We start from the raw sequence: 57,671 nt of genomic DNA, 5'->3' as shown, positions 1-57,671 counted from the left end.
TATCTAGGAAGGCCGATGGAGAAAAAATTGCAGCAACAACTGAAAATGCAACTTCTGGTGCATACCCGCTTGCACGTTTCTTGTACGTTTATTTAAATAAAGCCCCTGGGAAGCCATTGTCACCACTTGAAAGAGAATTCATCAGAATGGTGTTATCGACCCAAGGCCAAAAAGTAGTCGTGAAAGATGGGTATATTCCACTACCTTCAAAGGTTGCGGATAAGGTATTAGCTTCTATTGATGTCGAAAAAAATCCTATGAAGCTCAACACAAAGATAAGTGTAGCTGAATAGATTTTGTTCATTTGCTCCAGTTTTTAAACATTAAGTTGCAGTTTTCGGACTAATAAATTTGTAAAATTTATCAGACTAACGAGTCTGTAGAATTTATAATGGCCCTGCAGTTAACAGTAGGGCCTTTTTTGTAAGAATAAATTTGCATTAATATAAAAAGCTTGGTGCTATAAAAATAAATCTAAAAATGTCTGAAGAATCAAGCTCATCACAACTCAGTGTTCCTGAACCATTAGTTTTTGATCAGGCCTTATGGCGTAGACGATCGATCAAAGATATTTTTGCACGTTATTTAGTAGGAGCAGGTGGAATTGCAGTTATCGGCTCAATCATTCTAATTTTTCTGTTTCTATTTATGGTGGTGTTTCCTTTATTTAAAGGAGCAGCCTTGCACGAAGTTACCAATTACTCATTAAGCAAGGTGGCTACTGACGAAACTTTACTTTATTCAATCGAAGAACAAGCAGAAATTGCTATGCGTCTAAATAATAAAGGCGTTGTTAATTTCTTTTATGTAGATAGTGGCGAATTAATTGAGAGTAAAGAACTTGTAGCGAACAAAGATGTATATATTAGTAGTTGGGCACATCTTGATGCTGAAAAAAATATTGTTGCGCTCGGTCTGAGTACCGGGGCAGTGCTTATTTTTCAACATGAATATTCTTCTAAGTATAAGAATAGTAAGCGAACCATTATTCCTAGCATCACTTTTCCGTTAGGCGAAGATCCAATTGACTTAGAAATTGGTGAGCAGACGTTAAAGAGCTTAGCGATCAGCGAAAATGAAGACGGGCTAACATTATTTGTACAAACAGAAAGCGGCCCACGGTTGGTTAACTTTGAAAAAACGTCTTCATTTTTAGATGAAGATGAAGTTACATTTGAGCTCACTAGCCAAGTTCAACTCCCGTATGTTGATACACCGATTAAAACGTTGATATCACCTGAACGGGATTGGCTATATCTTTTAAATGCAAATGGTGCGATTGCTTATTACGATATCCGCTCAAAAGATGAGCCGATTCATATTGAAGATGTATCAGTGCTGGATGAAGGTAACAAACCCACTATTTTAGAATTTTTGCTTGGTGGGATTTCCTTATTGCTGGCCGATGATCAGGGCAATATCCATCAGTTGTTTTTAGTACGCGGGGATGATGGCTTGCGGCATTTAACACCCATAAGAAAATTTAAAAGCGGTAGTGCAGAGATTTCTAGCATTACTACCGAGCAGCTGCGCAAAGGGTTTTTAGCTACTGATGTGGATGGAAATATTTCTATTTTTCACGCCACTGCAGAGCGTCATGTCATAACCGAAAATGTTATTGATAAACCACTTGTGTATCTTGGTATTGCGCCAAGAAGTGACAAAATTATTGCTGAAGATGTTAACCGACAATTACACGTTTGGGAACTTGATAGTGAGCACCCAGAAGCTTCAATGAAATCTATTTGGGGTAAAGTTTGGTACGAAAGTTATCCGGAACCAGACTATATCTGGCAGTCGTCATCTGCTTCTAGCGATTTTGAACCAAAATTTAGTCTTACGCCGCTAACCTTTGGAACGTTCAAAGCTGCATTTTATGCCATGTTGTTTGCAATGCCGCTGGCAATTTGTGGTGCGATTTTTGCTGCTTATTTCATGGCACCAAAAATGCGTAGTGTGGTTAAGCCATCGATCGAAATTATGGCTGCGTTACCAACGGTAATATTAGGATTTCTGGCAGGTCTTTGGTTGGCGCCTTATATAGAATTGAATTTGCCAGGCGTGTTTACACTTTTATTATTGGTGCCTTTAGGTATTTTCTTAGCCAGTTATTGTTGGTGGCAATTGCCTGAAAACATTACTAGTAGAATAGCAGATGGTTGGCAGGCTGCTCTGTTGTTACCAGTAGTGTTATTTTTTGCTTGGGCCAGTTTGGCGCTTAGCCCGTGGTTAGAACAAGTCTTATTTGATGGCAATATGCGTCTCTGGCTTACCGACACCATGGGTGTAGGTTATGACCAACGTAATGCATTAATTATTGGAATTACCATGGGCTTTGCCGTGATTCCAATCATCTTTTCTATTTCTGAAGATGCTGTGTTTAGTGTGCCAAAACATTTGTCATCAGGTTCGTTAGCGTTAGGTGCTACACCTTGGCAAACGTTAATGCGAGTAGTGTTGCCCTCAGCCAGTCCAGGAATATTTTCAGCTACTATGATTGGTTTAGGTCGAGCAGTAGGCGAGACCATGATTGTGTTAATGGCAACCGGTAATACTCCGGTGATGGATTTTAGTATTTTCGAAGGCATGCGCACCTTGTCGGCAAATGTCGCGGTTGAGTTGCCGGAGTCAGAAGTGGCTAGCACGCACTTTAGAGTGCTGTTTTTAGCTTCTTTAGTGTTATTTATTTTTACATTTTTCTTCAACACCATCGCAGAAATAGTTAGACAAAGGCTGCGTGAAAAATATAGCTCTCTATAAGAAGAGTCATCTAGATGCCTAGTAATAAATCTCATAAAGATCCATTTTATAAATCCGGTACCCCATGGATTTGGTTAAACGCTGGTGCGGTAACCATTAGTGTAATTATGGTAGTGGGCTTATTAGCACTGATTGCGGTGCGCGGGTTAGGGCACTTTTGGCCAAAAACAGTTTATGAAATTGAATACCTGAATAACGATGAAATTGTTCAAGTCATAGGAGAGCGTGTTGAATCTGAAGAGGTATTAAAACAAAGAATACTAGAGCCGGGTGTAAAGGTAGACAGTGACGATGACATCATTGAGCGTAGTTTAATAAAAGTTGGTAATCGTGATTCCTTAGGTGTGGATTTCATGTTAACCGTTACACCTAATGAGAAGAAGGTGAATAAACCAGAAGATGTTTTGGTGTTGGAGCGCACACAATGGGGTAACTTTTACGGATTTCTGAAGGAAATTAAAAGTGACAATAAAGTACTAAATCTCTACGAAGATATTAAATGGCAAGATTTAGAAGAGCGTTTAGATCGGGTTGCTGAATTAAGAGAAAGAATTGAACATATAGAAAAAGTTGAAATTGGACGAGTTAATTATCAAATTGAAAAGCTACGTTTAAAACAACGTGGTCTTGAGAAAGATGGCGTTACCGATCTAGAAAAATTTAAGCCGATTGAAAATGCTCGGACAGAGTTTAACGCTGAATATGAAATACTAAAGAGTGAGTTGAATTCTCTTTATAAGGAGATGTCGCGAGATAGTATTACGGCAACCATCATGGGTGACAAAGAGGTAGAAGTTAAACTTGCGGATGTCGTGAAAGCCTATCGTCCTAATGCAATGGGTCTGCTAGATAAAATATTCTTTTACATTAAGACCTTTTGGGGATTTATTACCGATGATCCAAGAGAAGCCAATACCGAAGGTGGAATCTTCCCAGCTATTTTTGGGACCGTGCTTACCGTATTATTGATGTCAGTGGTAGTAATGCCATTTGGGGTTATTGCAGCCATTTATTTGCGTGAATATGCAAAGCAGGGTTTCTTAACTCGTTTAGTCAGAATCTCCGTAAACAATCTTGCTGGGGTGCCTTCCATTGTGTATGGCGTATTTGGTCTTGGTTTTTTTGTCTATATTGTTGGCGGCACGATAGACGAATTATTTTATTCTGAAGCACTACCTTCACCTACTTTTGGTTCAGGTGGATTGTTGTGGGCATCCCTTACCCTTGCGTTACTAACAGTGCCAGTTGTAATTGTTGCCACTGAAGAAGGTTTGTCGCGTATTCCAAGAGCAATTCGAGAAGGTTCGCTTGCATTGGGCGCTACCAAAGCAGAAACGTTGTGGCGTACTATTTTGCCGATGGCGAGTCCTGCAATTATGACGGGTCTAATTCTTTCAATTGCACGTGCTGCGGGTGAAGTAGCGCCGTTAATGTTGGTAGGAGTAGTCAAGCTTGCGCCTTCATTGCCGCTAGATGGTAATGCGCCGTTTATTCATTTGGAACGGAAATTTATGCATTTAGGCTTTCATATTTATGACGTAGGTTTTCAAAGCCCTAATGTAGAGGCTGCGCGTCCATTAGTGTATGCAACTGCGTTAATACTTGTGCTCGTAATTGTGATTCTTAATTTAGCTGCAATTTACACAAGAAATCATTTAAGAGAAAAGTATAAAGATTTAGAGCAAAACTAAATATGCAATTCCGTACTTTGCCTGGACTTGAGATTGAACCTATATATCAATTATGTAAGGCTTTGTAGGAGCTAAGGAAAACATGACTATGGCCGCACCAAAAATTTCACAAGACGTATTACTCAATAAGGGTGGTCAAAATATTGAGGAGGAAACTGCTTGTTTTGAATGTAGAGAATTTGGTTTGTATTACGGTGCTGCCCAAGCACTTAAAAACATCAATTTAGTTATCCCTGAGAAACGTGTAACCGCGTTTATTGGTCCGAGTGGCTGCGGTAAATCAACCTTGTTGCGTTGTATGAATCGCATGAATGATTTAATAGATATCGTGCGTTTAGAAGGCTATATGTTTCTGCATGGTGAAGATATTAATACTAAATCCGTTAATGTTGCCGAATTGCGACGTAAAGTAGGCATGGTATTTCAAAAACCCAATCCATTTCCTAAAACGATTTATGAAAATGTTGCCTATGGTTTGCGTTTGCAAGGTGTAAATAAGAAAAGAGTATTAGATGAGCGAGTAGAGTGGGCGCTCAAGGGTGCAGCTTTATGGGATGAAGTAAAAGATCGTTTACAAGATAACGCTCTAGGGCTTTCTGGCGGTCAGCAACAACGCTTAGTCATTGCACGCTCTATTGCAATTCAGCCAGAGGTTATCCTTCTAGATGAACCCGCATCAGCGTTAGATCCGGTTTCCACTTTGAAAATTGAAGAATTAATTATTCAGTTAAAGGAACAGTACACGGTAGTAATTGTCACGCATAACATGCAACAAGCCGCACGGGTTTCGGATTACACCGCGTTTTTATATTTGGGCGAACTGATCGAATTCGGGGCGACCGATCAATTATTTACCAACCCAAAAGAAAAACAAACTGAAGATTATATTACCGGTCGTTACGGCTAACAGTTTATAAGAAAGCGAGATACTTATGGTTTATCAAGATATCGGACAACACATCTCTCATCAATTTGATGAAGATTTAGAATCACTACGTAGCAAAGTGTTAAACATGGGCGGCATGGTTGAAAAACAAGTCGAAAATGCATTGATTGCTCTAACGCGATCAGATAGTAGTTTGGCAGAAGAAGTGGCTACAAGTGATTACAAGATTAATTCAATGGAAGTTGCAATTGATGAAGAGTGCACGCAAGTTATTGCGCGACGCCAACCTACTGCAAGTGACTTACGTCTTGTTGTAACGGTAATTAAAACAATAACAGATTTAGAAAGAATTGGTGATGAGGCTGAGAAGATTGGTCGACATGGAGTAAAACTTGCAACCGTTGAACGCACACCTTCTTATTTTATGGAAATAAAACATTTGGGTGAGCAAGTTCGAAAAATGTTGCATGAGAGTTTGGATGCATTTGCAAGAATGGACACTGATGCTGCATTAGCCATTGCACAAGGTGATCGAGAAATCAATGAAGAATATGACGCTTTAGTACGTCAGCTAATTACTCATATGATGGAAGATCACAGCGCTATCAAACGCGCTTTGCGAGTTATGTGGTGCGCTCGTTCGTTAGAACGAATTGGCGATCATGCCAAGAATATCTGTGAGTATGTTATTTATACTGTGGCAGGAACTGACGTTCGCCATACAAGTTTTGAGCAGGTAAAAAATGAACTTACGGATACAGATAAGTAAGTTAAGAGCATTCCTATTTTACAATTACTGTTAAATCAACATGTTGTATTTCTGTACATGTAAATTCTAGCAACTTTACATACCAAACCCCTTTCTGCTTGTTATAATAAGCTTTTGTTTACTCATGCTTAGTGTTGAGTTTTCATAATTTAAATAATTACCATAATAAAACTATAGGCATTGCAAAAGTATTGCCTTGTAAAGCTGGGAGCTCTTTGAAATGGCAAATCATAAAATAGAAGCAGTTGAAGGAATTGGCCCGAAATATGCTGAAATGTTAGCCAAGGCAGGCATTACTGATACAAATGGTTTATTGGAGGCAGGTTGTTCCGCTGCAGGCCGCAAAGATTGTGCGGGGAAATCAGGCTGTAGTGAGAGCCAGATTCTTAAATGGGTTAATATGTGTGACTTATTTAGAATTAAGGGAGTAGGCGAAGAATACTCTGAACTTTTAGAAGTATCAGGTGTTGATACGGTAAAAGAACTTCGCAACCGAGTTCCTGAAAACCTCACCGCTAAAATGGAAGAGGTCAATGCAGAGAAGAATTTAGTGAGGAGAGTCCCTACATTGAAGGAAGTTACTGCTTGGGTCGAGCATGCCAAAGAGCTGCCACCAAAAGTAACGCACTAAATAACTATAATAATTATAAAACCAATAGGAGTGAGTTCGAGATGTATAAATTAATTTTAATGTTGTTCATTGCAGCTTTGATGTTTGGCTGTAGTAAAGATGACGCTGAACACGCTGGTGATGAAGCAAGCGAAGCAGCTGAGCATGCAGGTGAAGAAGCTAAGGAACATGCAGGTGAGGAAGCTAAGGAACATGCAGGTGAGGAAGCTGAATCCGCTGGCGGACCTAAGCTTGAGCCATTACCAGATTGGGATTCTTTACCACCCATTGAAGAAGAAGCTGCGGCTGAAGAAGGATCCACTATGATGGAAAAAGCTGAGGAAGTCGTAGAAAAAGCTAAGGAACACGCAGGAGATGCAGCTGAATCAGCAAAAGAGCATGCAGGAGATGCAGCTGAAAAGATGAAAAAAGAGTAATTCTCTTAGTAACTAAATAATAAAAATAATTAGGAGTAGCTATGGGTTTTTTAACTTGGATAGTGCTTGGCGGCATAGTTGGCGCCATTGCAAAATTGATTATGCCTGGAAAGGATCCTGGCGGCTTCATTGTGACCATTCTGCTTGGCATCGCCGGCGCATTTGTCGGAGGCTACATTAGTACTTTGCTAGGTTTTGGATCTGTAACGGGTTTCAATATAATCAGCTTAGTTATTGCTGTAGTGGGCGCATTGATATTGTTATTGCTTTATCGAATGATAAAAAAGTAATTAATATCTATATTTATAGTGAAAACTTAAAACGCCTAGAAATTTTATCTAGGCGTTTTTGTTTCTACTAATAGATTTATTTTCACAATCTATACTGTTTCAAATTAATGCACTTTATTCCTTGCAGTCGCCATGTGCTAGTAAACAAATGCTGTAAATTGCTTGAGGAAAAAGAACAGCGGCAGTTCAGGTCCTTTGCTGAAATTCTTAATGCTTATGTGCATTTTAAAGCGCAAAAAAATCTGGAGTTAATGAAGCAATCATACGCTAACTTTAATCCAAATAATGAAACTCCAGCATATCCTAAATTAACAGATGACGAAGAACGACAACAGGCTAGCATTCTAGCTAACACTCTCAAAAGAGTCTTGCTGAATGCAAATTATCAAGAGTTAAGCAAGCAGGATATCGAAAAAGCATTGAACCAGTCTTCTTTGGTTCCGGTTAATACTCAAGTTGATTTAGATGATTATGAACGTATTTTATTATTTTATCGTGGCAGCAATGTTAAACAGGTAACTATAAAACGCTTTTTTAGAAAAAAACAAATTAGTTTCGATAATTACGATTATGTTTCTGTTTTGTTAGAAATAAAATCACAGCAATACTTTGAAGCAAAAGAAAAACAAAAGAATGAACTTAATTTTAAACCTGGGAAAGTTTATCTATATTTATATAAAAATATTCCACATTATGATTTAGAGCTTTTGTTCCCTAATGTGAAAATCAGCATGAACTTACGCGATAAACTGATGCTAATCATTCCAGCATTGGGTGCTGCCATACCGATGTTAATTAAAATATTACCGGCTTTAGGTTTGTTAGTGGGGGCAATTGCATTAGTAGTGTTTGGTTGGAACCTGGGCGGACATTTTGACGTAGATGTAAGTGACCCTAAGGCGGTTTATCCATTATTGTTAGCTGCCTTGACGGCTTGTGTGGCCTTGGGAGGTTTTGCAGCCAGACAGTATATAAAATATAAAAGTAAACGTTTAGAGTTTCTGAAAAAAGTAACAGACGTGTTATTTTTTAAGAGCCTTGATGTCTGTCAAGGTGTATTAAATGCTGTTGTGGATGCTGCTGAAGAAGAGCAAAGCAAAGAGATGCTACTAATATACTACTTATTGATGCTGGAAGATAAGGCGCTTAGTATAGAAGAAATTAGCCTCAAGCTAAATAGTTGGACTAAGGATCAACTTTCTACAAGTACAGAAGTCAAAGTTGAGCCAGCGTTAGAGCAGTTAACGAACTTACAAGCAGCTTTGGATTCGGGGCATACGATCTCGGTAGTTGAAAATATTGCCGACGATCAATATCGTGCATCTGACATTGAATCTGCAAAACGCACTATTGATTATATTTGGGACCATGCATTTCAATATGCAAATCAATAAAATAGATTGGGAAAACGATAAGTCAGTTTAGCCAGTTTTTTCGGGAAGAATATTTAGATTTTCAATATATTGAGGTGAGACACCGACTTTTTCTGCCGCCATGTGACGTATTGCTACCAGGTCGTAACCTGGAAATTGTTGAGTCAGTATATTAATCGCTTGTTGGCATTGTTCTGGAACACTTAATTTTGCCCCAGATCTCTTCCCTGAGCTAGATGCCAGTTTCATAATAATTGTATTACTACCTGGTTTTTGTCTTTCGTGATCACGCTCTTTTAGTAATTTGTGTACGGTTACGCCTGAATCATTTGGTTTCTTAATAATTTGTGAACGTGCTTGTATTAATGAATCATCGATACTCTCAGAGAATCCTGGGCTGACCATAATGGAAGATCTATTAGGATCGTCAAGTAAATCATCATCTTGATATTTTTCCGTAGAATTATCCTGCTGTGCGGTAAATTTTTCTTTTATTGATTTTTTTCTTCTCTTTAAAGGTAATTTTGTTTTAACTTTTGATAACACATTACCAACTTTTTTCTTAGCACTATCTTTAATTTTATTATCATTCACTGATGCTAAAATATTTCGTTGTTTCTCTTTATCTATTTCTTCAGCCCATGCATTTGTTTTCTTTTTCGTGTTTTTATTAGATGATTTTGCTTTAGGTTTGCTAGTTACCTGCTGTTTTGATTTTTTAGGTGTGGCTTTATTTCGTGACTTGCTTTTAATTCGAGACTGTATTTGTGAAGAATTTTTTAACTTTTCACCTTTTTTAATCAAGGTTGTAAGTATTTTTTCGCTTGTGTCATTGTAAGTTTGATTTGCTATTTCACTGGATGATTGGCTTGGCGGCGAGGTGTTTATAGAAGCAGCTGCAGTAGGTAGTGAACCGTGTAGCTCAACTTTAGCTTGCCACATATTGTTAAACATATGCATCGCCATAATGGCTGCTGTAACAGCATCATTATTAACTATGGATTCCCGCAAGTTTTTTTCAAATAGCAATGCAGATAGTAGATGTTTTCGTCTGTTTGAAGTTTTAGTTTGTTTTAGTTCATCTTTAATTGCGGTGGCATCTATATAATCTGTGATTATAGGCAGTTCTGCTTTTATCCATTCCTGTGCATTATCTAATGTTGCATTGCTTTCACGTTGAAAATCATTCTTAAAGCGCTGAAATTTCTCTACACGTTTACTAGTTTCAATCGACTCTAGTGAGGCACTAAACAAGTCATGATTATTATTTGGAGTACTCATTATCTAGGTCTTATTCAGGAGAAATATCAAGATCATCAAGTTCTTGCTTGCTCACATTTAGGCGAGTTGCAGCTAATAAACGTAATGCGTTTACATTGCAATGTGGATATTTATCTTTTAAGTTGTTAATGGTCTCTTGATAAAGCTGCTGACTAGAATCATTTGTTGTTTGTTTGGTTTTGGAAACGACAGGAGAATTAGTTGTTGCAGACTTTTTTACTCTTTTAGTGTTTTGTTTCGCGTCAATTTTGAATATAGAGCTATACCAAACATTTTCTAATAGTTTCATACTAGCAAGCGCAGCCGTTCCAGCATCTCTATTGGCTAACGAGCTATTCAGTGCGTCCAATTCTATAACCATTCGTAACGCACAGCCTTCATCACTATCAATACTGTATTTATTAACTAAAGGCTTTGCTTCATGTGCGAGTGTGGGTAATTTGGCTTTTTCGAGAATGGTATGCGACCAAGTCAGAATACTCTCAGTAAATTGCTTTAAATTATCTTCATAAGGCTGTAGATCTTTTTCATCAAAATTAATTTCACTAGCATTAATTTCTGGTAAATACTCGCGTATTTTCATTGCAATTTGTTGTTGCATCATTAAATAATTTTTCTGAAAGTTTAAAAGCTTATAGTTATTGTCTTCTATCACAGTTATTTCATTAGCTGAAATGCAACTGTGATGAGTAAAATATTCTTTAATTTAAATTCGTTACGTTAGTTTGACTTCATTTGCGGTTATGTGAAACAGGCTAAAAACAGCTCTAGATGCATGGTGTAGATATGCCGATATAAGGGTGCACAAAAGGTTAAATGACACGACCAGCTGTTTCATAATAAGCAGAATTAAAAATGAACCACATATATTGATTTAGAGTCCAAATATTTATTGGCGGTATTGTTTTTAGGTAAAGCTAATTAAGACTAAATAAATTAGTACCTGGGCATATACAAAAGCCCCGTGCTTACTAAAGGAGGTAATAATGAAAATATTACAAAAAATTAACATTGCGGGAATTATATTTTTATCAATAATTCTTGCTGCATGTTCCACTATTAATCCGTACACAGGTGAAAAGCAAGCTAGTAAAGCCGTAATTGGCGCAGGCGCAGGCGCAGCTACAGGAGCAGTGGTAGGGCTGATTACTGGCGATGATAGTCGAGAACGACGTAAGCACGCATTAATTGGCGCAGGCGTGGGTGCTTTGGCTGGCGGTGCAGTGGGCTACTATATGGATGTGCAAGAAGCAAAATTAAGACAAAAACTTGCTGGCACTGGTGTTAGTGTAACTCGTGACGGTGACAATATAATTTTAAATATGCCTGGAAATGTAACCTTTGCTACAAATAGCGCGGATATTAATGGCGATTTTTTCGCGGTATTGGATTCAGTAACTATTGTGGTGGACGAATTTGATAAAACCTTAGTTGAGGTTATGGGACATACCGATAGCACCGGTGCTAATGAGTATAATCAAACATTGTCTGAAAAGCGTGCAAATGCGGTCTCAAAATATTTTCAAAGTAGAGAAATTCAACCGCTACGTTTAGCAACTTATGGTTATGGCGAAGATTATCCCGTCGCAAGTAATGATGATTCTACTGGACGTTCTCAAAATCGTAGAGTCGAAATTGCTTTGGTGCCACTTACCAAGAGCTAAATAATATACATATAGGTAATAACTTAAAAAGGCTCCGCTATGCGGAGCCTTTTTCTTTTGTGTATGATTAATTGTATGAGTAAAGGTAAATTATTTATCATATCTGCACCAGGCCTCTATCTATGACGAATAATGCAAATCTCTTCATTGTTAGTGCTCAGGGGATAGGTGCTGTATGAGTGACGGTAGTTTGTTTATCATTTCTGCACCGTCAGGAGCAGGAAAGACAAGCTTGGTAAAAGCACTTGTTGATTCTATTTCTAACGTGGTGGTTTCTATCTCACACACTACGCGAGAAAGGCGCCCTGGAGAGGTGGATGGTGAAAACTATTTTTTCGTCCCTTATAAAATATTTTTGCAAATGATCAAACAAAATGAATTTCTAGAATACGCAAAGGTGTTTGATCAATTTTATGGCACTTCACTGTCGTCAGTAGAAGAACAATTAGATCAAGGTTTAAAAGTGATACTCGAAATTGACTGGCAAGGGGCAGAGCAAGTGCGTGAACAGATTAAAGGAACACAATCTATATTCATACTGCCTCCTTCAAAAGCAGAGCTGGAAGCCCGATTACGTGGGCGAGGTCAGGATAGTGAAGAAACTATTGCACGTAGAATGCGAGATGCGGAAAGTGAAATTAGTCATTTTCAAGAGTTCAATAATATTGTTCTAAATGATAATTTTGGTGATGCTTTGCGAGACCTTACTGCATTAGTGGTAGGTGAGGGTGAATATCAGCCTATCAGTGAGGATACTTTGCAAGCCCTTACAGAAGATTTGTTGCCGAAACACTAGAGATTTGTCATCGAAAGCTAGATGCTGAGCAGCAAATTCGCTACACTCAATCGGCTAAGACCCCATATATTAGTTAATTAGATTATTTGTATTTTAGGAGTACGCCCATGGCCCGTGTGACGGTAGAAGATTGTCTTGATCATGTAGAAAATCGCTTCAAGCTAGTATTACTAGCCAGCAAGCGCGCCCGTCAACTCTCTATGGGTACTGAACCATTAGTGGAATGGGAAAATGATAAGTCTACGGTAGTTGCATTACGTGAAATAGAGCTTGGGCTAGTTAATGAGGAAATGATGGAAGCGGCATTGGCAAAACCATTAGACGATGATTTGCCATTTGATGAAGATGATCTTGCAGCTGCTTTACATGCCGAGATAAGTCGTGAACTCACTCAACCTGCACCTGAAGGGCAAGTGACTGGCCAGCTGTCAGCCGAGCCGCCGGCGAACCCATTTGGCAGTTCACAAAGTGTACCTGACGCGAGTCCATCATTGGGCGAATCATCAATACCTTCACTACACCAAGCCGAAACTTCTGCAGCAGCAGAGACTTTATCTATGGAAGAGCTATTGGCTAAAGAGCTTGCAGCAAGCTCTAATGATTCTTCCGAATCTTCTGACACTTCCGATAATAGTAATCCTTTTGGTGAACGTGCAGAAAGTAATTCTTCTGATTATGGGATACCAACACCTTCTTCAACTCCGGATCCATCAACAGATGGGGACTAAATTTTCGAGGTAAGTCGTTTTATCGCGACAATGAATAATGGCAACTGTCGCAGGGTCTGCTGCTGGATCAGTCGATAAATCCGCAAGCTCAAGTATTTCTACAAATCAGTCTTCACGGTTCTTAATCAGTGATCTATGCGCTCTATTAGAGGGCTATTTAGATTCTGAGCACGTAAAAAAAATCTACAAAGCGTACCTTTTTAGTGCCAATGCACATGAAGGCCAAACACGTCTTTCCGGCGAACCATATATTTATCATCCGATTTCTGTTGCTAAAGTTTTAGCTGAAATGCACATGGATGCAGAAACTATTCAAGCAGCAATTTTGCATGATGTTATTGAAGATACGGAAACTGCAAAAGATCAGATTAATAATGAGTTTGGTGATGAGGTTGCAAACCTGGTCGATGGCGTAAGCAAGCTAACTCATCTTGAGTTTGAATCAAAATTAGAAGCACAAGCTGAAAATTTCCGCAAAATGATGCTTGCAATGGTTAAAGACGTGCGTGTCATTATCATTAAGCTTGCAGATCGTTTACACAATATGCGTACTCTCGATGTGATGAGACTTGATAAACAAAAACGCATCGCACGAGAAACGTTAGATATTTATGCTCCTATTGCATTGCGATTAGGTATGCATGGGTTACGTGTTGAGCTAGAAGAGCTTTGTTTTAAGGCAGTGTGGCCAAAAAGATATGAAGTACTCAAAGATGTGACCCGTCGTACCAATATAAATCGAGATTCGTTATTGCAAGAAGTTGAAAAAAATATCTGTGAGCGACTAGAACAGGCTAATATCGTTAGTAGAATTCACGGCCGCGAAAAAAACATCTATAGCATCTATCGTAAGATGAAAGATAAGCATCTGCAGTTCTCTGAAGTTTATGACGTATTTGCATTTCGAATTATCGTAGACAGTGTAGATACTTGCTATCGAGTACTAGGTGTAATTCATAACTTGTATAAACCTGTGCCTGAGAAATTTAAAGATTACATTGCCATTCCGAAAAAAAATGCTTACCAGTCTTTGCATACTATTTTATTTGGTCCAAAAGGTATGCCTATAGAAGTTCAAGTGCGCTCGAAAGAAATGGATCAAGTAGCTGAGTCTGGAATTGCAGCGCATTGGATGTATAAGGATGCTAGTGATGACCACGCTGCACCACATATTCGTACCCGTGAGTGGCTGAATAGTGTATCCGAGATGCAAAACCGTTCCGGCAGTTCTCTAGAATTTTTAGAGAGTGTCAAAGTTGATTTATATCGAGATGAAATCTATGTCTTCACCCCTGCTGGCGATATTATGGAATTACCGACTAACTCTACAACTATTGATTTTGCATATGCTGTGCATACGGATATTGGAAACCAGTGTGTGGCTGCAAAAATAAATCGACGCTTAGAGTCACTTAGCACTGTATTACAAAATGGCCAAACTGTAGAGATCATTACTTCGCCTAGTGGGCGCCCCAATCCTGCGTGGTTGAACTTTGTAGTTACTGCAAAAGCGCGATCCAATATACGTAGTTTCTTGAAAAACTTGCAGAGCGATGAAGCATTAGAGCTTGGCAAACGTTTACTGAATAAAGCTTTAAGAGCGTATGACAAATCATGGCAAGATATTAGTGCTCGAGAGCAAGCAAATCTTTTAAAAGATTTGCAGTTAGAGTCAGAAGAGCAATTATTTCATGAAATTGGCTTGGGTAATCGAATGGCGCCGTTTGTGGCCAAACATATTGAATCATTACGTGGTAGTTGGATTAAGTTGCGACGTAAAAGTGAAAGTAAGCATCCACTCGCTATTCATGGCACGGAAGGTATGGTGGTGAGTTTTGGTAAATGTTGCTATCCAATTCCGGGAGATGCCATTATAGGAATCATGACAGCAGGTAAAGGCTTAGTGGTGCACCATATAAAATGTGAAAATACTAAACGTAAAACTACCAGTCGTGATAAATGGATTCATGTGTACTGGTCAAATGATATCACTAATGAATTCACAGCAGAAATTTCTATACGTACGGCAAATGAGCCGGGAGTATTGGCAGTAGTGGCAGCTACAATTTCCGAAGCAGGTTCAAACATTGAAAATATCGTGTTTGATGAAAAACTAGGCTCAACTACGATGATTACGGTATTGTTAACCGTTAAAGATCGTGTTCATCTTGCGCGTATCATGCGCACGATCCGTAATGTTCCACAGATTTACAAAGTAAAACGTACTCAATAAATAAGAAATTTCTAATAATATTTCAGGAGATAAAAATGGCTAGGGAAATTATCGCTACTGATCAGGCGCCACAAGCGATTGGCACGTATTCACAAGCAGTGAAAGTAAATTCTACTGTGTATTTATCAGGACAAATTCCACTAGTTCCTGCAACGATGGAAGTGGTAGAAGGTGATATGCGCAAACAAATCAGTCAAGTGTTTGATAACCTGCAAGCCGTTACCAAAGCTGCGGGCGGCTCATTAGATAAGTTAGCTAAAGTTAATATATTTTTAACCGACTTGAGCCATTTCCCACTAGTGAACGAAGTGATGGCCGAATATTTTTCAGAACCCTATCCAGCGCGTGCTGCCGTTGGTGTTGCTTCTTTGCCTAAAGGGGTCGCTGTGGAAATGGATGCCATAATGGAATTAGGCTGATCAATTTCTGTCAACTTTTTTCAACCATCAACAAAGTCCTATCTTTTTATAATATCACTACATTAACGATTGAGTAACAAATCATTTCCCGAGGTAACTGCACTAAAAGGTGTGGGGCCGAAAGTTGCTGAACGATTGCAACGTATACAGATCTATACCGTACAAGATCTGTTGTTTCATTTGCCTATACGTTATCAAGATCGCACTCGTATTAAGCCTGTAGGAGCGTTACGTACAGGCGACGAGTGTGTAGTGATCGGCACCATTGAGCATAGTGAAGTGGTGTTTCGTAAACGCCGCATGCTACTAGTTAGTGTAGAAGACGGCACGGGTCGAGTGCAGCTGAGGTTTTTTTACTTTAATAAATCCCAACGCGAAAGCTTATCTAACGGTGTTAAAATCAGATGTTTTGGTGAGATCAGACGAAGTCTGAAAGGGCCAGAGATGGTGCATCCGGAATATGAAATATTGCACAATGACGAAACTACCAAGGTTGAAGATCATTTAACGCCTATTTATTCAACTACAGAAGGCTTGCATCAACTTAGCTTGCGACGTCTGACTACTCAAGCTTTGCAGTGGGTCACTGAGCATGAAGGCAAGGATGACGAGCCTACGCTAGATTTACTACCAAGTCCTCCGCGCATTGATGGGCAAAATGTCAGTATTCTCGATGCTTTAAGATTTGTACATCGACCTCCGCCGGAAGCGGATACAGAAGCTCTAACATCTGGAAAACATCCGATGCAACGTCGTTTAGCTTTCGAGGAATTGTTAGCGCAGCAATTGAGCTTGTCGAAATTACGGTTACAAATGCAAAAACAAGACGCTGTTTCGATTCAGTCAAAAGGTAAGTTATATAAAGGTCTTCTTGATGCTTTGGAGTTCGAGCTGACCGGTGCTCAAAAACATGTAATTAAAACCGTTTTTTCTGATTTAGCCAATGACTATCCAATGTTGCGTTTAGTGCAAGGCGATGTTGGTAGCGGTAAAACATTGGTGGCCATAGCAGGGTGTTTGCAAGCCATCGAAGCGGGCTACCAAGCTGTGATGATGGCGCCTACGGAAATTTTAGCCGAACAACATTTGCGTAACTTTTCTAAATGGCTGGAGCCGCTAGGGGTTCGCATTGCGTGGCTATCAGGGAAACTTACTGCAAGCAAAGCTGCTGAGATGAAAGAATTAATTTCCAGTGGTTCTGCCAATGCAATTGTCGGAACACACGCATTGTTTCAACAAGGTGTTGAATTCAAAAATCTAGCATTAGTGGTGGTGGATGAACAGCACCGCTTTGGTGTGCACCAGCGTCTGGCCTTGCGTGAAAAGGGCATAAAAGATGGTATGCATCCACATCAGATGATTATGACCGCCACACCAATTCCTAGAACCTTAGCAATGACAGCCTATGCAGATTTAGATTACTCAGTGATTGATGAATTGCCTCCAGGAAGAAAACCAATAAGCACCATTGCCATCCCTATGGAAAGGCGCCATGAAGTGGTCGAACGTGTGGCTAATGCTTGCCGTAATGGCCAACAAGCCTATTGGGTATGCACCTTAGTTGAAGAATCTGAAGCTCTACAATGCCAAGCTGCAGAAGATGTGTATCGCGTGTTAAGCCAAATGTTGCGCGGCGTAAAAGTTGGTTTAGTGCATGGCCGCATGAAAGGTAAAGAGAAAGACGCCGTGATGCAGGATTTCACTGCAAAAAACATTGACCTGCTTATTGCAACCACGGTAATCGAAGTGGGTGTAGATGTGCCTAATGCGAGCTTAATGATCATCGAAAATGCTGAACGTTTAGGTTTGGCGCAATTGCATCAACTACGTGGCCGGGTGGGTCGGGGTACTGAAGAGAGTAGTTGTGTATTAGTGTTTGATCCACCACTTACAGAAAATGCTAAAACTCGAATTGATACCATGCGTAATACTAATGATGGATTTAAAATTGCTCAGGTGGATTTAGAAATACGTGGGCCGGGTGAAGTATTAGGCACCCGTCAAACCGGAATGTTGCAATTGCGCATTGCAAATATTATGCGCGATCAGGACTTAATTCCACTGGTGCAAGAAACTGCGAAACAACTTTTACAAGATCACCCAAAAAATGCAGATGCTGTGATTCAAAGATGGCTAGGTAGATCGACTGAGTATGGGCAGGTCTAGGTTTTATTTGCTTTTTACCAGAATGTCCGCTTTCGGTCGTTAGCAGACATTAACTTTGAATTTCCCAACCTGCTCTTAATAAAGATTACTTATTTTTAATTTGATGCATCTCCCTAGAGACTGCATCCTGCGGTTCTAGTACTTCCGTCATCCATGACGGTCGTCCATGTGTTACATATAGAAAATTCAACCTAGGTCAGATCTTCTACTTTCGCTTTAGGTGCATTGGTTTTAACGCTTTTAATGCCATTGTTGCAAGAGGCTGTAGAGTTATACATTTGCGAAGTACCAATTACTTGATTGTTTCCGGCTTTTAGGTTGAACATCTGTTTGCCACTTTTTGATTTTTTTGCTTCAAAGCGCTTAAGGTCACGTGCATTCTTTTTAACAGATTCAATTCCATTTTTAGCGCTGGTTTTAGCTTTGTAACCTTCGCTGGCTAAGATGTTTTCACCATTACTGGATTTTAATCTAAATCTAAATTCGCCTTTCTTGTCTTTATATAACTCAAATTTTGCAGGCATGTATAACTCCTAATAAATTGAAAGAAATAAATTTATGCTAAAAGGATTTAAGTATCCCAGGTTAAAGGATATCAAAATTTCCAATCAACATAGTGGTAACGTAAATTCCAACCAAGCCAACCAAGGCCAATAATGATAGAGTTTTGATCCAATTCGATTTGCCAATTGAAATTCCACCTACACTGAAGATAAGTCCAAGCACAGCTATTGCTAACGATACCCAAAACACAATATTTACACAGGAGGTTTGGCAGCTGCGTCCATCGAAAGTGCCCGATAATAATTGAGTGCCTAAAAAAATCGCTAGAGCCCAGCTAATTAGCGCGCAGAGTAATGAAATAATTGTATTTAGTGTCATAGCAGTAAAACTCGTACTTATTATTAATGTTTTTAACTGGCTGATATTGTAGCAAGCTTGAGCTTAAGTGGAATATGTATGTATATAAAATTGAAGCCTTTTAAGGATTAGGTTTGCAAAGTTAGATAGATATCGCCATCCTTTATCATGAAAGGTAGTGTTTTAAGACTTTCTGCCTTGCACGGCCCATAGACACATAGTCCAGTGTTAATTTCAAATAATGCACCATGATTGGCACACATAATGTAATTACTATCCATATCTAAAAACTGATCGGCCGTCCAATCGAGAGGGCCTTGTGTATGCGGACATGAGTTCTGGTATACAACAATTTTGGCATCTTTTTTGACGATAAATAGCTCAAGTTTTGTACCTTCTTGGTTAATGCTTAGACCTTTGCTGCCTGGATCTGCTATTTCATCTACAGTAGCAATAATTAATTCTTCTTGAGACATGTCGCTATATATGTTTTGCTGAGCTCATCATTGTAAGACTCTAACAATCGAACATCTAAGTTACCATGGAAGAAAAGAAACTTTTCTTGACCTCAGAAGAAGCAGAAAAAGCATTTTATGCTGCATTTCAACAAGAAGACCTAGAGTTGATGATGTCCGTTTGGGCAGAGGATGAAGATATTACTTGTATTCATCCCGGCGGGAATCGTTTAGAGGGAATAAATAATATAGTTGAGAGCTGGGAGCAAATTTTTAGCCACGAGAATGGGATTAAGTTTGAGATCAATCAAAAAAGAGTATTGATGGAGAATGATATTGCCATGCATCACGTTATTGAATCGATTTACATGGACGGCGAGCTTCAGTCGGAAATTATTGCTACTAATGTGTATCGCAAAAGCAGTAACAGTTGGCGTATGATTTTACATCATGCTTCACCAGAGCTTAGGCCAGCGCTTATTCCCGCAGATGAAGAGAGCTTAGATGAGCAGGATGAAGAGAAGAAAACCTTTCACTAATTGAATTTAAATTATCTTGTGAAGAAGTTTTAATAAATATAGTAAAAGATGAGGTATGCGCCTAGTAAAAATGCAATCCACATCACCATACTGCCGGTTGGCCAGCTTCTTGAAAGGATTCCTTGGGGTCCATGGTGGCGATGTAAGCGAGTACCTACCAAGAATAGTATTTTTTTCAAGCTAGATAAAACTCCTATTTCTCCTGCCGCAATTAAATTCCCTATGCCTCTTGCTAGATAGGCGCCTGGTTTACGGTAAAACCAGTCAAAATCTAAATTGGTCGCGCGAATTTCTGCTGGATAAACATTATTTCGATACAACACCGCAAACGCTAAAGCAGAAAATAAAAGTAATTGTAGTTGTGTAATGACGTGAGAACTGGTGTATGGAATGAAATTAACTTCATGTGGCAACAAGTTATATAAGAAAGTTGGATAAACACCAATTGCGATACATAAGAAAGCAGCAATACCCATGGCCAACAACATATTCATCGGCGCCTCTGCACAACGTTTGCCACTATCATGTGCAAAGAAGCTAAAGAAGGGCACTTTGATTCCAGAGTGATCCAATACTCCGGCAGATGCAAATAGCAAAACTAACCAAATAAACCAATAGCCTTCATCCGCAACTGCAGTAAGAATCATCGCTTTAGAAACAAAACCGCTTAACAGAGGGAAAGCTGAAATCGACATGGCGCCGATAATGCAAAACCCTGCGGTCCATGGCATAGATTTATATAAACCGCCTAACTCTGAGGCCTTGGTAGTGCCCACGCGATGCAATACAGCGCCCATGCTCATGAACAATAATGCTTTATATAAAATGTGTGCAAAGGCGTGGGCAGCGGTACCATTTAAAGCCATCTCGGTTCCGATACCAATGCCCACCACCATGAAACCAAGCTGGTTGTTTAAGCTGTATGAAAGCACGCGACGCAAATCATTTTCAATCACTGCAAAAAAGATCGGGAAAGCCGTCATGATAGCGCCGATCCAAACCAACATTTCTGTGCCTGGATAACCTCGCGCTAATGCATATATCGCTAACTTTGTGGTGAATACAGACAGTGCAACGGTGCCGACCACACTAGCTTCGGGATAAGAATCTTGTAACCAATTATGCAGTAAAGGAAATGCGCATTTGATAGCAAAGGCAATCAAGATAAGCCAACCTGCAAGGCTATCGATTCCGATATGATCAAACGCCAGTGAACCTGTAGTTTGATAGTGCAGGATACTGCCAGCCAGTAAGAATAAACCTGACCCTACATGGATAATAAAATATCGCTGTCCTGCGCGCATTGCACCTGTGGTTCTATTGGCCCATATTAATAATGCCGATGAAACCGCAGTAACTTCCCAAAAGATAAATAATGTGAGTAGATCACCTGCTAATACCGCGCCAATTGCGCCTCCCGCGTAAACAAACATACTTGCCAGTTGCAAGGTATCTTTTTCTTGCCAGGCGTACAGCGCGACAATAAACAATGCAATATGGAAAATAAGCGCAAATATAAAACTTAAATTATCTAGCCGTAGCAACGTTAATTCATAGTTAAATAACTGTATGTTTCCGTAATGTCCGGGCTCTATACTTAGTAAAGAAAATGCTGCTAGAACAGGAAGTGCTAGCAGGAAGAATCTACGTAATTGTGCGGGTAGGGCTATTTGTAGCAAACCACCTAGGATTAAAATAAACGCAGGGTGTAAAAGAGCACTAGTCATAGTAATTCTCTTTGCGTTTAATGAACCTTCTGAACAACTTTGCACTCATAACAATACTGATATAAGCGATAAACCCAAACCAAGCATAAAAACCAAACCATTGTTCAAATTCAAAATGGCCGTGTTTGTGCCCAAATATAAAATAGTAGGATTCAACGATAAGGAGTGCTGCGCAAGCTGCGTAGAGCAAATAAACTAGCTTGTTTACATTGCTAGATTTGTCTAGCCAATATTTTTTATCGTTAGGTTTCATTGAATGAACACTGGAGCTAAAAATTCATAAATGGGTTGTATGAAAAAGAACATGATCAATGTTGCTAAAGCAGTCAAGCATAATGGCGCGACACAAGCTAAGGGCGCTTCTTTTATGCCTGGCGTCCAGTTAGCTATTTCTGTACTAGGAGTTTTGAAAAATGCACGAAGTGCTATGGGTAGTAAGTACGCGCAATTTAGTAACGTACTCAAACCGAATGCAATTAATACAATATAATTTTCTGTACTGATGCTGCCTTCGATTAAAAACCACTTGCTCCAGCTGCCCACTAGTGGCGGCAATCCAATAATGCTAATCGCAGCTATCAAATAGGCGGAAAAAGTAAAAGGCATTTGCCTACCTAAACCATCTAGCTGACTGATTTGAGTAAATTTTGTTGCGGTATATATCGCCCCAGCACAAAAGAATAAAGTGATCTTGCCAAATGCATGGGTAACAATATGCATGGCTCCACCTAATGCTGCTAATGGACTCGCTAAAGCAGCGCCGATCACTATATAAGACAATTGGCTGATGGTTGAGTATGCGAGTCGTGCTTTAAAGTTATCTTTGCTCAGCGCAATGATGGAAGAGATCAGCATCGTGGCAACAGCAATCCATAAGATCCAATCAGATGCATTTTGGGTTGAAACGAAATCAATTCCAAAAATATAAATAGTGATTTTTAGTACAGAGAATACTCCTGCTTTTACAACTGCTACTGCGTGTAACAATGCGCTTACAGGTGTTGGAGCGGCCATGGCTGCTGGTAGCCAACGATGGAAAGGCATTAGAGCAGCTTTACCTACTCCAAACATAAACAAAGTGAATAAGATAATAGCGCCGGTTTTATCTATGTTTCCTTCTAAGATACCCCCAGGTATAAAGTTTAAGGTCCCTGCCTGTAACCAGGTGATTACGATCGCGGTTAAGAAAAATACAATTGAAGTGCCGAGCAGAATGCCTAAGTAGGTGCGCCCACCAGATTGAGCATCGGCATTTTGTTTGTGTGCAACTAATGGGAAAGTACACAAGGTCAATGCTTCGTAAAATATAAACAACGTAGCTAAATTGGCCGCAAAAGCTATTCCCATGGTCGCGGCGATGGATAGTGCAAAGAATAGATAAAACCGTGTTTGGTTTTTTTCCTTATTGCCCCGCATATACCCGATCGAATAAACCGTGGTAATAATCCATAAGCTTGATGCCAACAGTGCAAACGTTAGCCCTAATGGCTCAATATGAAATGATAGTGACAGGCCAGGGGTAATAGTAAGCAGTGTATGCGTTATATTTTGCTGCTCGCTGCCTATTAGTTGTGCAGTAAAAATAAATAAAAGTACCGCCGCGAGCAGTGATGAAGCTTCTCGTAGAGATGCATGATTTCGAAATAATAAAACCAATAAACCTGCAAGGAGCGGAATTACAATGGCTAATTCAAATTGTTGTAGAAGAACAGTCATTGACTATAGGAATAAATAATTAATTGCGGTTTCTGCAAACCCGTAACTGAATGAAGTATTGAGTCCAAAATAGAAGCTAGCCGCAACTAATATCCATAGAGGAATGAGCATTTGTAATGGAGCTTCAATAGACTCAGTAGGATTTTTATTTGACTGTTTTATTGGGCTCTTTAAGTATGCATACTCTATAATTTTCCATATATATATAACTGCAAGTAATGATCCACCCACTATTACTATAGCCACAAACCAGCGTTCTTGCTCAAGTGCAGCTATTAATAAGTACCACTTACTAATAAATCCTGCGGTGAAAGGAACTCCTATTAGTCCAAGCCCTAAAAGCAAGACAGCTGCCATGGTCCATGGCATACGTTTCCCTAGTCCTGCGAAGTTTGATAATTGCACTGAGCCTGTGCGTAAAACAATACATGCCATAGCTAAAAATAGTCCGCCTTTAATAATGGCATGATTAAACATATGTAACATACCAGCAATGCTGCCACTCTTCGTTGCTAAGCTAATACCAAGTGTCATGTAGCCTATTTGGGCAACACTAGAATAAGCCAGCATTCTTTTAATGTTTTCTTGGAAGATGGCTACAGATGATGCAATTAGAATTGCTAGTATAGAAAGGGGTAGCAATATTTTATCTAGTTTAAATTCCTCAAATGTAATTTCGTTAGAGAACAAACCAAAGAAGAATCTAAACAACACATAGAGCGAAACTTTGGTGGCTGTTGCGGATAGGAATACTGTAATCATGGAAGGCGCGTATGCGTAGGCATTGGGCAACCATAAATGTAACGGTAGCAGCGCTAACTTTAGTGAGATCCCTACGGTAAAAAACGCAAATGCTGCATGAAGTGCTCTTGAGTCGAGTAAGTCGGGAACTCTTTGTTGTAGATCAACAATATTTAATGTTCCTGTAAGCATATAAAGCAGACCGACACCAATTAAAATAAACGTTGCACCAATCGTTCCCATGATTAAGTACTGATATGAAGCGGTTAGGGCCTTACGATTACTTCCTAGAGCTATTAAAACATATGAAGATAGTGAGCTAATTTCTAAGAATACAAAAATGTTAAAGGCATCACCGGTTGCAACGATGCCGAGTAAGCCCGTTAAGCAAAGTAAAAAAGCGGCATAGAACAGACTAATTTTTTCATGAGCTACTTCTTGTTCAATGCTCTTGCGTGCTGCAAGCATGGTGATACTAGCAATTCCAGATACGATCAGAAGAACATAGGTGCTTAAATGATCAATTCGGTATTCAATACCCCACGGAGGCGCCCACCCTCCAAGCTGATAACTAATAACGCCATGTTGCGACACTTCTTTTGCAAGTAGTATGGCGATAATAAAAGTTGTAATGCTTGCAAACGTTGTAAACACCCAAGCAACATAGTTGCTTAATTTATTACCCGGGCGTGCTAAGGGAAGTAATGCGCATAAGGGCGCTGCAATTAATGGTACTACAACTTGTAAAACGGCAAGATGTTGGCTTAGCACTAGGATGAAGCCTCATCATCATATTCTTTTTCATCTTGCTCATGAATAATATTTTCATCGATCGTGCCATATTCACGATGAATACGCGCAATGATTGCAAGCCCTAGAGCGGTTGTGGCAACCCCAACAACAATTGCGGTCAAAATTAGCACATGTGGAAGAGGGTTGCTGTACGTTGTTATACCTTCTTCTAAAATGGGAGCTGTTCCACCCTCTACTTTGCTCATTGAGATAAACAAAATGAAAACAGAGGTTTGGAAAATGGTTAGACCAATTATTTTTTTTATTAAATTAGCATCTGCAATGACAATATAAAAACCCAACATCATCAAAATTATAGCTACCCAGTAATTATAATAATCTGCAAACATGATTTATTCTGTGTACTCATCTAGCATATAAAAGATCATAATCATCACGGCAGCAACTGTAATACCTACACCTAATTCAATGAGAAAGATGCCAAGATGTTGGCCATGTATTGGGTCATGAGCTAGAACGTTATAGTCAAGGTAGTTTCCGCCCATAAACAAAGTAGCAACTCCAACTCCCGCATAAAGAAGTAAACCGATAGATACAAAATAGCGCACTACACTTGTTGGAAATATTCTCTGTGTCTTATCTCTTCCGTATACAAGCGCATAAAGTATAACGGCCGCAGCAAAAATTACACCGGCTTGAAAGCCTCCGCCTGGACCGTAGTCACCATGGAATTGCACATAAAAGGCATACAATAAAACTGCTGGTACAACTAGGTTGCACGCCTCACGCAAAATAAGACTTCTTTTTTTGCTCATTACTCTCTAGTTTTTTTAATGCTTTGGTTTTTTGGTTTACGCGAACCGCCGAGTAATAACATCACCCCAATGGCAGCAGTAAACACTACAGTAACCTCTCCCAATGTGTCGTAGCCTCGATAGCTTGCGAGTACAGAGGTAACTATATTCGGGATACCAATTTCTTCACCACTTTTTTCTATATAACGTGGTGCGACATGCGTGTGAATGGGCGCATTAGGATCAGCAAATTTAGGCATGTCTAATGTGGCATAAATTAATGCTGCAGCGGTTATGGTGGCTACAGCTATGGGTAGTAACTTGCTGTGACGAGTTATTGATTGCTCTCTGCCCGTTACTGCAATTGCACCCAGTAATAAAACTGTAGTGAGGCCTGCACCTACGGCAGCCTCAGTAAATGCAACATCTACTGCATCGAGACTTACAAATAATCCAGCAGATAATAAACTATATATACCGCTTAATAGTACTGCGGCTAGTAAATTATGTAGACGAAGTAAAATAACCGCAGTCAGGGCTAATAGTGTCAGCAAAGAAATATTGATGATGGTTTGGATATCCATTGTGCTTTCAGATGCAACCTAATTAATGGTTGTCAATTTTGGTTTCCTTATCTGTGAGTTTTGCTGCCCTCGCTAGTGCATGTACAGCGGTTGGTCCTGTTAGCATCATAAAAAATAAGATAAATATGAGCTTGATGATGACGATGGGATCTTGAGTCTGAGTAATCAAGCCTAATAGAATTAGAATAGCGCCTAAGCTGTCAACAATACTTGCAGCATGAACTCTAGAATAAAAATCAGGTAAGCGTATTAGTCCTATTGAACCGACGAGGCAAAAAAATCCTCCTAATGCTAGCAATACCCATCCTAGTGCAGTGATTATTTGCATAAATTATTCGCTTGGTGTTTTGCCCAAATTTCCATAGCGGAAAAGTTTTAGTACAGCGATGGTTGAGATAAAGTTTATCAAGGCATATAACAACGCGATATCCATAAAATCCGGCCTGCCCGTTATGAATCCAAATAAGGCAATTAATAGTACGGTTGCAGTGCCAAATGTATTGATTGCTAAAATTCGGTCAAAAACAGTTGGCCCTAAAGCTGCGCGCAGTAAAATTATTAACATTACTACAAGAATCGCAATCGTGGCAGTAATGAACATTTATTTAATTTACTGAGTCCGTGGCAGGTTTAGATTCTAAAGCTGAAATTCTTCTACTCATTTCACCAGATTTTAAATCTTCAGCGAGTGCAATAGTCAGCGAATGAACTTCTATGCTATTTGAATCAAGATCTAAACTGTAGGTGCCTGGTGTTAGCGTAATGCAATTTGCATATACTGCGGTGGCCAGGTCGCCATGCTGAGAAGCATCAAGTGTCATAACATTAGGTTCTATCGGTAGCTTAGGGTGTAAAATCCTGAAACTTACAATAAGGTTGGATTTAACGACTTCGACAAAAAACCAAGGTAAAAATTTTGGCAATTTGAAATTGAGCTTTAAAGTTGAATAATTACTGCTGAATAAGCCTAACTTTTCTGACACCCAAGCAACAAATATGCAACTGAGAACACCTAATGAAAGCAGTAAGACGCCAAAGTGGCCCGATAAAAGTAACCATAAAGAAAATAGCACCACAGATGCAATGAGTATACGAATGAGCATTCTTAGCTTATGGTTTCAGGCTTATCATGAAATGGAAACTGAGGGGACCAAAGTACTTAAGCCTAGGCAATTATTCAAGTTAATCTAGTAGATTATCCATAATGCTAAGTAGATCATTTCTGATCTCATTATATTAAGAAAACTATATGCTGCGTGTAGCTAGCTTGAGCCCTTTTTTTGCACAACGATGTGCATCATCCATTTCGTCAAGCTGTTCATGTAATGCAGCAAGTTCAGCATAGGTTTCGGCTAAAGGTTTACGCGTTAAACTTGATTCAAAATATGCTTTGGCTTTGCCCCAAAGTTGGGCTTTATTACAAATGCGCCCTAATGTTAGATAGAGATTTTCATCATTAGTATGTTGCTCTACCCATTGCTCTGCTTTATTTAGTATTTGACTAGGATCTTTGACCTCTATTAGACCGTACTCACGAATTAGTTTAGAGCACCAATTCTCAGTCAATGCATCGCTAGCGGTACTTTCTGCAAGCTCGTGTTTGCCTTGTTGGCGTAGTGCGGTTACATAATGTAGTGTCAATTCATTGTCGGTAGAAATATTTTCTTTGTACTTTGTGCCTATCTCATCAATATTAGATGTATTTTCACTATTATTGAGTAAACCTTGTATAGCTCGTTTTTCTATTTGGTTATAGGTGTGTTGGTCTATATTTTTACTATTTTTTAATTGCGGGATAATGCCTGATAGTTTTTCCCAGTCTTCAAGTTGCTCATAAGCATTGGCAAATAAACAAGCAATTTTAGGATTAGAACGAATTGCATCCTCATGTTGGCTAAGGCTCGCTAATGCTTGCTCTGGCATGTGTTGATCGAGTAACAATTCTGCACGCAGCACGTCCAATGCAGCGTGATCGGCAGGGCTACATTTTTTAGCTTCAGCAAGGTGCGCATCGCGCTCGGCAAAATCACCGCGCTTATGTGCTGCACGTGCCGCCCAAATGTAATTTACCATTGCTGAATTGGAATGTTCTGCACCACTTAATAATAGTTTTTCAGACTGCATCCAATCGCCTTGAGTAAATTTGGTTAGGCCTTGTTGGGTGCTGCCTAATGCCTTTTTCTTTCGGCGACTATTCATTGCAGACTGAATGCGCTTAGGCGCACTAAAAACTAATGCAAATAACCGCAGCACAATATAGAAGATAGTAAACAATATGAATAAACCAATAACGAATTCAACAAGTGGTAATTCGTATGTAGTTTCACCATAAGTAAAACTAGCAAAGCCTGGGGCTTGCATGGCTAAAAATACTGCTGCTGTAAAAACGATAAGAAAGAAAAGAAAGACTAGTAATGCGCGAATCATTTATCTGTACCTAATTAACTATTATTAATTGTTTCCATGGTTTCAATAAGTAAGGTGTTAGTTTCAGTGATATCAGGAAGCTGGGGTTCCAAATTAATATCATTAAGCTCACTTAAGTCTTCAATCATTTCTCTTTTTTCATACAGAGTATCTGTAGACTCAAGCCAAGCCAATGCTGCTTCAAGTTCTTGATGATATGCATCATCATCGCGACTGGCGACGGCATATTTTGCACCTAATAATTTCATGCGCATGAACTCGTAGGCTTGTTGACCTTCTTGGTCACTAATAAACATTTTTAGTTTTTGTTCTTCTCGAGTAACCTTAATTGAATCATTGATTGAATTTTTTACTCCATCTACTAACTTCCCCCAGCCGGAGAGTTTTTCATTACTTGGTTTTTCTTTTTTATCTGCAGAGTTTTTCTGTTGCTGATTTTTAGCGTTTTTAATTACGCTTTGCTTGAGGCCCGCTAAAATATTGTCTATCTGTAAACTGATGCTCACCCAGTCAGGGTAGGGGAAGTTTTTTAATTTCCCAACTTGTTTAGAAACAGATTCTCGCACTGGTAATAATCGTGGATCATTTAGTTCATGCAATCTTGTGCTTGCTGCCTTTAGCGCAGTGATGGTGCCAGGCACGTCTCGTTCTATACGTAAGCGGTGATTAGCCATGCGCAACACATGTTCGGTCTCTTTTAGACCCCAACCAAGCTGACTACGATTAACATGTTGTAGTGTCTCTTGGGCTGCTAATTCAACGTCTTTCTGGGCTTTAGCCTGAATTTCAATTTGGCTAGTTAGCTCTTCTACCGTTTGATTGATCGAGCTAACATTATTTTCAATCTGCTTTTTAAAACTCTGTAATTTTATACTTTCATCAATTGTGGCTACTTCGTGCGCAATAGATTGTCGATCTACTGCAGCTTGGTCCACGCGCTTATTGAGTTCAAGCCAAGCTTTATAACCTAGAGCGATACCAGCGCCTGAGAGCAACAGTGCAAGTAAGGAAAGTAGGCCAATAAAAAAGCGACCACTACCGGCTGATTGTGTGGTTGATTTTTTGCCAAGATTTGGCTGGGCAGAATTAGAAGTTTGCTTATTGTCTGACATTTTCGTCTCTCGTATTTACTTATTATAGTAGTTCTAGCTATGCGGGAGCATTTGGGCCCAAGTACTTAAAGCTGTCAGCATTGCTTCGTCGCTAGGATTTTCCGCTATTATAGAATTATTTGCGAATCCTACCCTAGTTGTAGCCTCAGCAATGCGTTTGCTGCCTACAATAAAGGCTATATTGGATAACCATTGCTGTTCTTCCAAGGTGCACAGTGACCATAAATTTTGTGCAGACTCTGCACTGTATAGAAGTATTGCAGTGTCGTGTTTGGGAAGCTGTGTTAGATTGATACTATTGCGTTCACTCGGTAACTGTCGCCGATACATTTCTGCATAGTCAACTAGTGCGCCTCTTTCTTCAAGGCTTTGGCGCAAATGTTCGCGTCCACCATCGCCACGTATAATTAAGATTTTTTGCTGTGCGATATCATGTAGAGCTGGATCGTTCAGTAAGTCTTCGCTGGTAAAGCCTGTTTCAGGAACGATAGCGACTGTGCAACCATATTTTTCTAATGCTGTCTTAGTGGCTGGGCCTACAGCTGCCAACATAGAGTTATTAAAACCTATACCCAATTCTTGGGCAGTGCTCATGGCATAGTGCACAGAGTTTGCGCTAATGAATATTATGACTTGGTATTCCGTTAGCTTTTTAAAATATTGTTTTGCGATATCAACATTTTTGGAAACGCTGATACTTATTACTGGGAAATGTATAGCGGTAGCTTGGCGAAGCTCTAATAATTCAAGAATGTTCTGCGCTTGTGTTAAGGGCCGTGTAACGACGATGGTTTTTTCAGCAAGTGATGATTTTGCAGACATGTATTGAATATCCTCGGCTGAATAGAGTGCAGCTAAACTATCTTACCCGAAATATTTTATAAATATGCTGTGAGGAACTGGCCTGTGTTAGAGCTAATAATCATCTATATACAAGCTGCGAGGATCTCATCGGCTCCTAAAATTTGTAAATCAGTTGCTACACGCTGCCCAATCGCTACAGGATCAGTTAGTGCTCCTTGTGCTTCGCTGCGGCAAAGTTTGCTGCCATCCGGCATACCCACTAATGAACGTAAATGCAGCTGATTGTCATGTAGTTGGGCAAACCCAGCGATAGGAAGTTGGCAACCGCCATCCAGACTTTGGCTTATTGCGCGCTCTGCTGTTACACATAGATTAGTTTCCACGTGATTTAATGGCGCAATTAAAGCTTCTATTTCGACATCATTTTCTCTACATTCAATTCCTATGGCACCTTGGCCAATCGCCGGAAGCGATACTTCGGTGGAAAGTTGCGAACGAATTCGGTCATTAAATCCAAGACGTTGTAGCCCAGCAACGGCAAGAATTATTGCATCGTATTGCCCATCATCTAATTTTGCTAAGCGTGTATTCACATTGCCGCGCAATAACTTAATTTCTAAATGTGGGTAAGCGGCCATAATTTGGCATGCGCGCCGGGAGCTAGAAGTGCCGACTACAGCCTTATCTGGGAGCGCATCTAAATCATCATACGTATTGGAAACAAAAGCGTCACATGGGTTGGCACGTTCTAGTATTACCGGTAAGTGTAGAGTGGGCGGCAGTTCAATCGGCACATCTTTCATTGAATGCACAGCGATGTCTGCATTTCTTTCAAGCAAGCCACGTTCTAATTCTTTAACGAATAAACCTTTGCCACCCTGGGTAGCGAGCGACTCTTCTAAAAGCTGATCACCAGTGGTGGTCATTTTAATCAATTCAATCGATAAGCTCTCACCGTGTGCTTCAGTTAATAAGCGAGAAACTTCTTTTGCTTGCCACAATGCCAATGCACTTTTTCGGGTAGCGATTCTTATGTGCACAGGCTATTAGGTAGGTGTTCCCTTGTGGTTTGAACACAAGGGATGAGAATAAAAAGTAATACGGAGTTATCTAGTCTTAAGAAATTTACGCACTTCGGCAACATGCCTGCGGCTTATTTCAAGACGGTCTTCAATCTCACGGAAAGTCACTACAAAACGCCCATCTTGGTTTTTTTCCATGCCGCTAATGTAGTTAGTGCTGACTAATGCATTTCGGTGAATGCGAATCAGCCTGCCTTCAAACTCAGTTTCTAAATTTTTCAGAGCGTCTTCAATTAACACTTCACCACCTAAGTGCCGAACCGTGATGTATTTTTGGTCAGCCTGAAAATAAAGAATTTCATCAACTGGGATGAGTTCCAGATTTCCGCGTATACGCGCACAAATGTGACTGCGACCTTGGCTATCGGTTTCTTGGTTTAATGTTGCGATCTGTGCTTTGGTAAGTTTCCTGGCACGTGCGATCGAAGTTTCCAGCTTTTCTTGTCGAACTGGTTTAACCAGATAACCCACAGCAGAAGTATCAAATGCTTCTAATGCATGCTCGCTATAGGCTGTTGTAAAAATTATGGCTGGTGGCTCATCCATCTCCGTTAGATGACGTGCAGCTTCTAAGCCATCCATGCCAGGCATGCGAATATCCATCAATACCACATCAGGACGAATAGATTGCACCATTTCTACGGCTTCGATGCCATTGGTAGCTTCGCCTGTACTTGAAACATCATCAATACTGCTAAGCATATGCGCTAGTCGGTCACGTGCTGGTGCTTCATCATCTACGATCAAAATTTTCATACATCTGCCTCGATAGGAATGTTAAATGAAACCTTATAAAAACCCTGTCCATGGCGAATATCCATACTGCTGAAATCACCATAAGCCAATTGTAACCTTTGTCTGATGTTTTCTTGCGCCATTTTATTACCAGGGCGTTTTCGGTCAATATTTATATCTCCAACTGGGTTGCTAATTGTAAGGTGTAAATCGTGCTGTGTGGAAGTAATGTCGATATTAACTGTGCCGCCTTTGGTGAGAGGCTCCACTCCATGGTAAATAGCATTCTCAACTATAGGTTGTAGGATTAGGGCTGGTACCTTGGTCTTTAAGCTTATACCTTCTTCTATTTTTAATTCAACTGTAAGGCGACTGCCAAGCCGCAGTTTTTCCATATTAATGTAGCGGCGAGTGAAATTAAGTTCTTCTTGTAGCGTGACTTTGTCCTGATGACCCAATGAAGCGCGAAACAGGTCGGCCAAATCTTCAACCGCTTTTTCTGCCATTGCGGGGTTGGTCAGCGTCAGACTGGCAATGGTATTCATACTATTAAATAAGAAATGTGGCCGAATTCGAGCTTGTAAAGCCTGGATTCTTGATTTTGCTTCTACTTGAATATTGGCTCTCCATTGATGCTGCACATAGAAATAGCGCAGTGCTACAGCGGAAACGATCGCGCTGATGGCCATATTGCGAATTAAAATGTCGCTAGTCAGAATATCTAAAAGATTAAGCGTTTGTACATTTTCAGGTGAGGCGGCCCAAAGTGCCTCGGTTGGGGTGACTAGAATAGAAACCACCGAAACGATCAAAGTGATGGTCAAGCTCAGCGCATAATATGTTATTGCTGCAGTAGCGGGGTGGAGTTTGTGCAAAAATTTACGGCTTACACATAATACAAGTATGTTGCCAATGGCGATAAAGGTGACAAATAGTGAAACTAAAGATAGGTATACCCAAAAATTGGGTCGCGAGACACCGCCTGCAAGGGTGAGTACAAAAGAGAGTAGTTGGGCAATTAATATTGCTAAAAATATAATTCGCGCATTACAAAAATCTGGCAAAAACGTATGCTCCGCAGCATCCGCTTCATTGGTATTTGACTGATTCTTTGGGTCTGAATTATCTGTCATTACAATTTGATAACAAGTTTGTGTGAGTCGTTCTTGGGTGAGCTAATGCTATACTTTGGCCCACTATTTAGAATCTGTTTACAAGAACTTATATATTTACCTTATATCGTTAGATGAACCAAAAAATGAGTAATAAAGGTACAAAACTATGGGGCGGTCGTTTTACGGAGGCCACAGATGAATTTGTTGAGCAATTTAACGCATCTGTAGGGTTTGATAAACGACTATTTAAGCATGATATCCAAGGCTCACGCGCGCATGCTGAAATGTTGGCTCATATTGGCATACTAAACAGTCATGATTGCGGTGATATTCTAAAAGCACTGGACAATATAGAAGCTGAAATCGTGGCGGGCGACTTCGAGTGGAGAACCGAGCTTGAAGATGTGCATATGAATATCGAAGCACGTCTGACTGAATTGGTGGGCGAGGCCGGTAAGCGAATTCACACCGGGCGATCTCGTAATGATCAGGTGGCTACCGATGTGCGACTTTATCTTCGCGATGCCATTGATGATATTGATCAGCGACTTGAAGCATTACAAAACGCTATTTTGAGTATTGCTGAGCAAGAAAGCGCAACCATTATGCCGGGATTCACGCATTTGCAGGTAGCACAAGTGATTACTTTTGGGCATCACATGTTGGCTTGGTTTGAAATGATTTGCCGTGATCGTGTGCGACTGCAGCAATGTCGTGTCAGCACAAATATTATGCCATTAGGGTCTGCTGCGCTTGCGGGTAGCAGCTTTGCTTTGGATCGTGAATTCGTTGCGGAAAAGTTAAAGTTTGCAGCGCCCAGTCATAATAGTTTAGATGCTGTGAGTGATCGAGATTTTGCCATCGAGTTTTGTGCCTTCGGGGCTATCTTGTTTGCACACATGTCGCGTATTGCAGAAGAGTTAGTGCTGTGGACCTCTACACAATTCAACTTTATCGACTTACCAGATCGTTTTTGCACGGGTTCTTCCATCATGCCGCAGAAAAAGAATCCTGACGTGCCTGAATTAGTGCGTGGCAAAACGGCGCGAGTATATGCAAATCTTTTTGCTTTATTAACCTTGATGAAAAGTCAGCCCTTGGCTTATAACAAAGATAACCAAGAAGATAAGGAGCCGTTGTTTGACACAGTTGATACCGTGCACGACTGTGTAGTGGCGTTTGCCAACATGATTCCACATATCAACGTAAATCGAGAAGTGTTAATGCATGCTGCACAGCAAGGTTATGCCACGGCTACAGATCTTGCAGATTATTTAGTGCAGAAGAAAGTGCCGTTTCGAGATGCACATGAGGCGGTAGGTCAGACCGTTAAATACGCTATTGAGAAGAAAAAGAAGTTAGACGAGTTAGATTTACATGAATTGCAAAAATTCAGTCCATCTATTTCTGATGATGTATTTAAAATACTATCGGTAGAGGGCTCGGTTGCATCAAAGAATACGTATGGCGGCACATCGCCTACCCAGGTAAGTACGCAAATTAAGTTGGCAAAAGAGCGCCTGAAGAAATTTAACCAGAAAGAAAGTAACTAGAAAGAAATAAGCTAGAAAGAAATAAGCTAGTACGATTTTAAGTAATTATTTCCAGCACTTTATAAGAAAGTTGCGTATATCCTGAATCTCTTCCGCGCAAACCGTATGCGCACATGGATAGTCATTCCAATTAATCTTAAAGTTTTGTGCTTCAAGCAATTCTTTAGCTAAGGTCGCAAAGGCGAGGGGCACTACATCATCATAACTCCCATGCGCCATAAAGATCGGTAGATCACGTTGTGTTTCTTTGGCATAACTTTCCAGTTGTTCGCGTATGGGTAAATAGCAAGATAAAGCGAGCAGTCCTCCTAATCGATGAGAATGACTTAGGCCGGTATATAAAGTCAGCGCGCCACCTTGTGAAAAGCCCGCTAAGACAATCTTGTTTGCGACAATACCATCGTCCATCTCTTGCTGTATCAGTAGCTTAATTTCTTCACTTATCTTTTTAATCCCATCTACATCTTCCTCGCTATCCTTGTTTAGACCATAAATGTCATACCAGGCCGGCATCTGCATTCCGTTGTTTAAGCTCACTGCTTGTACCGGTGCATGAGGGAAGATAAATCTTGCTCGAATAGAGGTGGGCAAATTGAGCTCGCCAACAATGGGTTCAAAATCATGGCCATTTGCACCTAAACCATGTAGCCAAATTACTGCGCAATCAGGATCATTTTGAGTTTCGATTTGAATAGTGGAAAGAGGCATGCTTAAAAATGTATTGGGTAAGGTTTCTTGTCGTGGGAATGGTCTATACAATAGCGGCGAATTACAGAGTATATAGATGTTACACCTCAAACCACATTTTCTTGCGATTATCCTGGGAATGATACTGGGTAGTATTTTGCTCCTTGCTGCATGTGGGCAGACTGGTGATTTGTACCTGCCTGAAGATGAGCCAAAAACTGAACCAAAGACTGAACAAGAAAAAACCTCTAAAGAATAATCAAAAACATAACCCCTGAAATAAGCAAGTTTGAAACCTTTTCCTCAAACACGTATCCATACTTAATTAATATTTTTTGGTGTAACAAGCCATGAACGCATTTGAATACAAAAATAACCTTCTTCACGCAGAAGATGTAAGTCTACAAGAGCTGGCAGATGTCTACGGCACACCTTGCTATGTGTATTCAAAAGCAGCCATTGAAGCTAATTATCGTGCGTATGAAAATGCGTTAAGCCCATGGCCATCACGTATTTGTTATGCGGTGAAAGCTAATTCCAATCTAGCGGTATTAAGTCTGCTAGCAAAATTAGGCGCAGGCTTCGATATTGTTTCCATTGGTGAGCTTGAACGTGTGATTCGTGCGGGTGGTGATGTTAAGAAAGTTGTTTTTTCGGGTGTAGCAAAGCGTTCAGATGAAATTCGACGTGCATTGGTAATGGGGATTGATTGTTTCAATATTGAGTCTACTGCTGAGTTGCAACGTCTGGATGCCATCACAAGTGAAATGGATATACATGCGCATGTATCTTTGCGGGTGAACCCAGATGTGGATGCTACAACGCACCCTTATATATCTACCGGCTTAATAGAAAATAAATTTGGTGTTGATATTAATGACGCATTGGAAATTTATCAGCACATCGCAACGTGCAGCCACTTAGAAGCGGTAGGCGTGGATTGCCATATTGGCTCACAGTTATTAGATTTAAGTCCTTTTCAGTCTTGTTTTGAAAAAATATTCAAGCTGGTGGATCAATTGTCAGATGTAGGTATACAACTAAAGCATATTGATGTGGGTGGTGGTTTAGGTATTCGTTATGAAGATTCAGAACAACCTCCGACTATGCAGCAATATGCAGGAGTGCTGGCCCCCTTTATGGAAGCCAGAAAGAAAAAAACAGAGGTAGAGATATTTGTCGAGCCTGGTCGTTCCATTGTTGGAGATGCTGGAGTACTTCTCACACGCGTTGAACATCTAAAGAATACCAGTGATAAAAATTTTGCACTGGTAGATGCCGCAATGAATGACTTGATGCGTCCTTCTTTGTATACAGCATGGCATGATATCGCCTCGGTAGAACAAACTGATGGCAAAACCACTCGCTATGATGTGGTCGGTCCAGTATGTGAAACCGGAGATTTTCTAGGTAAAGATCGAGCGTTAGATATTCAAGAAGGCAGCTTGCTTGCCGTACATGCGGTAGGAGCCTATGGATTCGTAATGTCGAGCAACTACAACACCCGTCTGCGTGCAGCAGAAATTTTGGTGGATGGAGATGAAGCCTATTTAATTCGCATGCGCGAAACGTTTGACCAGATACTAGCTAACGAAATCATTCCAGATAACTAGTGCATTCCCAATGGATAGAGTGCCTGAACCGGAATTGATGAATGACCCAGAGCAAGTGCACGCCTATTCAAGTGCAGATTTTGAGGTTGCGCATCAATCTATAATCGAAAACTTCAGCCAAATCTTTCCAGATGATCCATCGCAAAATGTACTTGATCTAGGTTGCGGTTCGGGTGATGTTACGGTGCGTTTTGCGCATCAATTTCCCAACTGCAAAATTGATGCCGTCGATGGCGCAGAAGAAATGCTCAAACAAGCAACACTTTTAATTGAGCAAGAATCGTTATCAGAGCGAATAACGCTGCATCATCAACAATTACCAAATTGCACTTTTGAAAACGAATCGTTCGATGTAATTATTTCCAACAGCTTATTACATCACTTACATGAACCGCAACACTTATGGTCAATCATTAAGCAGTTAGCTACTAATGAAACAAAAATTTATGTATGTGATTTGTTTCGTCCTGATACAGCACAAGAAGCAAGTGAATTAGTTGATCAATATGCGAACAAGGAACCAGAAATTTTACGCAAAGATTTTTATAACTCTTTATTAGCAGCCTTTACGCCGGATGAGGTGCGCACACAGATTGATAATGCGAAATTAGATAGCTTGAACATAGATGTCGTTAGCGACCGGCATATGCTTATTTACGGATACTTATAGTGGGCCTAAAATTAGTGTCCCCAATATAATGGACAAGCAAACTGAAATAATTTACAGCTTACCCAGCGATGCAGAATTAATCGCATTGTTTACGCGTGTTAAAAGCATTGCGGTAATAGGGTTATCACCGAAAGCAGATCGACCTAGCCATCGAGTAGCTAAACATATGCAAGAGTTTGGTTTTGATATCATACCGGTGCGGCCAGCAGTGAAAGAAGTGCTAGGTGTAAAGGCTTATACTTCTTTGCTAGAAATTCCATTCGAAGTGGATTTAGTGAATGTATTTCGAGCACCAAAGTTTATAGCAGGTGTTACTGAACAATGTATAGACAAAAAAGTTAGCGCATTGTGGTTACAAGAAGGTGTAATTGATATAGAAAGCGCTAATCAAGCATGTAAAGAAAACATCTTTACGGTTATGGATAAGTGTATTTACAAAGAGTATGTTCGTTTAATGAAGTAAGGTTTGTAGTGCTCTAAAGAATATTCTTAACGAATAGGTTTAATTAACAATTTTTTACTACCATATAGAATAAACTGTTATGCAATTTCGATTTGCAAAAATGCACGGATTAGGTAATGATTTCGTCGTCTTCGATGCTGTGAATCAAGACCTGCAACTTTCTAGCGAAAAAATACGTTGGATAGCAGATCGAAAATTAGGAGTAGGATGCGATCAAATTTTAGTCATAGATTCTGCTACCGATGCAGATGTTGATTTTAATTATCAAATCTACAACAGCAATGGAAAGGAAGTTGAGCAATGCGGAAATGGAGCACGGTGTGTCGGAAGGTTTCTTGCATTGAATGGACTAACGAATAAAACATCGATAAACATCAAAACAATGAGTGGTGTATATCAAATTTTTCTTCGTGAAGACGATATGGTAACTGTGAACATGGGTGCGCCCATTTTTGAACCTGAAAAAATTCCATTTTCAGCGAGCACACAGGCATCGAGTTATGAAATCGATGTGGATGGTGAGCAAGTGGAGATTGGAGCAGTTTCAATGGGTAATCCTCACGCAGTACTCCAGGTGAATGATGTTAATCATGCACCGGTAGAAATTTTAGGCCCCAAACTAGAGAAGCACTCGATGTTTCCGAACAAAGCCAATATAGGCTTTATGCAGGTTTTGAACCCGCAACACATCGCTTTACGTGTATTTGAAAGACACGTGGGCGAAACCAGTGCCTGTGGCACCGGTGCATGTGCAGCAGTTGCAGTTGGGCAGACACAGGGTCTGCTTGATAAAAATGTAACCGTAGACTTGCCTGGTGGAAGCTTGCAAATAGAGTGTGAAAACAATGCTGCTCCAGTGCTAATGACTGGACCCGCACAATTTAGTTTTGAGGGGAGCCTAAACTTATGACAACGCAGACCAAGCCTAAAGTATCCACTACAGCCGAAGTCCCAGCACCAAAAGCAAAGATTACACGTGATCATGTTGCACGCTACTTGCGTACACACAGTGATTTCTTTACGCATCACGCAGATCTGATCGAAACGTTGGCTATCCCACATGAAACAGGAGTGGCCGTCTCGTTAGTTGAGCGTCAAGTCGAGCTATTACGCAATAAGAATAAAGAGCTTGATCAAAAGTTACATCAGCTCATCAAGGTGGCAAAAGACAATGAAAAAGTCAGTACGCGCCTGCATACCATCACGCTTGGTCTAGTATCTATTCGAGGCTTTGATGAGACACTTAGTGGCATTCACGATTTAATGCACACAGATTTCCCAGGCACTAAGGTAAATCTACGTTTATTTGATGTATTACCTGAAACTGCAGTGAAAGATTGCGCGGAAATGGAAAAAACGTTGCAAAAATCTAAACTTGTCCAGGATCTATTCTCTAGTCGTCGACGTGGTGTAGCGTTTCTTACTAAACGCCAAATTGAAAACGTGTTTGATAACGAAAATCAGGAAAAGCCCATTCGCTCAGCGGCTGCAGTCGCATTAAAGAAAGATCAACAGCTAGGCGTATTGTTTTTAGGCAGTACCGATGCCAACCGTTTTCAAAATGGTATGGGAACATTGTTCTTAGGTAATTTAGGTGAAATACTGGGTTCTAAGTTGCAACAATACACTCCAGTTGCGGTTTAAACGTTAAATATAAATCTATTTCATCTTGATTATTAAGTTAAGAAATACCAATTAACTTAAATTACGTTCGCTTTATCTAGCAAAAAAACTATAAAAATATACAAACGCTATAAATAAGTGCTAACGTTGTATTTTATTTAGCCAGGTTTCTTAAACCCAGGTTTGTTTATGGCAGTAGTTACTAGTCCAGAAATTGGGCAACCCAAAGAAGTAAAACAGTCAACGCAAAAACTTTTTCAACGTTATCTACGTTATCTCAAAGATGAACGTCGCTATTCCCCAGCTACGTTAGATAGCTATCAAAGAGATCTTCACCAATTCATAGATTTTATCAATGCAGTCAATGTTACCGATTGTTGTGATGTAGACAGCCTGCATGTTCGCAATTTTGCAGGTTCACGTCGTCGTCGTGGTGTATCAGCCAGAAGCTTGCATCGTTCCTTAAGTGCTATTCGAGGTTTTTATACCTTCCTGCAACGCGAGCAGTTAATCGAAAACAATCCTGTTGCTGATGTCGGCGGGCCCAGTATTGAGAAAAAATTACCCAACCTATTAGACGTAGATGAAATTAACCGTCTGCTAAACGAAGGTCCACAAAATCCTCTTAAGCTTCGAGATTACGCAATGATAGAACTCATGTATTCATCGGGTTTGCGTTTGGCGGAAATGGTGAATTTAAATTTAGATGCCATTGATCTCACTCAAGGACAGGTGCAAGTGTTAGGTAAAGGCAATAAAACGCGTTATTTACCAATAGGCGCCAATGCATGCAAAGCCTTAAATAGATGGCTAGAAGCGCGACCTAATATTGTTGCTGAAGGTGAGCTAGCCGTATTTATTAATAATCGCGGTAATCGTTTATCGCCACGTGCGGTTCAGCAGCGTATGGCACAAATAGGTAGAGAGCAGGGCTTAGATAAGCATGTGCATCCACATATGTTGCGACATTCTTTTGCCAGTCACTTATTAGAATCGAGTGGAGATCTAAGAGCTGTACAAGAAATGCTAGGCCATGCTGATATCAGTACCACGCAAATCTATACCCATCTCGATTTTCAGCATCTGGCCCAGGTGTATGACAAAGCCCATCCACGTGCGAAGAAATCACAAAAGCTAGATAGCACCACAGAAAATTCCTTCCCTAAAGACGATTAAATCTCACTTTTAATCGCGTAAAAACCGCAATTGGTTTCATTACACAAGGGTTCCCTTGAAAAAGGGTTATAGCGCTCCAATGTAGAATAAATGAGAATGTATATTCTGCTTATTCACTGAAACCCTCAATGGAATCAAACCAATGACCACGATTGTATCGATTCGTCGTAACGGCAAAGTAGCGCTCGGTGGTGACGGCCAAGTATCCCTAGGCAACACCATCATGAAAGGCAATGCGGTAAAAATTCGGCGCCTGTATAAAGATAAAGTTATTGCAGGTTTTGCCGGCGGCACGGCAGATGCATTTACCTTATTCGAACGCTTTGAAACAAAACTAGAACAACACAATGGGCACCTGACTCGCGCGGCGGTAGAGCTCGCTAAAGATTGGCGCACCGATCGTATGTTGCGCAAACTAGAAGCCTTACTTGCGGTGGCAGACGACACTGCATCACTCATCATTTCTGGTAATGGTGATGTAATTGAACCGGAAGACTCATTGGTCGCGATTGGTTCGGGCGGACCGTTTGCTCAATCTGCAGCGCGCGCACTGTATGAGAATACCGAACTGAGTGCGAAAGAGATTGTAGAAAAATCTTTAAACATTGCTGCCAGCATTTGTATCTACACCAACACCAGCATTTCTATAGAAGAACTATAGATACCAAATAAACAAATTACAGATAGAACGAATATATATGTCAAACATGACGCCACGAGAAATCGTACAAGAACTCGAAAAACACATCGTTGGACAAGATGAAGCCAAGCGTGCAGTGGCTATCGCATTGCGCAATCGTTGGCGGCGTCAGCAATTGTCTGAAGAGTTACGGGTAGAAGTCACACCGAAAAATATTTTAATGATTGGTCCAACCGGTGTAGGTAAAACCGAAATTGCACGCCGCTTAGCAAAACTTGCTAATGCTCCATTCATAAAAGTAGAAGCGACAAAATTTACTGAAGTAGGCTATGTAGGTAAAGAGGTTGATTCAATCATTCGTGATCTGGTCGATACTGCAGTAAAAATGGCGCGAGAAACTGAAAAAGATAAAGTGCGCTTTCGTGCAGAAGAAGCAGCCGAAGAACGTATTCTAGATATTTTGGTGCCGTCACGTGTGGACCCTTCCGAAGACAAGCCTGATTACAATGCTGAAACCCGTCAAAAGTTTCGTAAAAAACTTCGCGAAGGCGATCTAAACGATACCGAAGTAGAAATTGATCTAGCGGCAACACCAGTAGGGGTTGAGATCATGACCCCACCAGGTATGGAAGAAATGGCAGATCAACTTACCGGAATGTTTAAAAACATGAACACCGGTAAAAAGAAAACTCGCAAGATGCGCATTGAAGAAGCCATGAAGGCGTTAACCGAAGAAGAAGCACATAAATTGGTGAATGAAGAAGAGTTAAAAGCCCACGCGCTAGAGAGTGTTGAGCAAAATGGCATCGTGTTTTTAGACGAGATCGATAAAGTCGCTAAAAGTGGCCAAACCAGTGGCGCTGATGTGTCGCGTGAAGGGGTGCAACGCGATTTATTGCCATTAGTTGAAGGCTGCACGGTCAACACTAAATACGGCATCGTCAATACTGACCACATTCTGTTTATTGCCTCCGGTGCCTTCCATGTTTCTAAGCCATCTGATCTTATTCCTGAGCTACAAGGTCGTTTACCGATTCGCGTAGAACTCAAAGCCTTATCTGTAGATGATTTTGTACGTATTTTGACAGAGCCGGATGCTTGCTTAACCGAACAATACACAGCACTCATGAATACTGAAGGAGTCACGCTAGATTTTGCAGAAGACGGTGTGCGAAAAATTGCCCAAGTCGCGCATGATGTGAATGAATCTACTGAGAATATCGGTGCACGCAGACTGCATACGGTCATGGAACGTCTACTCGAGAGTATTTCCTATAATGCTCCAGATGAAAGTGGCAAGTCATTTACAGTTGATGCAAGTTTCGTTGACGAAAACATCGGTGAGCTCGTGAAAGATGAAGATCTCAGCAGATATATACTTTAAAGGATTACAGAAATGGCCATAGCAACTCCAACCAACATTCAATTACATCAAAAATCTCGCATACTCGAGATTGAATTTGATGATGGCCAGAAATTTGAGCTAAGTTGTGAATATTTACGCACCCACTCACCTTCAGCAGAAGTGCAAGGTCACGGACCCGGGCAAGAAAAACTTCAAATTGGTAAAGAAGATGTAAACATTACCGCGATAGAGCCAGTCGGCAACTACGCAGTGGTACTAGTGTTTGATGACAACCACAGTTCCGGTATTTTTTCCTGGGACCATTTGCATAACTTAGGGACAAATAAAGAAGCGAACTGGACTAGATATTTGGAACGTTTGAAAGAGGCGGGGCATGAGCGTGAACCCAAGGACGGGTGAATATGAGGCGCATCAGGGATGATGCATCAAATTAAATCTTTCTTTGCAAATGCCCGCTTTCGGCCAATAGCGGACATATTTACTTCTCTGCTTCTCTGATTACATCACTCACAATTTGCATTGCAGATTTGTCATATTTTGCATTCCAAGTAATGGTACTAGTGCCTTCTTCATGACTAATCTTAAATGGAATTTTATTATCAGATAGTTTTTTTGAAATCTTTGATGCGACTTTTTCATTTACTACAGCACCTTTTTTAGTCTCATCACTTAGACCCCAAATTGACTCTTTCGCAGCTTTAATTTTGCTTCTTTCTGAAATTGGATAGTGTATTTGCCCATGCTCATTCACACGGTAAGTCACACCTTCATCATCAAGAATTGCAATAAACCTATCATGTGATTCAGCATCATAAATTTTTGTCATTTCTTCTGGTTCTGGTTGAACTGAGCATGAAATAACAAATAAATAAAATATGATGATGAGGTAATTTTTTATAATCTCTACTCTCATATCTGACTTTTATGAATAATTTATAATGTCCGCTTTGGGTCGTAAGCAGTCATTTTCTGTCTAATGCAGATAGATAGATGCACTATCTACGTACAGCCAAAAATACACCTATCCCCATAAAAATGAGCCCAGCAAAACGTTGTATGGAAATAGGATGATGTAAAGCTCCCAACAAACCAAAGTGGTCAATAATTGCCATCGATATGAGTTGGCCTAACAATACAAATGCAACAGCATTTCCAACACCAAACTTTGGCGCAACCCAAGTCATTCCTAGAATATATAAAACTACGAACAACCCGCCTAAATAGTAATAAATTGGAACCGGTGAAACAGGAGCAAGTTTAGGGGTACCCTCGGTGATAAACAAGAAACATAAAGAAGCTACGATAGCCACTAGTAATGAGATTGTTGCCGCTAATGCTGGGCTTTGGAATTTTGTTCCTAATTCCCCGTTCAATGCCGCAAATATAGGAATTCCTAAACCTGCAACCAACATTAAGATTGCATAAAATAATGGATGATGTAATCCGTTCATTTCGTAACACCTTTCAGTTGAAGATTACCACTCAACTATTTCGTTTATTGCGAAAGTTAGTTATGGGTAGTAAGCAGTCATTAACCCATGTCCCACCACGCTACCAACACAAATCCAATAAAACAGATTAGTGTAACGAGGGAGTATTTCGATTTTCTTTGTTTTTGGCGAATAGGGTCGAGTGCGATCCAGGTGGACACTACAATGCCAATAAAAAATATCACCATAAGTATGGAGGGTATTTTTAATTCAGCTAATGATTCCATTCTGAAATTCCGAAAAACCAACCTGTTGGAGGTAACTCTAGCAAATTCAATCTAATACTAGCAGCACTAAATCTAATCCCCATTGACCGCTTATTTTGTTTAAACTGGGTAGATATTTTGCCAAGAAAGTAAGACAGATAAACAGTCCCATGCCAGAAGAAATTAGACAAGCCAAATCCACGCACTTTGGCTACCAAGACGTAAGCCCTGAAGAAAAGACTGAGAAGGTAACGGCGGTGTTTGAATCGGTGGCAGGTAATTACGACATTATGAATGATGTGATGTCATTCGGTTTGCATCGGGTATGGAAACGGCATTTTGTGCATCTGGCTAATATTCGTCCGCATTTTCAGATTTTAGATCTGGCCGCAGGTACCGGAGACATCTCTGCATTACTTGCCCCAAAGCTTGGCGACCGAGGTTCCATTACCCTGTGTGATCCGAATGGTGCAATGCTGGAAGAGGGTCGTCAGCGGATGGTGGACAAGGGCCTGCTAAAGAATATTCACTATGTACAAGCCATGGGGGAAGATCTTCCGTTTCCGGAGGGTCATTTTGATCGCGTGACCATTGCATTTGGTTTACGTAACTTCACGGATAAAGACAAAGCATTGCGCACGATCTTTAAGTTACTTAAACCCGGTGGTCAGTTAATGGTGTTGGAGTTTTCTAAACCTAAATCATGGTTGCAAGGTGTGTATGACACCTACTCATTCAAGCTGTTACCAAAAATGGGTGAGCTGATTACAAAAGATGCCGAGAGTTATCAATACTTAGCCGAATCAATTCGCAAACACCCTGACCAAGAAACTTTAAAGTCGATGTTTGAAGCAGCTGGTTTTGAGAAATGTGATTATTTAAATTTGAATGGCGGCATTGTTAGTATTCATCGCGGTCACAAGCTATCTCTTTAAGTTATTAAGTTATGCTCCTTACGTTAATCAACAATGCGCTGAAGAAGTATTTAGACAGCGATCCTGAAATTGCGGCGAAATTAAATAAGTTTGAAGGCCAATGTTTGTTGGTGCACTTAACTGATATTGAAAAAGAATTTATAGTCACACCCGTTATTGTAGGTGTTGTGGTAAGCGAACAAATAGTAGATGAAGATACTTCATATAAAAGCGACCTAAATATTACGACCACCATACATTCAAATATCATCAGTCTTGCAAGAATGGGTTTGGGTGCTGAATATCAGTCGATGTTAAATAGTGGTTCGTTAAAAATTGAAGGCGATGTGGAGTTTGCGAATCAACTGCGTTCGATCTTTATGCAAGTTGATATCGATTGGGAAGAAGTGGCTTCTAAATATGTTGGTGATTCGGTTGCTTACCAAGTGGGTTTGTTTGTTAATAAATTTAAAAATTATAAAAAGCGTTCGGTAGATAATTTTCGTTTAGATGTAAGTGAATATTTGCAAGAAGAGTCACGCATTGTGCCTACTAAAGTTGAGTTAGACCGCTTTATGAGTGGTGTGGATCATTTAGATGCCCATGTGCAGCGTTTAGAGGCACGTATTCAGCGCCTGATGGATTCAAAAGAGTTGAGTAAATAAGAATAAAAATGCGCTATTTACGTTTACTATTCCGAATTTTTCATATTAACCTTGTCTTGTTTCGGCATGGCTTAGAAGAAGTATTACTGAATGTGCCGTTTTTCCGCCCGATTCGTTTTATTTTATTTTTAATGCCATGGCATTGGTTTCGTAAATTAGAAACCAGTCACGGCGCGCGAATTCGTCGTGCTTTAGAAGATCTAGGGCCTATCTTTGTTAAGTTTGGTCAAGCCTTGTCTACACGACGTGACTTGCTGCCTGAAGACATCGCAGATGAGTTGGCCAAGCTGCAAGACCAAGTTCCACCATTTGATGGAGCTATCGCCCAAGAGATTATTGAAAAGGCCTTAAAAAAGCCTGTTTCTGAAGCATTTTCTGAATTTAGTGTTGAGCCCTTAGCCTCTGCATCGATAGCCCAAGTGCATTGTGCGACCTTGCATGACGGCAAAGAGGTAGTGGTAAAAGTTTTGCGGCCAGGGGTCGAGAAAAGCGTTCGCAAAGACCTTGAACTGATGCATGCATTAGCATCCATTGCGCATCGCTATTGGGAAGATGGTCGTCGACTTCGACCTAAAGATGTAGTCGATGAATACGAACAAGTCATCATGGATGAGTTAGATTTAATGCGTGAGGCGGCGAATGCAAGTCAGCTGCGCAAAAACTTTGAAAACTCAACCGACTTATATGTGCCGGAAGTTTATTTTGATCTTTGTCACCGTAACGTAATGGTGATGGAGCGTATCCATGGAATTCCTGTAAATGATATGAAGGCGTTACGCGAGCACGGCGTGAATTTACAAAAGCTTTCTGATCGCGGTAGCCATATCTTTTTCACGCAGGTGTTTAGTCATAACTTCTTTCATGCAGACATGCATCCTGGAAACATTTTTGTTTCCTATGAAAACCCTGAAGATCCAAAATACATCGGGGTAGATTTTGGCATAATGGGAACTTTAGCGTTAGAAGATCAACGCTATCTTGCGGAAAATTTATTAGCGTTTTTAAATGCGGACTATCGCCGTGTTGCTGAATTACATTTAGAGTCGGGCTGGGTGCCGCCAGATACACGTGTCGATCAATTTGAATCTGCGATTCGCACAGTTTGTGAGCCAATATTCCAAAGGCCACTAAGTGAAATTTCGTTTGGTAGTTTATTGCTACGCTTATTTCAAACTGCGCGCCGCTTTAATATGGAAGTGCAGCCTCAATTGGTGTTATTACAAAAAACCTTACTGAATATTGAAGGCTTAGGTCGTACCTTGGACCCAGATTTAGATCTTTGGAAAACGGCAAAACCATTCTTAGATCGTTGGATGAGCGAACAAGTAGGTCCGCGTGCATTAGCATCCGGTCTACGTAAACAACTACCGCGTTTAGCAGAGCGCCTGCCAGAAATGCCAGACTTGATTTACAACACTTTGAAGACCTTTGAGCAGGGGCAAACCAGACTTGAAATGCATAGTCAGGAACTTATAGAGCTTCGAAAAGAGATTAAAAATTCCAATCGGAATTTGTTGTTTGCGCTAGCGCTAGGTTTTGTTGGCGTTATTGCTGCGATGTGGTTTTTTTAGATTTGTAATTATGGATGTTACTCCAATTTTAGATCCTCTTAACGAGGCGCAACGTGAAGCCGTAAGTTGCGATACCGTGCCTGCTTTAATTATTGCCGGTGCTGGCAGTGGTAAAACCCGTGTGTTGGTGCATCGTATTGCCTGGTTATGCGAAGTCGTAGGAGTGTCGCCGTTTAGTATCCTGGCTGTAACCTTTACTAATAAAGCAGCCGCGGAGATGCGTGCTCGTGTCGAAGAGTTATTGAATAATCGTTTAGGTGGAATGTGGATGGGTACCTTCCATGGTATCTCACATCGTTTGTTACGTGCGCATTGGCAAGAAGCTAATCTTAAGCAGAGCTTTCAAATATTAGATAGTGGCGATCAAATACGCTTAATGAAGCGTGTAATCCAAGGTATGGGTTTAGATGACACTAAGTGGCCTGCCAAGAATGCGTGTTGGTTTATCAACTCGCAAAAAGAAGAAGGCCTGCGCCCAAAAGACATGCATGACCATGGCGATATTACGCAACGCCAGCTGATAAAAATTTATGCAGCCTATCAAGATGCTTGTGAGCAAACGGGCTTAGTCGATTTTGCAGAGCTATTGTTACGTAGTTTGGAATTATTAAAGCATCGACCTGAAATTCTTGCGCATTATCAAACTAAGTTTCGTCATATTTTAGTGGATGAGTTTCAAGATACCAACTCCATACAATATCAGTGGCTGAAACTGCTTGCTGGCGAGCAAAACCCTATATTTGCAGTAGGAGATGACGATCAGTCAATTTACGGTTGGCGCGGTGCACGTGTAGAGAATATTCAAAACTTTGAGAAAGATTTTAAAGACTCACAGCTTTTTAAACTAGAACAAAACTACCGATCTACTAACAATATTTTATCCGCTGCCAATTCTTTGATTGATAACAATCAGGGTCGTATGGGTAAGAAGTTGTGGACCGATGGTGACGATGGCGACCCGATTTATTTATACGCCTCATTTAATGAGCAAGATGAGGCACGCTTTGTTGCCGATAAACTTAAGCAATGGTTAGATACCTGTAGTGGTCGTCGTGATGATGTTGCGATTCTGTATCGTTCCAATGCGCAGTCACGTATGTTTGAAGAAATATTTATATCGCAAAGTATTCCATACAGAGTGTATGGCGGTTTACGATTTTTTGAACGTGCAGAAATTAAAGATGCTCTAGCGTATTTGCGTTTAGCGAAAAATATTGATGATAATCCGTCTTTCGAACGTATCGTTAACGTGCCAACGCGAGGCATCGGTCAACGTACGGTTGCTGTGGTACGTGATTTTGCTAAACAACATCAACTTACCATGTGGCAAGCAGCGGAAAAAATTCTGCAATCTAGTCTGCTGGCTGCACGTGCTTCTAATGCACTTGTACAGTTTATGAATTTAATGGTCAAGCTTTCTAAAGAAATTACAAATTTGGAATTAAGTGAGCAGGTTGATCATATAATTCAAGTATCCGGTTTAGTTGCGCATCACGGTAAAGATGCTAGTGAGAAAGCCAAGTCGCGAGTAGAAAACTTGGAAGAGCTTGTGGTGGCAGCTCGTGGATTTGTCGTAGATGACGATTTATATGAAGGCATGCCGCCATTAGATGCATTCTTAACACATGCAGCGCTTGAAGCGGGCGAAGGTCAAGGTGCCCAGTGGGATGACTGTGTGCAGTTAATGACGCTACATGCCGCGAAAGGTTTAGAGTTCCCGTTAGTATTCTTAGTGGGCTTGGAAGATGGTTTATTTCCTTCCAGTATGTCAATGGAAGAACCTGGCCGTTTAGAAGAAGAACGCCGACTTTGCTATGTAGGCATTACGCGTGCACGACAACAGTTAGTAATGACCTATGCAGAATCTAGGCGTCAATACGGTACCGATAACTACAATCCACCATCGCGTTTCCTAAGCGAAATACCGGGTGAATTGATTGCAGAGGTACGTCCTCGATCAACTGTGACACAGACGGCTCCAGCCCAAACGGTTAGTATGATGATGAATGGTGCTAGAGCGAATAGCGAAGCATTGAACGACACGGGTATTAAGATTGGAGGGCGAGTATCGCATGCAAAGTTTGGTGAAGGGGTTGTGCTAGATTGCGAAGGCAAAGGTAGCAGTGCACGAGTGCATGTACATTTTGAATCGGCAGGTAGTAAATGGTTAGTGCTTGCCTATGCAAACTTAAATGTAATCGCTTGATGTGCATCTTTAAATATGCATCAGGTTATATATTTCACATACGTTAAGTGAGTTGATTATGCAAAGAAGAAAATTTTTACAATATGCGGGTGCCACTGCATTTACGGGTACAACAGCAGGTCTTGCTGGTTGTGGCGGAAAAGAAAAGGACGCACAGCCTTCTACTACAGCTATTGCTAACGATAAAACTTTTGAGTGGAAAATGGTGACCACTTGGCCGAAGAATTTTCCTGGTTTAGGCACGGGTGCTGAATTTTTAGCTGAACAAATTAATGCCATGTCGAATGGCCGCATCAACGTAAAGGTGTATGGTGCAGGCGAGCTTGTACCGGCGTTTGAAATTTTTGATGCCGTGGCAAGTGGCTCGGCACAAATGGGCCATGGTTCGGCGTATTACTGGAAAGGAAAAAATTCTGCGCTACAGTTTTTTTCTACTACGCCGTTTGGAATGACGGCGATGGAGATGAATGCATGGCTATACCATGGCGGTGGAATGGAGTTATGGCAAGAAGCCTATAAGCAATTTGGTTTAGTGCCCGCTGCAGCAGGAAACACCAATGTACAAATGGCCGGTTGGTTTAATAAAGAAATCAATACACTTGAAGACCTAAAAGGTTTGAAGATGCGTATACCGGGTTTAGGTGGAGAAGTGTTAAAACGTGCAGGTGGCACACCGGTTAATCTTCCTGGTGGTGAATTATTTACTTCATTGCAGTCTGGCACCATTGATGCAACAGAATGGGTGGGCCCTTATAATGATTTAGCTTTTGGTTTTCATAAGATTGCTAAGTACTACTATTATCCTGGCTGGCATGAGCCGGGCACTACGCTAGAGTGTTTTATAAATCAAAGCGCCTTTGATGAATTGCCAGAGGACTTGCAGTCTATTGTGATGACTGCCTGCCGAGTGGCTAACCAAGATATGTCTTTAGAATATATAGCACGCAACAATGATGCTTTAGAGACATTAGTGAATGAGCACAATGTAGAATTGCGTAAATTACCGGATGACGTAATCAGCAAGTTGGCGGTATTATCGAAAGAAGTGACCGCAGAATTGGGCTATACCGATCCATTGGCACGTAAGATATATGATTCATATACCGACTTTTTCAATAAATCACGTGCCTGGTTAGATATTTCCGAACGTGCCTACTTGAACTTACGTAGCGGATAGACTAAAACACGGTCTGAGTATTTGAATTTAATAATAACCATAATAAAAGTACAGGAAAGGAGAACGCACAGTGGATGATCTTTTTATCAAATGGCGCACCATGTGGGATGCCAAGGAATACACCATCCAATTATTTTTCCTGTTTAATTTTTTAACGGCACTTTATGTCGCTTCACTGCCATTACGATCTGGCGGTAAGGATATTACTGCGATGAATCGCAGCATTATGATCGGGTTTGGAGTAGGCTACGCAGTATTAGTGGTATTCGCATACTTCCAACTTATACCAACTTTCTCACCGTACAGCTAAGTAGAAAATCATTTAATAATAAAACGGCGCCCAGATAATCTATTTGGGCGCCGTTTTTTTTTGCAAAATATTTACTAAGAATAAAACTTCTGAGGCAGCCATGTGGCTAGCTCAGGGAAGTAAGCAATTAGCATTAATGCAATCACTTGGATGGCTATGAAAGGCGCCACGCCACGATAGATTTGTTTGGTTTGAATTTCTTTGGGCGCAACACCACGTAAATAAAATAATGCAAAACCAAACGGTGGGGTCAGGAAAGAAGTTTGTAAATTAATCGCAATCATTATGCCTAGCCATACTGGGTCTACTCCGAGCGTGAGTAAAACCGGTCCTACGATGGGCACGACTACAAAAGTGATTTCAATAAAGTCGAGAATAAAACCTAATAAAAACATCAATAGCATCACGATAAAGATAGCTGCAAACGTGCCACCGGGTAATTGTGTAAGCAGTTCGTGTACTGCGGCATCACCGCCATAACCACGGAACACTAAAGAGAAAATTGAAGCACCAATAAAAATCATAAACACCATGCACGTTACGCGAACGGTACGCTGCATTACATTTGTTAAGCATTGCAAGTCAAGTCGACGATTAAGTAGTGCTAAAAATAATGCTCCTACTGCGCCAACCGATGCCGCTTCAGTAGGCGTGGCTACGCCTTTGATAATCGAGCCTAATACCAGAACAATTAATAAAATAGGTGGAACCAAAGCGAGTGTGACGCGTTTAAGCCATGCGGTTAAGTTAATGTCTTCGTGTTTTGGAAGCGCTGGCATTGCATTAGGTTTTGTCCAGGCTATAAAAATCAAATAAATAAGATACAGTCCTACCAATAGCAGTCCTGGAATGATTGCGCCTACGAATAAATCACCTACCGATACAGTGTCGGGTGAGAAGATGCCTTGGCTTAGTTGTGATTGTTGATATGCAGATGAAAGAACATCTCCAAGTAAAACTAAAATAATCGAAGGCGGGATGATTTGACCCAGAGTGCCGGATGCACAAATAATTCCCGTGGATATTTCAGGCTGATAACCTCTTTTCAACATGGTGGGTAACGATAATAAGCCCATAGTCACAACGGTCGCACCGACAATGCCTGTGCTGGCAGCCAATAACATGCCAACAAGTACCACGGAAATTCCCAGCCCACCTCGCAATGAACCAAACAAAGAAGCCATAGTGTCGAGCAATTCATCAGCAATTTTAGAGCGCTCTAACATCACACCCATAAATACAAACAGTGGTACTGCGATAAGTGTTTGATTGGTCATAATGCCGAATAGGCGACTTGGAAAAGCTTGTAGTAGTGCAGGATCGAAAGTGCCGGTAAGGATTCCTGCAAAGGCAAACATTAACGAAACACCTGCCAGTGTGAACGCTACTGGGTAACCAAATAACAACACACAAATGACCGCTAGAAATAATATGAATGCAATAATTTCCATTTTATTTCTTAATTAATTTTCGATTAGTTTGTTTTAATATTTAGCCAGGCACGTACGGCTAAAGAAATAGCTTGTAAAAAAAGTAACACTGCCATTAATGGGATAAAGGTTTTTAAAATGTAAACAAAAGGGAGGCCGCCTGCCTCGCGAGAACTCTCAAGTAACTTCCAAGAATTCATTACATAATCAAAACTTACCCAAAGGATAAAACCTGCAAAGGGGAGTAATAAAAACAAAGTGCCAAATAAGTCTACTTTTGCTTTATTGCGCGTCGACATATCTTGATAGAAAATATCTACACGCACATGTTCATTGTATTTTAGGGTATATGCACCTGCGAGCATGAATACAAATGCATGTAGATATGTAGTGGATTCTTGTAATGATATACGGCCAAAGTTAAAGCCATAGCGCAGTACCACCACCAGGAAAGTTATAAATACCATCACTAAAATTAACCATGCGGCGAGTTGGCCAACACGCTCATTTAGCGCATCGATTTTGTTGCAGATATTTTCCAAAACCAAGAGGCTTCCTTAGAGAATAATTTCAGGTGTCCAATTTATGCGTGAGAGCAAGATGTTTTTGAATACATCAGGATCTTTAATGTGAGTTATTTCCCCATCCTTGGGAAAGATTTTATCTTGTAAGCGCGAAAGCCAAAATCTAAGTCCTGCAGCTCTAAGCATATACTGCCATGTAATAACTTCGCTTGAAATTAAGCTTCGCTGGGCTTGGTAAGCAGTCATTAATTCAGTGTAAGAAGAAATATCTAGATCACCATTCTCTTTACTACACCAGTCATTTATGGTGACGGCTAAATCATATAGCAAGGTGTCATTACAGGCGTAATAAAAATCTATTATTCCAGTTAAGGCTTGGTCCTTAAACATTACATTGTCACGGAATAAATCTGCATGGATTACGCCTTTTGGTAAATCTTCAGGCAAAGATTGTTTTCGATGTTGAATTTCTTGTTCAAGTAGCATTTGCTCATCACTTGATAGATGACTAAATATTCGTTCTGCAGTTTTTTCTGCCCATGAAATACCACGTGGATTTTCTAATACACTTTGAAATGTATCGCCTAAGGTATGTATCTGCGCTAGTGCATGCCCTACTGCAGAACAATGAGTAGTATTTGGCTCTAGAACATTTTTACCTTCTAAACGCCGGACAATCGCTGCAGGTTTATCTTTTAAAACACGCACATAATCATTATGCAAGTCTGCGATGGGGTGTGCAGTTGGCATACCATGGTCTGATAGATGTGCCATGAAATTTAAATAAAACGGTAACGTATCAAATCCGACTTCTTCAAAAATGGTTAAAACAAATTCACCATTTTCAGTGGTAACAAAATAATTAGTATTTTCGATACCCGCGTTGATACCTTGGTAGCTTACTAATGCACCTAAGGAATAATTACTTAGAAAAACTTCAAGCTCAGATTGCTCGATGTTTGTGTATACGGACATGCTGTTTAACTGTAATTCTTATATTTGCTATTGAGAATACTTTGGTTTATCTCGATATTTCGTTAAAAACATCTTTGCCTCGTAGCGACCAATGCGCTCACAAATTAGAATTTTCATAAGAGAAAGATAATTTTTATTACTAAATTCGATCAACAATTAAGCTATCAGATACCTGATGCAAGATGTGGAATATATTTAACCACTTTCATGTTTCAAATTTAGCGACATGATAACGTTCCAGCTGACTGATCACTAGCAATAACTTCTTAATCCATGGCAAAAAAATCACAATCAAATTCGCAATCAAAATCTAAGCCGCCAATTGTTTTAGTCGATGGTTCTTCATATCTGTATCGCGCTTTCCACATACCTAACCTGCAAAACTTGGAAAATTCTGAAGGCATGCCTACCGGCGCTATTCGTGGCGTGATCAGCATGTTGAATAGATTGCTCGGAAATGAAAAACCAAGCCATATTGCGGTCGTGTTTGATGCTAAAGGTAAAACCTTCCGTCATGACATGTACAAAGAATATAAAGCCAATCGGCCTCCAATGCCTGATGAGTTACGCGTTCAAATTGAACCTCTGCACGACATGGTGCGCGCTCTGGGTTTACCACTAATTTGTGAAAGCGGCGTTGAAGCAGACGATGTGATCGGTACTTTAGCAAAACAAGCATCGGAACAAGGATATGAAGTTTTGGTTTCTACTGGCGATAAAGATATGGCACAACTGGTTAATGGCCAAGTCACCTTGGTTAACACCATGACTGATACAAAAATGGATGCCGATGGAGTGATGGGTAAGTTTGGTGTTGCACCGCATCAAATCATTGAGTATTTGGCATTGATGGGCGATAAATCTGACAACATTCCAGGTGTGCCAAGTGTTGGGCCAAAGACTGCGGCCAAATGGCTGAATGAATATGAAACTTTAGATGAAATCATTAAAAATGCCGATGCAATTAAAGGTAAAGTCGGCGAAAAATTTCGTGCACATATCGATCAACTACCTATGTCAGTTGACCTCACTACAATTCGTTGTGATCTAGAGTTATCCACCAGTATTGATGAATTAAAGATCCAAACAGAAGATGTGCCAAAGCTAAGACAGCTATATTCACATCTCGAATTTAAAACTTGGTTAAAAAAGTTAAACGAAGAACATGGTGATGCTGATCGCGATGATGTAAGTGCAGAATCTTCTGAAAGTAGTGAAGCTGTAAAATTTGCTGAAATAGAAAAAGCTTCCTATGAACTTATTCTAACTAAAAAAGATTTTAATCGATGGCTGAAGAAACTTCAGCAAGCTAATTTAGTGGCTTTTGATACGGAAACAGATAGTTTGGATTATATGCGAGCAAATGTGGTGGGTTTGTCTTTTGCAATTGAGGCGGGCGAAGCAGCCTATGTGCCACTTGCCCATAACTATCCAGGTGCGCCTGAGCAATTAGATCGGGATGAGGTGTTAAAAAGTCTTGAGCCAATTTTGAATGACAGTAAGGCTAAGATTATAGGCCATAACTTAAAGTACGATCGTAGCGTTTTATTAAATCATGGCATTCAACTCAATGGCATCCAGCATGACACGATGCTGGAATCCTATGTGTGTAATTCAGTTGCTAGTCGACATGATTTAGATACTTTGTGTGAAAAGCACCTGCAACACACCAATATTCATTTTGAAGATGTTGCAGGGAAAGGTGTTAAGCAAATTACCTTTGACCAGGTTGATTTAGGCGTGGCACTTGATTACGCAGCGGAAGATGCAGATATGGTATTACGTTTGCACCAAGAGTTTTGGTCTGAGCTAAGCACAAAGAAAAAGCAAAAAGTGCTTTATGAAACTATCGAGCTGCCTATGTTGAAAGTACTTTCCAATATCGAACGAAATGGGGTGCTGATAGATGATAAGCAACTTGCTAAGCAAGGCAAGCAATTAACTAAAAGAATAACTGAAGTGGAAAAAATAGCATTTGAATTAGCGGAAGGTCCGTTTAATTTAAGTTCGCCTAAACAGATACAAGAAATTTTATTTGAAAAGCAAGGAATACCGGTTATTCGCAAAACACCAAAAGGGCAGCCTTCTACCGCAGAAGATGTTTTGCAGGAACTAGCAGTAGATTATCCATTGCCTAAAATAATTTTAGAGCACCGTACTTTAAGTAAACTGAAATCAACCTATGTAGATAAACTACCTGCGTTAATTAATACTAAAACCAAGCGTGTACATACCTCATATCATCAAGCGGTGGCGATTACGGGGAGATTGTCTTCTTCTGATCCAAATTTACAAAATATACCCATACGCACTGAGGAAGGTAGACGTGTGCGACAGGCTTTCATTGCACCAAAAGGTTATCAAGTGTTGGCTGCGGATTATTCGCAAATTGAGTTACGTATTATGGCGCACCTATCTCAAGACGAAAGACTGTGCGAAGCATTTGCACAAGGTGAGGATATCCATCGTGCAACTGCAGCGGAAGTGTTTGGTCTTGGGCTAGATAAGGTTGAGTCAGAACAGCGTCGTGCTGCGAAAGCAATTAACTTTGGTTTAATCTATGGTATGTCAGCATTTGGATTAGCTAAGCAATTAGGTATTACGCGAACTGAAGCTCAACAATATGTAAGTTTATATTTTGAACGCTACCCCGGCGTGAAAAAATATATGGATGGTATCCGCGAGCTCGCGCGTGAACAGGGCTATGTCGAAACATTGTTTGGTAGAAGATTGTATTTGCCAGATATCAATAATAAAAATGTACAACGTCGCCAATATGCAGAACGCACTGCAATCAATGCACCTATGCAAGGCACCGCGGCAGATATTATTAAACGCGCCATGATTAACATAGATGTTTGGCT

At 40.4% G+C, this 57,671-nt stretch carries 62 protein-coding genes (2 of these 62 running past the window's edge); 34 read left to right on the top strand and 28 right to left on the bottom strand.

Annotation, left to right across the window (positions count from 1 at the left end; genetic code table 11):
- The 9 genes from pstS to GKR92_09460 form a co-directional block, all read left to right on the top strand.
- A protein-coding gene (pstS, locus tag GKR92_09500; protein ID QMU61920.1) for a phosphate ABC transporter substrate-binding protein PstS family protein crosses the window boundary here: on the top strand, window positions 1-293 show its 3' portion. It extends 733 nt beyond the left edge of the window; 293 of the gene's 1,026 nt are visible here — the last part of the coding sequence; its start codon lies off the left edge, out of view; it ends in the stop codon at window positions 291-293.
- A 187-nt stretch (window positions 294-480) separates the two neighbouring features.
- A complete protein-coding gene (locus GKR92_09495; protein QMU61919.1) occupies window positions 481-2,760 on the top strand; it encodes an ABC transporter permease subunit in 2,280 nt (759 codons plus the stop codon).
- Window positions 2,761-2,774: 14 nt separating this feature from the next.
- On the top strand, window positions 2,775-4,451 hold the full coding sequence (gene pstA, locus GKR92_09490) for a phosphate ABC transporter permease PstA (protein QMU61918.1): 1,677 nt from the start codon (window positions 2,775-2,777) through the stop codon (window positions 4,449-4,451).
- A gap of 82 nt (window positions 4,452-4,533) precedes the next feature.
- The gene (locus tag GKR92_09485; GenBank protein ID QMU61917.1) at window positions 4,534-5,358 is read left to right on the top strand and encodes a phosphate ABC transporter ATP-binding protein; all 825 of its coding nucleotides are present in this window, start codon (window positions 4,534-4,536) and stop codon (window positions 5,356-5,358) included.
- A 25-nt stretch (window positions 5,359-5,383) separates the two neighbouring features.
- Entirely contained in the window at window positions 5,384-6,106 is a 723-nt protein-coding gene (phoU, locus tag GKR92_09480; protein QMU61916.1) for a phosphate signaling complex protein PhoU, read from the top strand.
- A gap of 220 nt (window positions 6,107-6,326) precedes the next feature.
- A complete protein-coding gene (locus GKR92_09475; GenBank protein ID QMU61915.1) occupies window positions 6,327-6,737 on the top strand; it encodes a DUF4332 domain-containing protein in 411 nt (136 codons plus the stop codon).
- Window positions 6,738-6,778: 41 nt separating this feature from the next.
- A complete protein-coding gene (locus GKR92_09470; GenBank protein QMU61914.1) occupies window positions 6,779-7,153 on the top strand; it encodes a hypothetical protein in 375 nt (124 codons plus the stop codon).
- A 41-nt stretch (window positions 7,154-7,194) separates the two neighbouring features.
- Complete coding sequence (locus GKR92_09465; GenBank protein QMU61913.1) at window positions 7,195-7,443, top strand: GlsB/YeaQ/YmgE family stress response membrane protein; 249 nt, start codon at window positions 7,195-7,197, stop codon at window positions 7,441-7,443.
- Between the two features lie 107 nt (window positions 7,444-7,550).
- Window positions 7,551-8,837: a DUF3754 domain-containing protein gene (locus GKR92_09460; protein ID QMU61912.1), complete on the top strand. Its 1,287-nt coding sequence runs from the start codon at window positions 7,551-7,553 to the stop codon at window positions 8,835-8,837.
- A 27-nt stretch (window positions 8,838-8,864) separates the two neighbouring features.
- Here the strand turns inward: GKR92_09460 and GKR92_09455 are convergent, their stop codons facing one another.
- Both GKR92_09455 and GKR92_09450 read right to left on the bottom strand, forming a co-directional pair.
- Window positions 8,865-10,097: a hypothetical protein gene (locus tag GKR92_09455; GenBank protein QMU61911.1), complete on the bottom strand. Its 1,233-nt coding sequence runs from the start codon at window positions 10,095-10,097 to the stop codon at window positions 8,865-8,867.
- A gap of 10 nt (window positions 10,098-10,107) precedes the next feature.
- Window positions 10,108-10,701 (bottom strand): hypothetical protein, encoded by a 594-nt coding sequence (locus tag GKR92_09450; GenBank protein QMU61910.1) that lies wholly within the window; start codon window positions 10,699-10,701, stop codon window positions 10,108-10,110.
- A 382-nt stretch (window positions 10,702-11,083) separates the two neighbouring features.
- On the opposite strand from GKR92_09450, the gene GKR92_09445 reads away from it, so the two are divergent.
- The 6 genes from GKR92_09445 (at window position 11,084) to recG (ending at window position 18,103) form a co-directional block, all read left to right on the top strand.
- A complete protein-coding gene (locus tag GKR92_09445; protein QMU61909.1) occupies window positions 11,084-11,761 on the top strand; it encodes an OmpA family protein in 678 nt (225 codons plus the stop codon).
- A 175-nt stretch (window positions 11,762-11,936) separates the two neighbouring features.
- Window positions 11,937-12,557, top strand: coding sequence for a guanylate kinase (locus GKR92_09440; GenBank protein ID QMU61908.1), 621 nt, complete (start codon window positions 11,937-11,939; stop codon window positions 12,555-12,557).
- A 107-nt stretch (window positions 12,558-12,664) separates the two neighbouring features.
- The gene (rpoZ, locus tag GKR92_09435) at window positions 12,665-13,285 is read left to right on the top strand and encodes a DNA-directed RNA polymerase subunit omega (protein QMU61907.1); all 621 of its coding nucleotides are present in this window, start codon (window positions 12,665-12,667) and stop codon (window positions 13,283-13,285) included.
- 37 nt (window positions 13,286-13,322) lie between these two features.
- Complete coding sequence (locus GKR92_09430) at window positions 13,323-15,518, top strand: RelA/SpoT family protein (protein QMU61906.1); 2,196 nt, start codon at window positions 13,323-13,325, stop codon at window positions 15,516-15,518.
- Between the two features lie 35 nt (window positions 15,519-15,553).
- Window positions 15,554-15,937, top strand: coding sequence for a RidA family protein (locus GKR92_09425; GenBank protein QMU61905.1), 384 nt, complete (start codon window positions 15,554-15,556; stop codon window positions 15,935-15,937).
- Window positions 15,938-16,006: 69 nt separating this feature from the next.
- The gene (gene recG / locus GKR92_09420; protein QMU61904.1) at window positions 16,007-18,103 is read left to right on the top strand and encodes an ATP-dependent DNA helicase RecG; all 2,097 of its coding nucleotides are present in this window, start codon (window positions 16,007-16,009) and stop codon (window positions 18,101-18,103) included.
- Between the two features lie 191 nt (window positions 18,104-18,294).
- On the opposite strand, the gene GKR92_09415 is transcribed toward recG, so the two are convergent.
- From GKR92_09415 to GKR92_09405, 3 genes are all read right to left on the bottom strand, one after another.
- Complete coding sequence (locus tag GKR92_09415; GenBank protein ID QMU61903.1) at window positions 18,295-18,627, bottom strand: DUF1508 domain-containing protein; 333 nt, start codon at window positions 18,625-18,627, stop codon at window positions 18,295-18,297.
- Window positions 18,628-18,688: 61 nt separating this feature from the next.
- Window positions 18,689-18,985: a hypothetical protein gene (locus tag GKR92_09410; protein ID QMU61902.1), complete on the bottom strand. Its 297-nt coding sequence runs from the start codon at window positions 18,983-18,985 to the stop codon at window positions 18,689-18,691.
- Window positions 18,986-19,092: 107 nt separating this feature from the next.
- Window positions 19,093-19,440 (bottom strand): Rieske 2Fe-2S domain-containing protein, encoded by a 348-nt coding sequence (locus GKR92_09405; GenBank protein ID QMU61901.1) that lies wholly within the window; start codon window positions 19,438-19,440, stop codon window positions 19,093-19,095.
- A gap of 65 nt (window positions 19,441-19,505) precedes the next feature.
- On the opposite strand from GKR92_09405, the gene GKR92_09400 reads away from it, so the two are divergent.
- Window positions 19,506-19,958, top strand: coding sequence for a DUF4440 domain-containing protein (locus tag GKR92_09400; protein ID QMU61900.1), 453 nt, complete (start codon window positions 19,506-19,508; stop codon window positions 19,956-19,958).
- A 29-nt stretch (window positions 19,959-19,987) separates the two neighbouring features.
- Here the strand turns inward: GKR92_09400 and GKR92_09395 are convergent, their stop codons facing one another.
- From GKR92_09395 to GKR92_09320, 16 genes are all read right to left on the bottom strand, one after another.
- Window positions 19,988-21,685, bottom strand: a complete 1,698-nt coding sequence (locus GKR92_09395; protein QMU61899.1) for a Na(+)/H(+) antiporter subunit D — start codon at window positions 21,683-21,685, stop codon at window positions 19,988-19,990.
- Window positions 21,678-21,938, bottom strand: coding sequence for a hypothetical protein (locus tag GKR92_09390; protein QMU61898.1), 261 nt, complete (start codon window positions 21,936-21,938; stop codon window positions 21,678-21,680). The genes GKR92_09395 and GKR92_09390 overlap by 8 nt, the downstream gene beginning before the upstream one ends.
- Complete coding sequence (locus GKR92_09385) at window positions 21,935-23,401, bottom strand: monovalent cation/H+ antiporter subunit D family protein (GenBank protein ID QMU61897.1); 1,467 nt, start codon at window positions 23,399-23,401, stop codon at window positions 21,935-21,937. Before GKR92_09385 ends, GKR92_09390 begins: the two co-directional genes overlap by 4 nt.
- Before the next feature lie 3 nt (window positions 23,402-23,404).
- Window positions 23,405-24,913 (bottom strand): monovalent cation/H+ antiporter subunit D family protein, encoded by a 1,509-nt coding sequence (locus GKR92_09380; GenBank protein ID QMU61896.1) that lies wholly within the window; start codon window positions 24,911-24,913, stop codon window positions 23,405-23,407.
- Window positions 24,913-25,284, bottom strand: coding sequence for a Na+/H+ antiporter subunit C (locus GKR92_09375; protein QMU61895.1), 372 nt, complete (start codon window positions 25,282-25,284; stop codon window positions 24,913-24,915). The genes GKR92_09380 and GKR92_09375 overlap by 1 nt, the downstream gene beginning before the upstream one ends.
- A 3-nt stretch (window positions 25,285-25,287) precedes the next feature.
- Window positions 25,288-25,710 (bottom strand): Na(+)/H(+) antiporter subunit B, encoded by a 423-nt coding sequence (locus tag GKR92_09370; GenBank protein ID QMU61894.1) that lies wholly within the window; start codon window positions 25,708-25,710, stop codon window positions 25,288-25,290.
- The gene (locus GKR92_09365) at window positions 25,710-26,273 is read right to left on the bottom strand and encodes a DUF4040 domain-containing protein (GenBank protein ID QMU61893.1); all 564 of its coding nucleotides are present in this window, start codon (window positions 26,271-26,273) and stop codon (window positions 25,710-25,712) included. Before GKR92_09365 ends, GKR92_09370 begins: the two co-directional genes overlap by 1 nt.
- A 22-nt stretch (window positions 26,274-26,295) precedes the next feature.
- Window positions 26,296-26,601: a sodium:proton antiporter gene (locus tag GKR92_09360; protein QMU61892.1), complete on the bottom strand. Its 306-nt coding sequence runs from the start codon at window positions 26,599-26,601 to the stop codon at window positions 26,296-26,298.
- 3 nt (window positions 26,602-26,604) lie between these two features.
- Window positions 26,605-26,874: a hypothetical protein gene (locus GKR92_09355; protein ID QMU61891.1), complete on the bottom strand. Its 270-nt coding sequence runs from the start codon at window positions 26,872-26,874 to the stop codon at window positions 26,605-26,607.
- Between the two features lie 4 nt (window positions 26,875-26,878).
- The gene (locus GKR92_09350) at window positions 26,879-27,376 is read right to left on the bottom strand and encodes a cation transporter (protein QMU61890.1); all 498 of its coding nucleotides are present in this window, start codon (window positions 27,374-27,376) and stop codon (window positions 26,879-26,881) included.
- Window positions 27,377-27,518: 142 nt separating this feature from the next.
- Complete coding sequence (locus tag GKR92_09345) at window positions 27,519-28,700, bottom strand: hypothetical protein (GenBank protein ID QMU61889.1); 1,182 nt, start codon at window positions 28,698-28,700, stop codon at window positions 27,519-27,521.
- 14 nt (window positions 28,701-28,714) lie between these two features.
- Complete coding sequence (locus GKR92_09340; protein QMU61888.1) at window positions 28,715-29,812, bottom strand: hypothetical protein; 1,098 nt, start codon at window positions 29,810-29,812, stop codon at window positions 28,715-28,717.
- 33 nt (window positions 29,813-29,845) lie between these two features.
- A complete protein-coding gene (locus GKR92_09335; protein QMU61887.1) occupies window positions 29,846-30,634 on the bottom strand; it encodes a hypothetical protein in 789 nt (262 codons plus the stop codon).
- A 104-nt stretch (window positions 30,635-30,738) separates the two neighbouring features.
- Window positions 30,739-31,656 (bottom strand): hydroxymethylbilane synthase, encoded by a 918-nt coding sequence (gene hemC, locus GKR92_09330; protein QMU61886.1) that lies wholly within the window; start codon window positions 31,654-31,656, stop codon window positions 30,739-30,741.
- 66 nt (window positions 31,657-31,722) lie between these two features.
- The gene (locus GKR92_09325; protein ID QMU61885.1) at window positions 31,723-32,454 is read right to left on the bottom strand and encodes a response regulator; all 732 of its coding nucleotides are present in this window, start codon (window positions 32,452-32,454) and stop codon (window positions 31,723-31,725) included.
- Complete coding sequence (locus tag GKR92_09320) at window positions 32,451-33,566, bottom strand: sensor histidine kinase (protein QMU61884.1); 1,116 nt, start codon at window positions 33,564-33,566, stop codon at window positions 32,451-32,453. Before GKR92_09320 ends, GKR92_09325 begins: the two co-directional genes overlap by 4 nt.
- Before the next feature lie 125 nt (window positions 33,567-33,691).
- Here GKR92_09320 and argH point away from each other — a divergent pair, with 125 nt between their 5' ends.
- Complete coding sequence (gene argH, locus GKR92_09315; GenBank protein QMU61883.1) at window positions 33,692-35,101, top strand: argininosuccinate lyase; 1,410 nt, start codon at window positions 33,692-33,694, stop codon at window positions 35,099-35,101.
- Between the two features lie 45 nt (window positions 35,102-35,146).
- Here argH and GKR92_09310 read toward each other — a convergent pair whose 3' ends face one another.
- On the bottom strand, window positions 35,147-35,809 hold the full coding sequence (locus GKR92_09310) for a carboxylesterase (GenBank protein ID QMU61882.1): 663 nt from the start codon (window positions 35,807-35,809) through the stop codon (window positions 35,147-35,149).
- A gap of 76 nt (window positions 35,810-35,885) precedes the next feature.
- On the opposite strand from GKR92_09310, the gene GKR92_09305 reads away from it, so the two are divergent.
- The 10 genes from GKR92_09305 to GKR92_09260 all read left to right on the top strand — a co-directional run bounded on the left by GKR92_09305 (window position 35,886) and on the right by GKR92_09260 (window position 43,738).
- Entirely contained in the window at window positions 35,886-36,047 is a 162-nt protein-coding gene (locus GKR92_09305; GenBank protein ID QMU61881.1) for a hypothetical protein, read from the top strand.
- 91 nt (window positions 36,048-36,138) lie between these two features.
- The gene (lysA, locus tag GKR92_09300; protein ID QMU61880.1) at window positions 36,139-37,401 is read left to right on the top strand and encodes a diaminopimelate decarboxylase; all 1,263 of its coding nucleotides are present in this window, start codon (window positions 36,139-36,141) and stop codon (window positions 37,399-37,401) included.
- 10 nt (window positions 37,402-37,411) lie between these two features.
- Window positions 37,412-38,071 carry a methyltransferase domain-containing protein gene (locus tag GKR92_09295; protein ID QMU61879.1) on the top strand — a complete coding sequence of 220 codons (660 nt, stop codon included), beginning with the start codon at window positions 37,412-37,414 and terminating at the stop codon, window positions 38,069-38,071.
- Between the two features lie 28 nt (window positions 38,072-38,099).
- Window positions 38,100-38,534, top strand: a complete 435-nt coding sequence (locus GKR92_09290) for a CoA-binding protein (protein ID QMU61878.1) — start codon at window positions 38,100-38,102, stop codon at window positions 38,532-38,534.
- Between the two features lie 79 nt (window positions 38,535-38,613).
- Window positions 38,614-39,444, top strand: coding sequence for a diaminopimelate epimerase (dapF, locus tag GKR92_09285; GenBank protein QMU61877.1), 831 nt, complete (start codon window positions 38,614-38,616; stop codon window positions 39,442-39,444).
- The gene (locus GKR92_09280) at window positions 39,441-40,178 is read left to right on the top strand and encodes a DUF484 family protein (GenBank protein ID QMU61876.1); all 738 of its coding nucleotides are present in this window, start codon (window positions 39,441-39,443) and stop codon (window positions 40,176-40,178) included. The genes dapF and GKR92_09280 overlap by 4 nt, the downstream gene beginning before the upstream one ends.
- A gap of 168 nt (window positions 40,179-40,346) precedes the next feature.
- Window positions 40,347-41,333 carry a tyrosine recombinase XerC gene (gene xerC, locus GKR92_09275; protein QMU61875.1) on the top strand — a complete coding sequence of 329 codons (987 nt, stop codon included), beginning with the start codon at window positions 40,347-40,349 and terminating at the stop codon, window positions 41,331-41,333.
- 142 nt (window positions 41,334-41,475) lie between these two features.
- Window positions 41,476-41,994, top strand: a complete 519-nt coding sequence (gene hslV / locus GKR92_09270; protein ID QMU61874.1) for an ATP-dependent protease subunit HslV — start codon at window positions 41,476-41,478, stop codon at window positions 41,992-41,994.
- Window positions 41,995-42,031: 37 nt separating this feature from the next.
- The gene (gene hslU, locus GKR92_09265) at window positions 42,032-43,357 is read left to right on the top strand and encodes an ATP-dependent protease ATPase subunit HslU (protein QMU61873.1); all 1,326 of its coding nucleotides are present in this window, start codon (window positions 42,032-42,034) and stop codon (window positions 43,355-43,357) included.
- 12 nt (window positions 43,358-43,369) lie between these two features.
- Window positions 43,370-43,738 (top strand): DUF971 domain-containing protein, encoded by a 369-nt coding sequence (locus GKR92_09260; protein ID QMU61872.1) that lies wholly within the window; start codon window positions 43,370-43,372, stop codon window positions 43,736-43,738.
- 79 nt (window positions 43,739-43,817) lie between these two features.
- Here the strand turns inward: GKR92_09260 and GKR92_09255 are convergent, their stop codons facing one another.
- The 3 genes from GKR92_09255 to GKR92_09245 all read right to left on the bottom strand — a co-directional run bounded on the left by GKR92_09255 (window position 43,818) and on the right by GKR92_09245 (window position 45,056).
- Complete coding sequence (locus GKR92_09255) at window positions 43,818-44,165, bottom strand: hypothetical protein (GenBank protein QMU61871.1); 348 nt, start codon at window positions 44,163-44,165, stop codon at window positions 43,818-43,820.
- 169 nt (window positions 44,166-44,334) lie between these two features.
- Window positions 44,335-44,790 carry an EamA-like transporter family protein gene (locus GKR92_09250; protein ID QMU61870.1) on the bottom strand — a complete coding sequence of 152 codons (456 nt, stop codon included), beginning with the start codon at window positions 44,788-44,790 and terminating at the stop codon, window positions 44,335-44,337.
- A gap of 80 nt (window positions 44,791-44,870) precedes the next feature.
- A complete protein-coding gene (locus GKR92_09245; GenBank protein QMU61869.1) occupies window positions 44,871-45,056 on the bottom strand; it encodes a hypothetical protein in 186 nt (61 codons plus the stop codon).
- Window positions 45,057-45,205: 149 nt separating this feature from the next.
- Here GKR92_09245 and ubiE point away from each other — a divergent pair, with 149 nt between their 5' ends.
- From ubiE to GKR92_09215, 6 genes are all read left to right on the top strand, one after another.
- Window positions 45,206-45,970, top strand: coding sequence for a bifunctional demethylmenaquinone methyltransferase/2-methoxy-6-polyprenyl-1,4-benzoquinol methylase UbiE (gene ubiE, locus GKR92_09240; GenBank protein QMU61868.1), 765 nt, complete (start codon window positions 45,206-45,208; stop codon window positions 45,968-45,970).
- Window positions 45,971-45,981: 11 nt separating this feature from the next.
- Entirely contained in the window at window positions 45,982-46,614 is a 633-nt protein-coding gene (locus GKR92_09235) for a hypothetical protein (GenBank protein QMU61867.1), read from the top strand.
- Window positions 46,615-46,622: 8 nt separating this feature from the next.
- Window positions 46,623-48,185 carry a ubiquinone biosynthesis regulatory protein kinase UbiB gene (gene ubiB / locus GKR92_09230; GenBank protein QMU61866.1) on the top strand — a complete coding sequence of 521 codons (1,563 nt, stop codon included), beginning with the start codon at window positions 46,623-46,625 and terminating at the stop codon, window positions 48,183-48,185.
- Between the two features lie 10 nt (window positions 48,186-48,195).
- Window positions 48,196-50,391 (top strand): DNA helicase II, encoded by a 2,196-nt coding sequence (gene uvrD / locus GKR92_09225; protein ID QMU61865.1) that lies wholly within the window; start codon window positions 48,196-48,198, stop codon window positions 50,389-50,391.
- Between the two features lie 58 nt (window positions 50,392-50,449).
- Complete coding sequence (locus tag GKR92_09220) at window positions 50,450-51,568, top strand: ABC transporter substrate-binding protein (GenBank protein QMU61864.1); 1,119 nt, start codon at window positions 50,450-50,452, stop codon at window positions 51,566-51,568.
- Between the two features lie 70 nt (window positions 51,569-51,638).
- Window positions 51,639-51,878: a hypothetical protein gene (locus GKR92_09215; GenBank protein ID QMU61863.1), complete on the top strand. Its 240-nt coding sequence runs from the start codon at window positions 51,639-51,641 to the stop codon at window positions 51,876-51,878.
- Between the two features lie 74 nt (window positions 51,879-51,952).
- Here the strand turns inward: GKR92_09215 and GKR92_09210 are convergent, their stop codons facing one another.
- From GKR92_09210 to GKR92_09200, 3 genes are all read right to left on the bottom strand, one after another.
- Window positions 51,953-53,329, bottom strand: a complete 1,377-nt coding sequence (locus GKR92_09210; protein ID QMU61862.1) for a TRAP transporter large permease subunit — start codon at window positions 53,327-53,329, stop codon at window positions 51,953-51,955.
- A gap of 23 nt (window positions 53,330-53,352) precedes the next feature.
- The gene (locus GKR92_09205) at window positions 53,353-53,775 is read right to left on the bottom strand and encodes a TRAP transporter small permease subunit (GenBank protein QMU62764.1); all 423 of its coding nucleotides are present in this window, start codon (window positions 53,773-53,775) and stop codon (window positions 53,353-53,355) included.
- Window positions 53,776-53,865: 90 nt separating this feature from the next.
- Entirely contained in the window at window positions 53,866-54,807 is a 942-nt protein-coding gene (locus GKR92_09200; GenBank protein QMU61861.1) for a homoserine kinase, read from the bottom strand.
- 273 nt (window positions 54,808-55,080) lie between these two features.
- On the opposite strand from GKR92_09200, the gene polA reads away from it, so the two are divergent.
- Window positions 55,081-57,671, top strand: the 5' portion of a protein-coding gene (polA, locus tag GKR92_09195) for a DNA polymerase I (protein QMU61860.1). The gene runs 211 nt beyond the window's last position; the window shows 2,591 of its 2,802 coding nt (coding positions 1-2,591); the start codon lies at window positions 55,081-55,083; its stop codon lies off the right edge, out of view.

This window comes from Gammaproteobacteria bacterium, from assembly GCA_014075255.1.
Lineage (GTDB): Bacteria > Pseudomonadota > Gammaproteobacteria > UBA4575 > UBA4575 > JABDMD01.
This window is presented reverse-complemented; position numbering and strand designations above follow the sequence as displayed.

Excerpts from the sequence above, each read along its gene's own strand:
- GKR92_09445 (QMU61909.1), top strand. The coding sequence starts at position 11,084 with ATGAAAATATTACAAAAAATTAACATTGCGGGAATTATATTTTTATCA.
- GKR92_09410 (QMU61902.1), bottom strand. The coding sequence starts at position 18,985 with ATGACACTAAATACAATTATTTCATTACTCTGCGCGCTAATTAGCTGG.
- GKR92_09400 (QMU61900.1), top strand. The coding sequence starts at position 19,506 with ATGGAAGAAAAGAAACTTTTCTTGACCTCAGAAGAAGCAGAAAAAGCA.
- GKR92_09460 (QMU61912.1), top strand. The coding sequence starts at position 7,551 with ATGCACTTTATTCCTTGCAGTCGCCATGTGCTAGTAAACAAATGCTGT.
- xerC (QMU61875.1), top strand. The coding sequence starts at position 40,347 with ATGGCAGTAGTTACTAGTCCAGAAATTGGGCAACCCAAAGAAGTAAAA.
- GKR92_09350 (QMU61890.1), bottom strand. The coding sequence starts at position 27,376 with ATGCTCATTCGTATACTCATTGCATCTGTGGTGCTATTTTCTTTATGG.
- GKR92_09250 (QMU61870.1), bottom strand. The coding sequence starts at position 44,790 with ATGAACGGATTACATCATCCATTATTTTATGCAATCTTAATGTTGGTT.
- GKR92_09255 (QMU61871.1), bottom strand. The coding sequence starts at position 44,165 with ATGACAAAAATTTATGATGCTGAATCACATGATAGGTTTATTGCAATT.
- GKR92_09455 (QMU61911.1), bottom strand. The coding sequence starts at position 10,097 with ATGAGTACTCCAAATAATAATCATGACTTGTTTAGTGCCTCACTAGAG.
- GKR92_09465 (QMU61913.1), top strand. The coding sequence starts at position 7,195 with ATGGGTTTTTTAACTTGGATAGTGCTTGGCGGCATAGTTGGCGCCATT.
- GKR92_09335 (QMU61887.1), bottom strand. The coding sequence starts at position 30,634 with ATGTCTGCAAAATCATCACTTGCTGAAAAAACCATCGTCGTTACACGG.
- GKR92_09210 (QMU61862.1), bottom strand. The coding sequence starts at position 53,329 with ATGGAAATTATTGCATTCATATTATTTCTAGCGGTCATTTGTGTGTTG.
- GKR92_09395 (QMU61899.1), bottom strand. The coding sequence starts at position 21,685 with ATGACTAGTGCTCTTTTACACCCTGCGTTTATTTTAATCCTAGGTGGT.
- GKR92_09305 (QMU61881.1), top strand. The coding sequence starts at position 35,886 with ATGTTACACCTCAAACCACATTTTCTTGCGATTATCCTGGGAATGATA.
- GKR92_09385 (QMU61897.1), bottom strand. The coding sequence starts at position 23,401 with ATGACTGTTCTTCTACAACAATTTGAATTAGCCATTGTAATTCCGCTC.
- GKR92_09430 (QMU61906.1), top strand. The coding sequence starts at position 13,323 with ATGGCAACTGTCGCAGGGTCTGCTGCTGGATCAGTCGATAAATCCGCA.
- GKR92_09485 (QMU61917.1), top strand. The coding sequence starts at position 4,534 with ATGACTATGGCCGCACCAAAAATTTCACAAGACGTATTACTCAATAAG.
- GKR92_09405 (QMU61901.1), bottom strand. The coding sequence starts at position 19,440 with ATGTCTCAAGAAGAATTAATTATTGCTACTGTAGATGAAATAGCAGAT.
- GKR92_09310 (QMU61882.1), bottom strand. The coding sequence starts at position 35,809 with ATGCCTCTTTCCACTATTCAAATCGAAACTCAAAATGATCCTGATTGC.
- GKR92_09495 (QMU61919.1), top strand. The coding sequence starts at position 481 with ATGTCTGAAGAATCAAGCTCATCACAACTCAGTGTTCCTGAACCATTA.
- GKR92_09260 (QMU61872.1), top strand. The coding sequence starts at position 43,370 with ATGGCCATAGCAACTCCAACCAACATTCAATTACATCAAAAATCTCGC.
- lysA (QMU61880.1), top strand. The coding sequence starts at position 36,139 with ATGAACGCATTTGAATACAAAAATAACCTTCTTCACGCAGAAGATGTA.
- argH (QMU61883.1), top strand. The coding sequence starts at position 33,692 with ATGAGTAATAAAGGTACAAAACTATGGGGCGGTCGTTTTACGGAGGCC.
- GKR92_09220 (QMU61864.1), top strand. The coding sequence starts at position 50,450 with ATGCAAAGAAGAAAATTTTTACAATATGCGGGTGCCACTGCATTTACG.
- GKR92_09205 (QMU62764.1), bottom strand. The coding sequence starts at position 53,775 with ATGGTATTTATAACTTTCCTGGTGGTGGTACTGCGCTATGGCTTTAAC.
- GKR92_09200 (QMU61861.1), bottom strand. The coding sequence starts at position 54,807 with ATGTCCGTATACACAAACATCGAGCAATCTGAGCTTGAAGTTTTTCTA.
- GKR92_09470 (QMU61914.1), top strand. The coding sequence starts at position 6,779 with ATGTATAAATTAATTTTAATGTTGTTCATTGCAGCTTTGATGTTTGGC.
- GKR92_09360 (QMU61892.1), bottom strand. The coding sequence starts at position 26,601 with ATGCAAATAATCACTGCACTAGGATGGGTATTGCTAGCATTAGGAGGA.
- pstA (QMU61918.1), top strand. The coding sequence starts at position 2,775 with ATGCCTAGTAATAAATCTCATAAAGATCCATTTTATAAATCCGGTACC.
- GKR92_09390 (QMU61898.1), bottom strand. The coding sequence starts at position 21,938 with ATGAAACCTAACGATAAAAAATATTGGCTAGACAAATCTAGCAATGTA.
- GKR92_09415 (QMU61903.1), bottom strand. The coding sequence starts at position 18,627 with ATGCCTGCAAAATTTGAGTTATATAAAGACAAGAAAGGCGAATTTAGA.
- GKR92_09355 (QMU61891.1), bottom strand. The coding sequence starts at position 26,874 with ATGTTCATTACTGCCACGATTGCGATTCTTGTAGTAATGTTAATAATT.
- GKR92_09365 (QMU61893.1), bottom strand. The coding sequence starts at position 26,273 with ATGGATATCCAAACCATCATCAATATTTCTTTGCTGACACTATTAGCC.
- GKR92_09295 (QMU61879.1), top strand. The coding sequence starts at position 37,412 with ATGGATAGAGTGCCTGAACCGGAATTGATGAATGACCCAGAGCAAGTG.
- ubiB (QMU61866.1), top strand. The coding sequence starts at position 46,623 with ATGCGCTATTTACGTTTACTATTCCGAATTTTTCATATTAACCTTGTC.
- GKR92_09280 (QMU61876.1), top strand. The coding sequence starts at position 39,441 with ATGACAACGCAGACCAAGCCTAAAGTATCCACTACAGCCGAAGTCCCA.
- hslU (QMU61873.1), top strand. The coding sequence starts at position 42,032 with ATGTCAAACATGACGCCACGAGAAATCGTACAAGAACTCGAAAAACAC.
- GKR92_09320 (QMU61884.1), bottom strand. The coding sequence starts at position 33,566 with ATGACAGATAATTCAGACCCAAAGAATCAGTCAAATACCAATGAAGCG.
- GKR92_09440 (QMU61908.1), top strand. The coding sequence starts at position 11,937 with ATGAGTGACGGTAGTTTGTTTATCATTTCTGCACCGTCAGGAGCAGGA.
- ubiE (QMU61868.1), top strand. The coding sequence starts at position 45,206 with ATGCCAGAAGAAATTAGACAAGCCAAATCCACGCACTTTGGCTACCAA.
- hslV (QMU61874.1), top strand. The coding sequence starts at position 41,476 with ATGACCACGATTGTATCGATTCGTCGTAACGGCAAAGTAGCGCTCGGT.
- GKR92_09375 (QMU61895.1), bottom strand. The coding sequence starts at position 25,284 with ATGTTTGCAGATTATTATAATTACTGGGTAGCTATAATTTTGATGATG.
- rpoZ (QMU61907.1), top strand. The coding sequence starts at position 12,665 with ATGGCCCGTGTGACGGTAGAAGATTGTCTTGATCATGTAGAAAATCGC.
- GKR92_09235 (QMU61867.1), top strand. The coding sequence starts at position 45,982 with ATGCTCCTTACGTTAATCAACAATGCGCTGAAGAAGTATTTAGACAGC.
- GKR92_09325 (QMU61885.1), bottom strand. The coding sequence starts at position 32,454 with ATGAAAATTTTGATCGTAGATGATGAAGCACCAGCACGTGACCGACTA.
- GKR92_09290 (QMU61878.1), top strand. The coding sequence starts at position 38,100 with ATGGACAAGCAAACTGAAATAATTTACAGCTTACCCAGCGATGCAGAA.
- GKR92_09345 (QMU61889.1), bottom strand. The coding sequence starts at position 28,700 with ATGATTCGCGCATTACTAGTCTTTCTTTTCTTTCTTATCGTTTTTACA.
- GKR92_09245 (QMU61869.1), bottom strand. The coding sequence starts at position 45,056 with ATGGAATCATTAGCTGAATTAAAAATACCCTCCATACTTATGGTGATA.
- GKR92_09450 (QMU61910.1), bottom strand. The coding sequence starts at position 10,701 with ATGATGCAACAACAAATTGCAATGAAAATACGCGAGTATTTACCAGAA.
- dapF (QMU61877.1), top strand. The coding sequence starts at position 38,614 with ATGCAATTTCGATTTGCAAAAATGCACGGATTAGGTAATGATTTCGTC.
- GKR92_09370 (QMU61894.1), bottom strand. The coding sequence starts at position 25,710 with ATGAGCAAAAAAAGAAGTCTTATTTTGCGTGAGGCGTGCAACCTAGTT.
- GKR92_09425 (QMU61905.1), top strand. The coding sequence starts at position 15,554 with ATGGCTAGGGAAATTATCGCTACTGATCAGGCGCCACAAGCGATTGGC.
- GKR92_09475 (QMU61915.1), top strand. The coding sequence starts at position 6,327 with ATGGCAAATCATAAAATAGAAGCAGTTGAAGGAATTGGCCCGAAATAT.
- uvrD (QMU61865.1), top strand. The coding sequence starts at position 48,196 with ATGGATGTTACTCCAATTTTAGATCCTCTTAACGAGGCGCAACGTGAA.
- phoU (QMU61916.1), top strand. The coding sequence starts at position 5,384 with ATGGTTTATCAAGATATCGGACAACACATCTCTCATCAATTTGATGAA.
- GKR92_09340 (QMU61888.1), bottom strand. The coding sequence starts at position 29,812 with ATGTCAGACAATAAGCAAACTTCTAATTCTGCCCAGCCAAATCTTGGC.